Origin of the sequence: Paenibacillus turicensis, from assembly GCF_017873435.1 — a bacterium.
GTDB classification, from domain to species: Bacteria; Bacillota; Bacilli; order Paenibacillales; family Paenibacillaceae; genus Fontibacillus; species Fontibacillus turicensis.
The window spans coordinates 288,358-346,028 of record NZ_JAGGKG010000001.1 but is presented as its reverse complement, the minus strand read 5'-3'; the positions used below and the strand labels follow the sequence as shown (position 1 = coordinate 346,028).

General features: G+C 38.6%; 36 protein-coding genes and 2 riboswitches (2 of these 38 only partly in view). Of the genes, 28 read left to right on the top strand and 8 right to left on the bottom strand.

Translation table 11 applies throughout. The features are described 5' to 3' along the window. Window positions 1–47, bottom strand: partial view of an alpha-glucan family phosphorylase gene (gene glgP, locus J2Z32_RS01395; RefSeq protein ID WP_210087337.1) — the beginning only. It extends 1,573 nt beyond the left edge of the window; only the first 47 of its 1,620 coding nucleotides appear in the window; it begins with the start codon at window positions 45–47; its stop codon lies off the left edge, out of view. A gap of 446 nt (window positions 48–493) precedes the next feature. On the opposite strand from glgP, the gene J2Z32_RS01390 reads away from it, so the two are divergent. The 6 genes from J2Z32_RS01390 to J2Z32_RS01365 all read left to right on the top strand — a co-directional run bounded on the left by J2Z32_RS01390 (window position 494) and on the right by J2Z32_RS01365 (window position 6,662). Beyond that, window positions 494–1,378, top strand: coding sequence for a DUF6612 family protein (locus J2Z32_RS01390; RefSeq protein WP_210087336.1), 885 nt, complete (start codon window positions 494–496; stop codon window positions 1,376–1,378). Window positions 1,379–1,569: 191 nt separating this feature from the next. Beyond that, window positions 1,570–2,436 carry a DUF6612 family protein gene (locus J2Z32_RS01385; protein ID WP_210087335.1) on the top strand — a complete coding sequence of 289 codons (867 nt, stop codon included), beginning with the start codon at window positions 1,570–1,572 and terminating at the stop codon, window positions 2,434–2,436. Between the two features lie 142 nt (window positions 2,437–2,578). Further along, on the top strand, window positions 2,579–3,430 hold the full coding sequence (locus tag J2Z32_RS01380; RefSeq protein WP_210087334.1) for a DUF6612 family protein: 852 nt from the start codon (window positions 2,579–2,581) through the stop codon (window positions 3,428–3,430). Between the two features lie 148 nt (window positions 3,431–3,578). Further along, window positions 3,579–4,562, top strand: coding sequence for a Gfo/Idh/MocA family protein (locus J2Z32_RS01375; protein WP_210087551.1), 984 nt, complete (start codon window positions 3,579–3,581; stop codon window positions 4,560–4,562). Window positions 4,563–4,651: 89 nt separating this feature from the next. Then, window positions 4,652–5,821 carry a YecA family protein gene (locus tag J2Z32_RS01370; RefSeq protein WP_210087333.1) on the top strand — a complete coding sequence of 390 codons (1,170 nt, stop codon included), beginning with the start codon at window positions 4,652–4,654 and terminating at the stop codon, window positions 5,819–5,821. 40 nt (window positions 5,822–5,861) lie between these two features. Beyond that, window positions 5,862–6,662 (top strand): DUF4261 domain-containing protein, encoded by an 801-nt coding sequence (locus J2Z32_RS01365; RefSeq protein WP_210087332.1) that lies wholly within the window; start codon window positions 5,862–5,864, stop codon window positions 6,660–6,662. Window positions 6,663–7,006: 344 nt separating this feature from the next. Here the strand turns inward: J2Z32_RS01365 and J2Z32_RS01360 are convergent, their stop codons facing one another. After that, the gene (locus J2Z32_RS01360; protein WP_210087331.1) at window positions 7,007–9,124 is read right to left on the bottom strand and encodes a serine hydrolase domain-containing protein; all 2,118 of its coding nucleotides are present in this window, start codon (window positions 9,122–9,124) and stop codon (window positions 7,007–7,009) included. A gap of 815 nt (window positions 9,125–9,939) precedes the next feature. Here J2Z32_RS01360 and J2Z32_RS01355 point away from each other — a divergent pair. The 7 genes from J2Z32_RS01355 (at window position 9,940) to J2Z32_RS01325 (ending at window position 21,148) form a co-directional block, all read left to right on the top strand. Further along, window positions 9,940–10,824 (top strand): ABC transporter permease, encoded by an 885-nt coding sequence (locus J2Z32_RS01355; RefSeq protein ID WP_245251074.1) that lies wholly within the window; start codon window positions 9,940–9,942, stop codon window positions 10,822–10,824. A 4-nt stretch (window positions 10,825–10,828) separates the two neighbouring features. Beyond that, window positions 10,829–11,728: a carbohydrate ABC transporter permease gene (locus tag J2Z32_RS01350; protein ID WP_210087329.1), complete on the top strand. Its 900-nt coding sequence runs from the start codon at window positions 10,829–10,831 to the stop codon at window positions 11,726–11,728. Between the two features lie 66 nt (window positions 11,729–11,794). After that, window positions 11,795–13,417 (top strand): type 2 periplasmic-binding domain-containing protein, encoded by a 1,623-nt coding sequence (locus J2Z32_RS01345; protein ID WP_210087328.1) that lies wholly within the window; start codon window positions 11,795–11,797, stop codon window positions 13,415–13,417. Window positions 13,418–13,692: 275 nt separating this feature from the next. After that, window positions 13,693–14,682 carry a LacI family DNA-binding transcriptional regulator gene (locus J2Z32_RS01340; protein ID WP_210087327.1) on the top strand — a complete coding sequence of 330 codons (990 nt, stop codon included), beginning with the start codon at window positions 13,693–13,695 and terminating at the stop codon, window positions 14,680–14,682. 46 nt (window positions 14,683–14,728) lie between these two features. Then, window positions 14,729–15,490, top strand: a complete 762-nt coding sequence (locus J2Z32_RS01335) for an alpha/beta hydrolase (RefSeq protein WP_210087326.1) — start codon at window positions 14,729–14,731, stop codon at window positions 15,488–15,490. A gap of 149 nt (window positions 15,491–15,639) precedes the next feature. Beyond that, on the top strand, window positions 15,640–17,766 hold the full coding sequence (bglX, locus tag J2Z32_RS01330; protein ID WP_210087550.1) for a beta-glucosidase BglX: 2,127 nt from the start codon (window positions 15,640–15,642) through the stop codon (window positions 17,764–17,766). A gap of 34 nt (window positions 17,767–17,800) precedes the next feature. After that, window positions 17,801–21,148: a GH36-type glycosyl hydrolase domain-containing protein gene (locus J2Z32_RS01325; protein WP_210087325.1), complete on the top strand. Its 3,348-nt coding sequence runs from the start codon at window positions 17,801–17,803 to the stop codon at window positions 21,146–21,148. A gap of 136 nt (window positions 21,149–21,284) precedes the next feature. Here the strand turns inward: J2Z32_RS01325 and J2Z32_RS01320 are convergent, their stop codons facing one another. Beyond that, on the bottom strand, window positions 21,285–21,932 hold the full coding sequence (locus tag J2Z32_RS01320; protein ID WP_210087324.1) for a pentapeptide repeat-containing protein: 648 nt from the start codon (window positions 21,930–21,932) through the stop codon (window positions 21,285–21,287). A gap of 244 nt (window positions 21,933–22,176) precedes the next feature. On the opposite strand from J2Z32_RS01320, the gene J2Z32_RS01315 reads away from it, so the two are divergent. Beyond that, window positions 22,177–22,701 (top strand): GNAT family N-acetyltransferase, encoded by a 525-nt coding sequence (locus J2Z32_RS01315; RefSeq protein WP_210087323.1) that lies wholly within the window; start codon window positions 22,177–22,179, stop codon window positions 22,699–22,701. A gap of 79 nt (window positions 22,702–22,780) precedes the next feature. Here J2Z32_RS01315 and J2Z32_RS01310 read toward each other — a convergent pair whose 3' ends face one another. Then, window positions 22,781–25,462 carry an S-layer homology domain-containing protein gene (locus tag J2Z32_RS01310; RefSeq protein WP_210087322.1) on the bottom strand — a complete coding sequence of 894 codons (2,682 nt, stop codon included), beginning with the start codon at window positions 25,460–25,462 and terminating at the stop codon, window positions 22,781–22,783. A 328-nt stretch (window positions 25,463–25,790) separates the two neighbouring features. Next, window positions 25,791–25,903, top strand: a riboswitch (glycine riboswitch). 226 nt (window positions 25,904–26,129) lie between these two features. Here J2Z32_RS01310 and sdaAB point away from each other — a divergent pair. From sdaAB to J2Z32_RS01295, 3 genes are all read left to right on the top strand, one after another. Then, window positions 26,130–26,795, top strand: a complete 666-nt coding sequence (sdaAB, locus tag J2Z32_RS01305) for an L-serine ammonia-lyase, iron-sulfur-dependent subunit beta (RefSeq protein ID WP_210087321.1) — start codon at window positions 26,130–26,132, stop codon at window positions 26,793–26,795. A 235-nt stretch (window positions 26,796–27,030) separates the two neighbouring features. Beyond that, the gene (gene sdaAA, locus J2Z32_RS01300; RefSeq protein ID WP_210087320.1) at window positions 27,031–27,912 is read left to right on the top strand and encodes an L-serine ammonia-lyase, iron-sulfur-dependent, subunit alpha; all 882 of its coding nucleotides are present in this window, start codon (window positions 27,031–27,033) and stop codon (window positions 27,910–27,912) included. A 400-nt stretch (window positions 27,913–28,312) separates the two neighbouring features. Then, a complete protein-coding gene (locus J2Z32_RS01295; protein ID WP_210087319.1) occupies window positions 28,313–33,649 on the top strand; it encodes a X2-like carbohydrate binding domain-containing protein in 5,337 nt (1,778 codons plus the stop codon). Between the two features lie 164 nt (window positions 33,650–33,813). Here the strand turns inward: J2Z32_RS01295 and J2Z32_RS01290 are convergent, their stop codons facing one another. Next, complete coding sequence (locus tag J2Z32_RS01290; RefSeq protein ID WP_210087318.1) at window positions 33,814–39,267, bottom strand: S8 family serine peptidase; 5,454 nt, start codon at window positions 39,265–39,267, stop codon at window positions 33,814–33,816. A 521-nt stretch (window positions 39,268–39,788) separates the two neighbouring features. On the opposite strand from J2Z32_RS01290, the gene J2Z32_RS01285 reads away from it, so the two are divergent. Both J2Z32_RS01285 and J2Z32_RS01280 read left to right on the top strand, forming a co-directional pair. Beyond that, window positions 39,789–40,397 carry an RNA polymerase sigma factor gene (locus J2Z32_RS01285; protein WP_210087317.1) on the top strand — a complete coding sequence of 203 codons (609 nt, stop codon included), beginning with the start codon at window positions 39,789–39,791 and terminating at the stop codon, window positions 40,395–40,397. Further along, window positions 40,378–42,039: an anti-sigma factor family protein gene (locus tag J2Z32_RS01280; RefSeq protein ID WP_210087316.1), complete on the top strand. Its 1,662-nt coding sequence runs from the start codon at window positions 40,378–40,380 to the stop codon at window positions 42,037–42,039. The genes J2Z32_RS01285 and J2Z32_RS01280 overlap by 20 nt, the downstream gene beginning before the upstream one ends. Window positions 42,040–42,108: 69 nt before the next feature. Here the strand turns inward: J2Z32_RS01280 and J2Z32_RS01275 are convergent, their stop codons facing one another. Then, window positions 42,109–42,840, bottom strand: coding sequence for a YceI family protein (locus tag J2Z32_RS01275; RefSeq protein ID WP_210087315.1), 732 nt, complete (start codon window positions 42,838–42,840; stop codon window positions 42,109–42,111). Between the two features lie 228 nt (window positions 42,841–43,068). On the opposite strand from J2Z32_RS01275, the gene J2Z32_RS01270 reads away from it, so the two are divergent. The 8 genes from J2Z32_RS01270 to J2Z32_RS01235 all read left to right on the top strand — a co-directional run bounded on the left by J2Z32_RS01270 (window position 43,069) and on the right by J2Z32_RS01235 (window position 54,688). Then, window positions 43,069–43,773 carry a response regulator transcription factor gene (locus J2Z32_RS01270; protein ID WP_342453896.1) on the top strand — a complete coding sequence of 235 codons (705 nt, stop codon included), beginning with the start codon at window positions 43,069–43,071 and terminating at the stop codon, window positions 43,771–43,773. Then, on the top strand, window positions 43,758–45,215 hold the full coding sequence (locus J2Z32_RS01265) for an ATP-binding protein (protein ID WP_210087314.1): 1,458 nt from the start codon (window positions 43,758–43,760) through the stop codon (window positions 45,213–45,215). Before J2Z32_RS01270 ends, J2Z32_RS01265 begins: the two co-directional genes overlap by 16 nt. A 128-nt stretch (window positions 45,216–45,343) precedes the next feature. After that, a complete protein-coding gene (locus tag J2Z32_RS01260; RefSeq protein ID WP_245251035.1) occupies window positions 45,344–46,513 on the top strand; it encodes a GntR family transcriptional regulator in 1,170 nt (389 codons plus the stop codon). 326 nt (window positions 46,514–46,839) lie between these two features. After that, entirely contained in the window at window positions 46,840–48,093 is a 1,254-nt protein-coding gene (locus J2Z32_RS01255; RefSeq protein WP_425342977.1) for a glycoside hydrolase family 125 protein, read from the top strand. Between the two features lie 34 nt (window positions 48,094–48,127). Continuing rightward, a complete protein-coding gene (locus J2Z32_RS01250; RefSeq protein WP_210087312.1) occupies window positions 48,128–49,498 on the top strand; it encodes an extracellular solute-binding protein in 1,371 nt (456 codons plus the stop codon). A 351-nt stretch (window positions 49,499–49,849) separates the two neighbouring features. Continuing rightward, the gene (locus J2Z32_RS01245) at window positions 49,850–50,725 is read left to right on the top strand and encodes a carbohydrate ABC transporter permease (RefSeq protein ID WP_210087311.1); all 876 of its coding nucleotides are present in this window, start codon (window positions 49,850–49,852) and stop codon (window positions 50,723–50,725) included. Between the two features lie 19 nt (window positions 50,726–50,744). Continuing rightward, the gene (locus J2Z32_RS01240) at window positions 50,745–51,572 is read left to right on the top strand and encodes a carbohydrate ABC transporter permease (protein ID WP_210087310.1); all 828 of its coding nucleotides are present in this window, start codon (window positions 50,745–50,747) and stop codon (window positions 51,570–51,572) included. 281 nt (window positions 51,573–51,853) lie between these two features. Continuing rightward, on the top strand, window positions 51,854–54,688 hold the full coding sequence (locus tag J2Z32_RS01235; RefSeq protein WP_210087309.1) for an alpha-mannosidase: 2,835 nt from the start codon (window positions 51,854–51,856) through the stop codon (window positions 54,686–54,688). A 114-nt stretch (window positions 54,689–54,802) separates the two neighbouring features. Here J2Z32_RS01235 and J2Z32_RS01230 read toward each other — a convergent pair whose 3' ends face one another. Both J2Z32_RS01230 and J2Z32_RS01225 read right to left on the bottom strand, forming a co-directional pair. After that, a complete protein-coding gene (locus tag J2Z32_RS01230) occupies window positions 54,803–55,576 on the bottom strand; it encodes an aminoglycoside adenylyltransferase domain-containing protein (RefSeq protein WP_210087308.1) in 774 nt (257 codons plus the stop codon). A 244-nt stretch (window positions 55,577–55,820) separates the two neighbouring features. Next, the gene (locus J2Z32_RS01225) at window positions 55,821–56,096 is read right to left on the bottom strand and encodes a CD3324 family protein (protein ID WP_210087307.1); all 276 of its coding nucleotides are present in this window, start codon (window positions 56,094–56,096) and stop codon (window positions 55,821–55,823) included. Window positions 56,097–56,535: 439 nt separating this feature from the next. After that, a riboswitch (FMN riboswitch) is annotated at window positions 56,536–56,706 on the top strand. Window positions 56,707–56,885: 179 nt separating this feature from the next. On the opposite strand from J2Z32_RS01225, the gene J2Z32_RS01220 reads away from it, so the two are divergent. Continuing rightward, window positions 56,886–57,671: the 5' portion of a DMT family transporter gene (locus J2Z32_RS01220; RefSeq protein ID WP_210087306.1), read on the top strand. Its footprint extends 192 nt past the window's final position; 786 of the gene's 978 nt are visible here — the first part of the coding sequence; it begins with the start codon at window positions 56,886–56,888; its stop codon lies off the right edge, out of view.

The window sequence follows — 57,671 nt, the reverse complement described above, 5'->3', positions numbered from 1 at the left end:
AACTCCATACTGAAATAAGCGACTGAAGGCAACCTTTTTTCATTCATAAGTAAAATTCCCCCCATGTGACCTTACGTTAATTAATGCAGTATATTAGGCTAGGCGCGAAGTTGATACAATTCACACCTGTTGCTTCTTGACGATAAACAACTAATCAATAGTATGCACATAACGATAAAAATGATGTCTACCTGTTTTGATTTATGAATAATGGTTTAAATATAAAAGAAGTAATTTTTAAGAAAAATCTAATTTCAGGTTTATCATTTAGAATAAGTAGTTGACAAACATCTCACATTAGCAAAGGAACAGAGGGATTCTGGAGAAGTGAAACGTTCGTATTTAAAAACAGATTTCAACCCCAAATGTGCTATGATCGAAGAAATCTGGTTTTAACAACGATCGGAAGAACCCTCTGTTTCGTAGCTACCATCTTCATTTTGGCAACTATGTATCTAAAAAATGATCCTAAATTAAAGGGGGATTACAGTTTTTGAGGAAATGGTTAGGCATGCTAATATTAGTTATGTTATTAATTAGTATTACAGCATGCGGCACAAAGGAAAAAACAGCACAAGAGGGAAGTTCAACGAACAAAAGTGGTACAGATGTGACAGGGGACACAAAAAATGAACAAGATTCCCCTACAATGAACTTCAGTGATCTGATCGAACAGGTAAAGTCATCGTCTTACACACTTAATAGCTACACTGCTGTACGCAGCTATGAGCAAAACTTTGTGATGGAACAGGGCACCGATCGCCAAGAGGATTATATGAAAATGAAATCGACAGGGGATTATATTGTTAAGCCAGAACAATCACATATAGTAACAGAATTGGAAGTATCAGGGGAGAAGACTACGACTGAGGATTATTATAAGTCCGGTATAGGAAGTTATACTCTTTTTGAAGGAAAATGGAGTTTCCACCCACCTGATAAAAATTATGAAATGTTCTCAGATGAAAATGCAAAAGTTCTGCTTATGTTGGAGCAATTGGCTTCTTCTGTTGGGGATGAGGTAAAAATTTTAGCTAATGCCGATCAATATGTCCTTACTGCCGACTTAAAAGGGGAGAAGGTGCTAGGTTTAGCTAGATATTTAATGATGATGGATGCAACTGGGACGCCATCGGAAGAAGACGAAGCTCAATTAGAGGGTATGTTTAACCTTGTAAATGACATTGAATTGAAGTTAGAAATGATTATGGATAAGCAAGATTTATATTTAATTTCATCAACCTCAAACCTGATCTTGCATATGGCAGCAGGTGAGGAGAAGATGGTATCACGCTTTGATACATACCTTACTTTGTCAAAGCATAATGAAATAAAGGAGATTTTGGTGCCTGAAGAAGCAGTGAAAAGTGTGAACTAAATTTACTAAAATACAATCACTTAAAATTGTATTAAATGTAAAAAAGTCATATTTTTATTATAGAAATAGACGAAAGTACTAGTTTTAAAACATTTATTACTGCTTTTTTAGTTCTATATTCACCTTTCTTTTCATCACTATATTTGTTTAAATGAATTGGATTATATAAATTAATTAGGGGGATTTTTACATTGAAGAAATGGGCAGGATTATTACTTACATTAGTTTTAGCGGTTAGTATTACGGCATGTGGCTCAAAAGCAAAAGAAGGAGACACAACGTCAGCAAACGGAGCTAAAACAGAAAATACTAGCAAAACTGAAGGCAACGCAGCTGCACCAACCTTAGATGAATTAATTAAACAAGCCAAGGAAGCGAAAGAACTAAAAAGCTATGCAATGGAAATCTCTTCAAAGCAAAATATGAAGATGGAGCAAGGCGAGCAAAAGCAAGAGCAAAACATGAACCTTACAATGAAAGCAGAATATATTGGTGACCCTGTTCAAATGCATATCGTCACAAACATGGATTCAGGTGAGCAAAAACAAGATATCGAGCAATATGTAACTAAAGACGGAATGTATATGCTTGTTAGCGGTCAATGGATGCACACTAAAGACGCTTCGATTGATGAAGTGCTTAAATCTACTGAAGGTAACGCAGATGTAGCTCAGCAATTAGAGCAATTTAAATCACTTGGAGATCAAGCTAAAATTACGGCTGAAGGCGATAACTACATTATTAATGCTGATGTAAGTGGCGATAAAATCAAAGAATTAGCAAAAGAAGTATTAAGCAAAAATGCAGGTGCAGGTGCTAACGGTGCACAAGTATCCCAAATGTTAGATATGATGAACATTACTGAAATGAAAATGACTACGGCAGTTCAAAAAGATACCTTGTATCCAGTTTCCTCTAAAGTTAAGCTTGTTATGGACATGGAGCAAGATGGACAAAAGATGGCAATGGATATGGACATGGACATTAGCTTCTCCAAGCACAACGAAATTACAGAAATCAAGGTTCCTCAAGAAGCATTAGATAGCGCTACGAAGTAAAGGATAAATATAGATATAAAGTCCGTATGTAGTAGCATAAAGGTACTAGTTTTAAAATTTTTTAGGTCTTAATCCCCCTTTTATATAATCCGTATTTTTGCTTAAATGAACTGGATTATATAAAAATAGGGGGATTTTTATATTGAAAAAATATTTAAGGATTTTACCTGCATTATTTTTAGTAGTTGGTGTGACAATATGGGGCTTTAATGCGGAAAAAGGGGGACATCCATTAGTAAATCGATCGGAAGTAAATGAATCTAAAGCTAGTTATGAAACAAGGTCCGAGAATGACAGTGCTTTATCTCTCTTAGATGAATTAATTGAACAATCTGAGGTAGCTGAGAAGCTAAAGAGTTATGCTGTAGATTTATCCCTAGTACATATTGAAAATGTTCAAGAGGGAAATAAAGAGAATCAACGGAAGGTGAACATTTCAGTTCAACAAGAATATATTAATGATCCTGTTCAAATGCATGTATTACTTAACATGAAATCAGATAATGAAAATAGCAAATTAGAGCAGTATATGATAAAAGATGATATTTATGAGTCAGTGGATGGTACATGGATATATACAAAAAAAGATATTGAGAATGATTTTTCTCAGATTATTGAAGCAAGTATAGATGTATCAAGTCAATTACATACATTTACAATTGTGCGTGAGATAACTAAAATGACTACGGAAGGCGAAAATTATGTGATTGAGGCTCAAGTAAGTGGTGAAGACCAAGCTGACAAAGCAAAAAAAGTAGCAGAAGAAATACTAGGCGATAGCTTACAAATGATGAATGTTAAGTATATAAGATTAACAAGTAAAATACAAAAAAGAACATTCTATCCATTAGAGCACAAAATGAAAATTATGATGGAAGGTGAGCAGGCAGGACAAAAGGTGTTGGTTGAATTAGATATGACCATTAATGTTTCTAAACACAATAACATTAAAAAAATTATGATTCCTCAAGGAGTAATAGATAGCGCTAAATAGTAAATAGTTGAATGTATTATAGAAAAGCATTGTGTATACAGTTTAGTAAGTAGCGCATCTTTTTGTTTGGTTTTTTTATTAAATGTTATAATGGGTAAGATTACTTAACTACATTTATTTTTTAGGAGGTATTCATATGAATTCTGCAATAAAGAAAAAGGTTAACTGGGGCATCATGGGAACTGGCTGGATCGCGGATCGTTTTGCAAGTGATTTACAATATGTTGATAATGGTGAAGCTATTGCTGTTGGTTCTCGAACACTTGAAAGTGCTACTAAATTTGCAGAAAATATGAATATTCCTAAAGCATATGGAAGTTATGAGGAGCTTGTCGCAGATCCCAACGTTGATGTTATTTATATTGGAACACCTCATCCTTTTCATATTGAGCATGTGACGTTAGCGTTGCAGGCGGGGAAGGCTGTATTGTGCGAAAAACCTTTTACTGTAAATGCAAACGATTTGGAAAAATTAATTGCACTTGCCAGACAAAAAAATGTGTTTATGATGGAAGCGATGTGGACACGCTTTTTACCTGCAATCGTAAAGGTGAGAGAATGGATTCAGCAGGGACAGATTGGTGAGGTTAAGCAGGTTCGTGCTGAATTTGGTTTTCATAGTGAATGGAATCCACAAGGGAGACTATTAAACCCAGAGCTTGGTGGAGGAGCTTTGTTAGATGCTGGTATTTATCCCGTATCCTTTGCGGCGATGATTTTTGGTGCTAATCCAATCCATATTTCAAGTAGTGCTGAGATTGGGCAAACAGGGGTGGATGAGCATTTTTCTGCACTATTAGATTATGGTGCTGGGAAAGCTGCCTTAGTAACTGGTGCTGTACGATTGGCGCTAAATAACGATGCTTATATTTATGGTACAAAAGGTCATATTCACATTCCTACTTTTTTATATGCAAATGAAGCGACATTACAGGTAAATGATGCTAAGGCTGAAACATTTTCAGCGCCACGCGCGTCTCATGGTTATGCTTATGAAGCAGAAGAGGTAGGACGTTTAATATTAGCAGGAGAAAAAGAATGTCCGATTATTTCCTTAAATGAGTCTTTGAATATTATTAGAATTTTAGACAAGATGCGTGGGCAATGGGGACTAAAGTATCCCTTTGAATAACAGATTCATGTATAATGAATAGATAGGTCTTTAAAAGTAGAATCTAGATGTGTGACAGATCGTGATTATTTGGAAGAGGTGTGCCTTTTTTGGAGAATTTGAAGTTAATGCTTGAAGAACAAAATATTCAACATGCCATTATTGGTGATGTAACAACAAGCTTGTCAGAAACATTATTAGGAATGTCAAAGACTAAATTGTCTGCGCTAGCAACAGCGAACAAAATAGCGGGTCGTTCTAAATTGAAAAAGGAGGAGTTAGCTCTTGCTTTGCAGCAATGGTTAACGGAACCTGCTAATTTAGAAAGTATTTTATTAGAAGCGGCATTTGATGAATGGGATTTATTTAAATCTTTAGTTGAAAATCCTGTTCAGCAGGACAACTATATTCCATATGGCCAATACGTTTATTTACTTGAGCGTGGTGTAGTTTATACTTATTTTAATGATAAGAAGCTATATATTGTAATGCCAGATGAGATCGTACAAGCTTTCCATAAAATGAATACAGCTGCTTTTAATGAGGCTTATGAAAAGCGGATGTACATTTTCCAATATGTACTTGCTTTGAACAACCTATATGGTATTTTCACTACTGAAATGCTGCATGAAATTTATAATGATCAACATGAGGAAAAGCTAAGCTTAGAAGAAATAACAAGCTACATGGATGAATTTTTAAAGCGTGAGCAATATTTTGTTGCACATGATGGATATATTGTGAATCAGGCTTTACTCGTGTCTGAGGATGAAAAGGAATATAAGGAATTATTTCAAAAAATACAAAACAAACCTCATTATGTACCGGATCAAGAGACATTACTGCAATATGCAGATGATATGTATTTTGAAATGACACCACAGTTAAAGGCGCTTGATAAATATTTAGCTGTAGAGTTATGTACAGACCCAGAGATGCGAGAGTATTTAATTGATGATATTCAGCTTGCATGCTCTAACGAGTCAACCTTGCAGGAAATTGTATATGAATTTGAACGCCGTGATATTCAGTTTCATAATAAAGATCAAGCGGAGCAAATTATTGCATTAATTGCTGATGTATATAACCATACTAGATTTTGGTCAAACTGTGGATATACACCGATTGAGATGAGCAAAATCCCTGGAAACTTCCGTACAGGCGCAACACCATTTGCAATTCCGAACAAAAAACCTGTAACGGTAGAGAAGATTGGTCGCAATGACCCATGTCCTTGTGGCAGTGGGAAAAAATATAAGAAATGCTGCGGTAAAAATTAATTGCGGTATGAATAATTAATTGTGAAAGGAGGATAAAATCATGGGTTTATTAGATAGATTAAAGAGAAAAACCAACCCAGTTCCAACTAAACCTGCACCTCCAGTAGCTGAGCCAGAGCAGGGCCCTATTCTTGGATTTATTTTACTCGATGAATGTCAATATGATTTTGATGTGTTTGTTGCTGCGATGCAGGAGGATTGGAATCTTTCAGTAGATGTACAAACCGAAGAAGAAACGTTGATTTTCGAAGTAGATGGAATGAAGGTAGTGTGTGGATATATCCCAGCTCCGATTCCTAACCAAGAGGTAGAGGAAAATGCAGGTCGCAACTTCTTATGGCCAGAAGCAGAGCAAGTTACTTCTACCCATAAGGCACAAATTATTGTATCTGTGATGGATCACAAGAATGTCACTGAAGCCTACACTTTGTTTACAAAGGTTGCGAGCTCTTTATTACGTATGCCTCATGCAATTGCCTTATATATGCATCCAATGGTACATGAAGCAGGATATTATATTGATGCAGCAAAAGCGTTAAAAGAGAATGTTTCGCCAATCCCTTTATGGATATTTATTGGTTTGTATCGTGGTGAGAATGGGCGTAACATGTATACTTCAGGACTTAAAGTGTTTGGAAAAGATGAAATTGAAGTGATTGATTCACAACAGGACGTTTCCAAATTGTATGAAGTATTATTTTTGATCGTTACTCATGTCATTGAAAACAATGTAATTTTAAGACATGGAGAAACGATTGGCTTCTCTGAAGATCATAAGTTAGCGATTGAGCGTACACCAGGAGTGGCGGTCGAGGGCTATAGCTTAAAGATTGATATATAGAAAGGGCTTAATGCATATATGCAGTTAAGCTTACTTCCTTACTTCTCTTAAAAGAAAAGGGCGTTTAGCAGTCAATTAAGACTGTTAGACGCCCTTTTCTATTCTCTAAACCTATTTAATTAAGGCTCAATCTTAAAATCGGTACTTGACAATAAGCTAAATGAAGCGAAGGAGCAGGGAGATGGTGGAGAAGCGAACGCGTCCGCCTTTAAGGTCACATTTTTCACCCACTCAATACATGTTATAAAGAAAATGGGACCTTAACAGCGGTTGAAGCCACTCCCTGCTATGTAGCCTCTTACTTTATAGATTGTCAAGAAACCGATTTCTGTGTTGAGTCTTAATTAATACAACACATTAACTAACTTATCTAGCATAATAGCAGATTCTTGCCTAGACATATATTTCTGGGATTGGTAGTTGATACTCCCATCCAGATCAATCGTTACCTCTGGACCATACAATCGAAGCAACACAACAAACGATACGCCTTCTACCGCCCAATTACTTTGCTTCCCTGCTAGCTTTGCTGTCATAGAAGGAATATTTTTTTGATTTTGCACGATACGCCATAATACAGTTGCAGCTTGTTCTCTAGAAATTGGCTGATCCATTCTAAAGGACCGCAGGTCCGTATTGGAGATAATACCTAACCTATTTGCAGTTTGCATTAATGTCGTATTGATCGAATTGTTTTTAGCATAGCTTTGATTAGCCGATAAATTAGTTGTTGCTGTATATAACCCTGTCACGGTCATCGCTTGCTGGAGAAACTCACTGCCTGTAATTGGAGCCTCTGGAGCAAATCGACCACTTTCCTGAGGTAATACGCCCAATTGTTTAAGGCGATAGATGGAAGGAGCATAAGGATTGTCACTAGATACATCGCTGTATAGCTCTGGCTCAGGTAGCTTGATCGCCCAACTGTCTGATTTATTGTAATAGAAATAGGTGATATCTCCTTGTGCATCTATTTTAAATGCGGCTTGTCGACCTTTATCATCCATAAATAATAAGTCTTGCACTCTTTTAAGCTTATGGATACCATAATTGTCCTTTACGATTAATTGATCTTCTGTGGCAGTAATATAATAGGTCCATGAAGCTTGTCTTAGATCACGATAATACCCTGTAAAGTCTCGCAAGCCTCGATTGGAGGCAGATCCCTTAGATCCCTTGGCTGTCGCAGTAGGAGAAGGATAGTAATGCTGCATAAAAGCTTCAAGCAACCTCCCTCGAAGGTCAAGCTTGTCACTATTGTATACAATAAATAATCCTACTCCTTCTTTAGGAAGCAACCAGAAGTCGGAATGAAAGCCTGGTAGATCACCAGCTTTACTAATGATATAACGGCCATTGTTATATTCATTATAGGTGGATTCAAAACCATAACCTACACCAGGGACATCAGGATGAATAGAGTAGTCTAGCTTTTGCATGGTCGCCACAGAGTCTGGAGATAATATAGATTCGTTTTTAAATTCTCCTTTATTTAACATCGCGATCATAAAGTTGCTCATGTCCTTCCCTGTCGTGATCATCCCACTGTCAGGTGAAATGTTTGAGGACACGATATATTGAGGCATAGGCTCATGCTTTTTGTTGTACGGCGTAGCTAGATCACCTAGCTTATTAGGTGTTAAATAAAAGTGGCTGTTATACATTTCCAATGGATCAAAAATGTGACGTTGTATATAATTTTCATAAGGCATACCAGAAATTTTTTGTACAATATAGCCTTGTAACGCATAGCTGTAATTATCATAACGGTATGCCTTACCTGGGTCGGTTGTAACCGTTGGCATATTTTTATAAATAAAATTTTCAAGCGAAATATTCGTATTATAGCTCCTGACGGTGACTCCGCTGTCTGTGTAATTAAACCCGCTCGTGTGTGTCAGCAGGTGTTTTAGCGTTAATGCTTTCTCAGTGAGGTTAGGAACGATTAAATTTCCCGTATACTGATTTATATCTTTATCAAGTGCAAGCTTGCCCAGATCCTGTAACTGCATAATTGCGGTCGCTGTTAGCGTCTTAGATATGGAGGCCACACGAAATTGAGTTTTATTTGCATCAACAAGGATACGTTTCTCTAAATTACTATAGCCATACCCTTTATTTAATAGGATGCTTTTATCTCTGACAACACTAACTACAGCACCAGCCAAATAAGGCTTAATACTGCTAGAGTTAATAAAGCTATCTATAAAGGCTTCTACTTCCTGAGAGCTGGAAGGGCCAATAATCAGCTTGTTATCATTTCCACTATTACCTTTGCTATTTTCTGCACTGTTATCTGCACTGTTATCTGCATTACTATCTGCACTAACATTTGCAGTCATAATGAAGCTAAGGAATAACAATACAGAGAGGATGATCAAGCTAGTTTTATATAATAACGAAAATAAATCAGACTGATTCTGTGAGGATGAGCGCATAGCCGACTCCTTATTAATAGTCATAAGTTATTACTATCTAATGTAACATATTCCAGCTACGTACACTAATTTTCTAGTCTAATATATAGAAGAATAATAGATAATAAATCTATTCTATGAATTAAAGGAAAAAATTGGTTGGTTACACTATAAATTTATGTATATTATAATAAATTTAAGCATAACCTACACTGCGATAAAAGCCATAAATATAAGAAAAGTAATACGGGCTTAATCTTAAACTTGGTGCTTGACAATAGGCAAACGAAGCGGAGGAGCAGAGAGATGGTGGAAAAGCGATAGTGGCCGCCTTTAAAGTCCCACTTTTATCAATTCAAGAAAAGTTATAAAAAAAGTGGGACTTTAACAGCGGTTGAAACCACTCTCTGCTACGTAGCCTCCCACACCAAAGATTGTCAAGCACTGATTAATATGTTGAGCCATAATAGGAATATGATTTTAACAACAATCGTAAGAACGCTCTGGAGCGTAGCTACCAGCCTATAAAAAATAATTTATAATTTTCTCCAAAGGGTGTTGAAATCGCTACCAAAGGAGGATATAATAAATTCATCGAAACGTTACGATTTTGAAAAGCACTTTTAATTCATATCCAAAGTGTTCCCCCATTGTAAAGATGTCCTATTCATTTTAAAAAATAGGATAATTAACTTACATCATTATCGAAACGTTTCGATATTAAACATAATGGGTACATGAGATATGAAGTCATGAGTAGAGCGAGGGGATGTCAATTGAAACTTGAGGCCGGAAGTGTGGCAAGTCAGTCAACTAACAGCAGGTTTCAGCAATTGCTAAAGAACATATGGAAGAACAGAATGGTCTACACACTTATTCTCCCTGGATTAGTTTGGTTATTCCTATTTGCTTATATGCCGATGGGAGGTCTTTCTTTAGCATTTAAGGATTTTAAAGCCAATTTAGGAATTTGGGGAAGCCCATGGGTTGGATTTGAAAATTTTTCTTATGTATTTCGTGATCCAGCTTTTCTTAACGCTGTATGGAGAACTTTAATTATTAATATTGGTAAACTGATTATTCAGTTCCCGTTCCCAATTATACTAGCTTTAATGATTAATGAATTGCGAATGAGAAGGTACAAAAAAGCACTACAAACCGTGTTTACCTTTCCTCAGTTTTTATCTTGGATTGTCGTTTCAGGTGTCGTTATTAACGTTCTTTCCTACGACGGTTTAGTGAACAGTTTTCTTCATTTAATTGGATTGCCAACCATTAATTTCTTAGGTTCAGAAAGCTTATTTGTTCCAATGCTGTATATTACAGATATTTGGAAATCAGCAGGATGGGGCGCAATTATTTATATGGCTGCCATTTCGGGGATTGACATGGATCAATATGAATCAGCTCAAATTGACGGTGCAACAAGATTGCAACAAATTTTTCGAATTACATTACCGAACATTATGCCAACGATTATGATTATGTTTATTTTAAACGTAGGTGGTCTAATGTCAGCAGGATTTGATCAAATTTTCAACTTAGCAAATGCAGCAACCCAAAATGTTTCTGAAGTGCTTGATGTATATATTTATCGTATTACATTCCAGTCTTCCACTGATTTCTCTTTCTCTACAGCTGTCAGCTTATTCCGTTCTATTGTGAACATGGTGTTATTGATTTTAGCTGATCGTGCCGCAAAATTAATGGGTGGAGATGGATTGTTTGGAAGGAAAGGAGATTAGGCATATGAGTAAGCCAAAAAAGGTAAAAAAGTTTGGCGTTCATAAAATGACGACAATTGATTATGTGATCTTTATAATACTGACATTAGGCGCATTAGCTATCCTAATTCCGTTTTGGAATGTAATTATGGTGTCCTTTTCTACACAAAAAGAGTTCGCGGATAATCCAATGATGATGTTTCCTAAAAACCCAACGTTAGATTCCTATAAAAGGTTGTTTTCGGATGGACGCATCGGAACTGGTTATTTAAATACATTGATGCTTTTGTTCTTTGGATTGCCATTAAGCATGTTCCTTACAACAAGCATGGGATACGGGTTAAGTAGAAATAAATTTCCTGGGAAAAAGCTAATCTTTTATCTTGTTGTATTTACCATGATTTTTAATGGTGGGATTGTTCCACTTTACTTGGTGATGAAAGATTTGCATTTAACCGGAAGCTTATGGTCGGTCATATTGGCAGGGGGATTTAGTGCCTTTAACCTCATTATTATGTCTAATTACTTTAGTAGCGTACCAGAATCGTTAATGGAATCAGCAAGGCTTGATGGTGCTGGTGAGTGGAAAATATTATTTAAAGTTGTTTTGCCACTGTCGATGCCTATTGTAGCAACAATTACGTTGTTTTATGGCGTTGCCTTCTGGAATGGATGGTACGAGGCGATGATCTTCTTACGTAAAGCAGATCAAATGCCACTTCAAAATGTGCTACGTACTATTATTGTTGAATCTGATGTTACCTCTGCGAACTCAAGTAGTCTTGCAGCGGGGGGCAAGCAAAGCTTTTCAATGGGGATGAAGATGGCCGCGGTATTTGTGACGATGTTGCCAATTATGTGTTTCTTCCCACTATTACAAAAGCATTTTGCTAAAGGGGTATTAACAGGTGCTATTAAAGCATAGTTCCTGATTTATACATGCAAAACGTAACACGCACCACAAGTAATATCATAAATAGGGAGGTTCATTATGAAAAAGAAAAAGACAGTTAGATCCATTTTGGCACTGGCACTTTGTTTTACAATGGTATTTGTAACAGCTTGCTCAAGTTCCAATGAGGGGAAGTCAAGTGGCAATTCAAGCAGTAACACATCTGCTGGTAACCCAACTGATGGTTACAAGGATAAGCTGAAAATTTCATACGGCAGCATTGTCAAGACAGAAGCTAAGGATTTTGATAATCCGTTTCATAAATATTTTACAGAGAAGTTCAACATGGAATGGGACTACAACTATGTAGAGTGGGATTCTTGGGCTGAAAAATTGCGCTTATGGATTAACTCTGGTGACTTGCCTGATGTAGCAAGCTGGAACTACGTACATGGTGATGCGATTAATTATATTGATCAAGGCTTGTTATATAAGCTACCTGATAATTGGAAAGAGCGTTGGCCGAAGGTTGCAGCTGCTTACAAGCAGACCGGGTTAGGGGAGCAACTTGAAAAACTAGTAGGTGGTACTTATGTGTTGCCACGTCCTGTTTATAATGAGAATAAGCCAGCAGATCCGTTAATGAACCAAATTGGGGTAATTGCACTTCGCAAAGACTGGGCTAAAGAGGTTGGCTTTGAATTAAAGGATGCTTATACGACAACTGAACTTATGAAATTTGCTGAATTATTAAAGGAAAAAGACCCAGGCAAGGTAGGCAACAAGTTGATTCCAATTGCTTATGATATTAATGATGCTTTAACTAATATCGTGATGGCAAATAGTGCACATTCTCGTGTAGAATCTGCATTCTATAAGGGGGATGATGGTAAATACCACTGGGGACCGGCTGATGAGAGCACTCTAGTAGGTTTAAAAGAGCTTCAACAGGCTTATAAGGATAAATTGTTGCATCCTGAGTTTTACACATGGAAAAATGGTGAAGCAAATCAGAAGTTTACAGTTAATGGTGTAGCCGGAATTACAAGCTTAGGTGGACTTGCATCTTACAGACGTGATATGGATGAGAAGATGAAAACTAACCTTGGTGTAAATAGTGATGATCTTGTGCATACCGCAATCGTACTTGGAGAAGATGGAAAATATCGTAACTTGGAGCAGGCTAATTTCTGGTCAGCAGTTATTTTCTCTCCAGAGATTACTCAAGAGAAATTTGAACGTATAATGGACTTTATGGAATATACAACAAGTGGCGAAGGCAATATGATTGTGAACATGGGCTTTGAAGGTACAGACTGGAAGTATGGTGCAAACAAAGAAATCGAAAATTTACTTCCTGAAGGTACAACTTTAGATAAAAAATATCCAAATCGTTTTGAAGGCTTGTATGTGCTTGGTGATGACTTCAGTATTGTAAACCCTGCAATTAAGAAGGAATATCGCGATCGTTCTGTAGATTTGTATAAATTAAAAGCAGAATACGCAACGAAAGACCATGCTTATGCAACTTATGATTGGGATTATCAGTTGTATGATTCTAAAGCTAAAAATCAAGCTTCCTTTGATTATGCTACAGAATATACAAACCTAATTATTCAACCAGGTGATCTTGAAGCAAATTGGAAAGCATGGATAAAAAGTAAAGAAGCTTTAGTAAATCCAGTATTAGATGAATTGAATGAGAAGTTTGCTAATAAATAAGGCGGATAGCCTGTAGCTCTCTATCATTACAATTTTTAACGGAGCTATCCTATTCACTTAAGAAAGGGTGTAAATAGGGTAGCTTTATGTTTAAAAACATGATCATACCAAGCGAAAAGAAATATACAATTTTAATAAAAGAGTATTGAAATCGCTATCAATCAAAGCTATAATAAATTTATCGAAACGTTTCGAATTGATTGCTTTTACTAGCTTTATCATGAGAAGACGTTGAGTTACTGAATCTTGTAAAGTTGAAATGAGGGAATGTTAGGGTGGCAACGATAAAGGATGTGGCGAAACTTGCGGGGGTTGCACTATCGACTGCGTCTTATGCGCTAAATGGGGATAGTAAAGTTAGCGCCAAAACAAGAGCAAAGGTCGTAGAGGCAGCTAGACAATTAAATTATCGCAAAAATGGAATCGCTATGGATTTGAAGCGTAGCCAGACTAATACAATTGCTCTAATTTTAACAGATATGTCAGGACCGTATTACTCAGAATTGATTCATAGTGTGCAGGAGGTTGCAATTTCCAATGGCTATGATCTAATTGCTTGTAGCTCAATGGGAGGTAGAGACTCCACCGCAGTCAAATTTTTGCGTGAAAAAAGAGTAGATGGAGCGATTGTGTTAGCTTCCAACATCAATAATGAAGTATTAATTGAAGCGGCAGAGCAAGGTTTTCCCATCATTGTGATGGATCGTGAAATTAACAGTGATTTTTTAGTTAGTGTACTCGTAGATGGTGAACAAGGTGGATACGTAGCTACACGTTATTTGATTGACCATGGTCATAAACGTATTGCTTACATCAGTGGACCAGCCAATTCCTATGATAGCCAGTTACGTTATCAGGGCTACCTACGCGCAATGGCAGAAGCTGGACTTGAGGAACAATCCAAATGGCGCTTAAATGGTAATTTTGTACGTGAAGGTGGGTATAGTGCCACCAAGATGATCATTATGCAAGGAGAATTGCCAAGTGCAATTTTTTATGGAAATGATGAAATGGCTGTTGGCGGAGTCAAGGCATTTCAAGAACAAGGGATCTCGATTCCTGAGCAGGTTTCAGTCATCGGATTTGATGATATTCAGCTCTCGGAATATTTATCTCCATCCTTAACGACAATTCGGCAACCGATGCATGAAGCGGGTTCACTCGCTGCACATTTATTGTTTCAGCGACTAAGTGGTGCAGACGTGAATCGTGAATATAAGCTTACAATTGAAATGATTGAACGAAATTCCGTTCGACAACTTTAATAAATAGTTTTAAATAGTAACGAACCAAGCAAGGGAGATGGAAGTATTGGCTTTGCTTCAGTGTCAGTTTTTTTCGCACACATTGAGCCTATCAAGCAGTATGAAAGTCCTTATCCCACAATCTTTGGCGGTATCCCGGGGCCATATGGGGAAATTACCAGTTTTATATTTGTTACATGGATTAAGTGCAGATCATACGGATTGGGTAAGACATTGCTCAATTGAACGATATGCAGAGGAAAAGGGACTTGTTGTTGTCATGCCAAATGTGGCACGAAGCTACTATATGGATATGAAGTACGGCTCACCTTATTTTACATTTCTAAGTGAAGAATTACCGGAAATCGTATGCTCCTTATTCCCCGTCTCCGATCGTAGAGAGGATACCTTTGCGGCAGGGATGTCAATGGGGGGTTATGGGGCAATGAAGCTAGGATTGCGTTGTCCAGAACGTTTTGCTGCTGTAGCAAGCTTGTCTGGTGGGCTTGATCTCGCAAGTAGAATGAATGGACCTAATAATTATCAATCACATGAGTTAATTGGTGTTTTTGGAGATGTGACCAGGTTAGCGGGTAGTGACGATGATTTGTTACATTTGTTAAACAAGCTGCAAAGCTATGAAGGAATAAAGCCAAAGCTGTTTCAATGCTGTGGAACCGAAGACTTTTTGTATAATGACAACCAGAACTTTAAAAATCGTGCTCAGGAATTAGGTATTGATTTGACCTATGAAGAAGGAACAGGTGTGCATGACTGGAATTATTGGGAGCCACAGATCAGACGGGTATTGGATTGGTTACCTTTATGATAATTTTGCGTACAACAAAATCGAAACGTTTCGATTGAGGGATGAGTGCTCAAAGATGAGTGAAATTCATTGTATATCTATAACTTTTTTATAAAATTGGAGGAAACGTATTCGTGAATCAACGGGGATTAGAGAAATTGTTGGCTGAAATGACGCTAGAGGATAAGGCAGCGCAAATGCTGCAGCTTGTTGGCTCTTATTTTGTAGGTGCAGAGGAAGATGGTGAAATAACGGGTCCCATGGAGTCATTGGGGATCTCTGAGGATGCGGTAAAGCAGGTTGGCTCGGAGCTTGGTTTGTCTGGTGCTGCTAAACTTATTGCTGTCCAACAGCATCACATGGCAAATGATAAATTAGCGATTCCCTTATTGTTCATGGCAGACATTATTCATGGATATAAAACGATATTCCCTATTCCGCTTGCCATTGGTTGTGCTTGGGATGTGGAGTTAGCAGAACAAAGTGCTGCCATTGCGGCGAAGGAATCTGCGGTGTCAGGGCTCCATGTTACCTTTGCACCGATGGTGGATTTGATTCGTGATCCTCGTTGGGGACGTGTTATGGAATCAACAGGGGAAGATCCTTATCTAAATAGCCTATATGCTACTGCTTTTGTGCGTGGCTTCCAAGGTGATGATCTGACTAATGATTTAAATCGTGTTGCAGCTTGTGTCAAGCATTTTGCGGCTTATGGCGCAGGCGAAGGTGGACGTGAGTACAACACCGTTGACTTATCTGAATGGCAGCTTAGAGAATATTATCTCCCTGCCTATAAGGCGGCGCTTGATGCTGGTGTGGAGCTTGTTATGACCTCCTTTAATACTGTACATGGTGTGCCTGCTACAGGTAATAAGAAACTTATGAGGGATTTGCTTCGTGATGAATGGGGATTTGAAGGTGTTTTAATTTCAGACTGGGCAGCTATTATGGAGCTAATTCCACATGGAATTGCTGAGGATGAGAAGGAAGCAGCACTTAAGGCGATTTTGGCTGGGGTAGATATTGAGATGATGACCTCATGTTACGTTAAATTTTTACCAGAGCTAGTGAGAAGTGGCGAAGTGGATGAAGCTTTAGTGGATGAAGCGGTTATGCGTATTTTGCAATTAAAAAATAAGCTAGGTCTGTTTGAAAATCCATTACGTGGTGCTAATCCAGAGCTAGAACAGGAAATTGTTTATTGTGAGGAACACCGTCAGGTTGCCCGTCAGCTTGCTTCTAAATCGCTGGTATTACTCAAAAATGACAATGTACTTCCGCTCTCAACGAGTCAGCACATCGCTTTAATTGGGCCTTTTGCTAACAGTAAGGATATTCTTGGCTCTTGGTCATGGCGAGGTGCAGAAGGTGACATTCATACCCTTGAGCAGGTGCTTAAGGAGAAGTTATCTACCGCTAATGTCAAGGTAGCCGCTTGTGAAGCTGTTCATGAAGTAACGGAAACAGAATTAGCTCAAGCGATTGAAGCTGCTAAATATGCAGATGTTATTGTTCTTGCACTTGGTGAAAGCTCCGAAATGAGTGGTGAAGGTGGAAGTCGTTCAGATATTAGGTTGCCTCAGGCTCAGCTTGAGCTTGTTCAAGCCTTACGCAAGTTAAATAAAGCAATGGTGACTTTGTTATTTAATGGACGCCCACTTGATTTGCATGGGGTGATTGAAGAATCCAGTGCAGTTTTAGAATGTTGGTTCCCTGGAAGTGAAGGTGCCACTGCAATTAGTGATGTGTTGTACGGTGATATGAATCCTTCTGGACGACTTAGCATGTCCTTCCCTTATGCATTAGGGCAAGTACCTGTGTATTATAACCATTTCCAGACGGGTCGCCCGATCAAAGCTTCAGAGCCTGACAATCGGTACACCTCTAAGTATTTGGACATTCCAAATGAACCTCTGTTTCCTTTTGGTTTTGGACTTAGCTATACCACCTTCAGTTATGGCGAGGTGACAATTTCTTCAGACCAGCTTACAAAGGAATCCTCCATTGAGGTAAAGGTTACAGTTACGAATACGGGGAGTTATGCAGGGGAAGAAGTTGTACAGTTATACATTCGAGATATTTCGGGTGAGGTTGTTAGACCGATGAAGGAATTAAAAGGTTTTAAAAAGCTAGAGCTTACAGTGGGAGAAAGCCAAGAGGTAACCTTTACCATTACAGAGAAGCAATTACGTTATCACCACTCTGATTTAAGCTTTAGCAGTGATACAGGACAGTTTGCTTTATTTGTGGGTAGCAACAGTCGAGATGTGGCAGAGAAACGTTTCAGACTTGTGTAGCTATGTACTATTTTGTGCTAGGAGTTGGGAGAAAATGAGTAGAATTAGTGAGCAGTTAATAAGCATATCAGCAGGAAAACTAAAGTTTGATTTTTTGCCAACAGGTGATTTATTTCAAGCAAAATTTAATGATGTAATGATAAATCAATGGCTTAGCAATCCCATTGATGGTTCAATGAATAACATTTATTTAAGATTCCATGACGGGGCAGAGATTACCGCTTATCCATTGCTAGGAATTCAGTCGCAAAGTGAAGTGTTCAAGACAGATAAAGCTATCATTTATCGTGGGAAAATTAACAATGTACAATATGAGGTTACTTTTAAGCTACAAGCGGCTGGAATTTGGTTCTGGGATGTACAATTGCAAGGAAGTAATGTTAACGTTGATGTTATTTACACCCAAGATATTGGAGTTGCAAATGCGGGTGCGGTAAGAAGTAATGAAGCGTATTTATCACAATATATTGATCATACCGTTTTACGTGATGAGAACTGGGGATATATCGTTTGCTCCAGACAAAATCAACCGCAAGGTGGCAAGTTTCCTTATATCCAGCAAGGGTCCTTAACAAAAGCAGTTGGTTATTCTACAGATGGCTTCCAATTTTTTGGCTTAAATTATAAAGAAACCAACGAACCTATTGCTTTATCTAGTGAAAATTTAGCAAATGAAGTGTACCAATATGAGATGGCGTATACAGCACTTCAATCTCAAAAAATCCAGCTAAACGGTGAGGCGCAGTTTCTCTTTTATGGTTTAGTAAAAGAAGATCACCCTACAGCCATCACCACTTTGGAATTTAGGGATGATATCAAGCAAGCCTATGCCGCAGACTTACCTACGCAGGGACAACAAGCTGAATCCATTGCATCGCTAACTAGAAATGAAAAAATCGGTAAGCCAATATATGCTGAAACGCTGACCAGAGCTGAAATTGATACTCTTTTCCCTGAACGTTATCAGGAGGAGTGGGATGGGGATGACTTATTAGCTTTCTTTACACCAACATATGAGCATGTTGTATTGAAGAAAAAGGAGCTTAAGGTTGAGCGTCCACATGGTCATATTTTAATGAGTGGGAATCAAGTTGAACTAGGTACGCCTGTCATTACGACCAGTGCTTACATGTATGGTATTTTTAACTCGCAACTTGTCATAGGCAATACCAATTTCAATAAAATGAGCACAAATGCTAGAAATGCGTTAAACGTGCCAAAAACAGCAGGACAACGTATTTATGTGGAGCAAGCGGGAGTATATCATTTGCTGACCATGCCATCCCTTTTTGAAATCGGGTTTAACTATGTACGTTGGTACTATAAAATGCAGGACGATACGATCGTGATTACAAATTATGCCGCACTAGATGCACCGGAGCTTACGTTACAGGTGGCTTCTACCTCTGGTAAAGCGTATCGTTACCTCGTTACTGACCAAATTACGATGAACGTTAATGAATATGAGTTACCTTATCAGATTAAACAAGATGGAAATACGATTACGTATCATGCAGACGAGTCTTCATTAAGTCGTCAAGCCTATCCAGATCTTGAATACCGCATAACTGTAACTGGCACTGACATGACGCTTGCAGATGAAAGTTTGTTCGTCACTGGGGTGCAAGCAGGCTCTGCTTCATTAACAGTGTTGAAGCTTGAATCAAGTCAAGACTGGACATTAAAGATACAAGGATTGCTTCATGGTGAAGAAATAACTCCTGCTAATAAGACAGTTAAAGAGGAAATTGCAGCGTATCGCGAATCTTTTGCTCAAATAATGAATGGCTTTAACCTTAGCTTAGACGGACATCAAGAGCAGGTATTTAAAGTGAATGCTTTGGCATGGTGGTACACACACAATATGCTTGTTCATTATGCTGTCCCACATGGCTTGGAGCAATACGGTGGAGCTGCATGGGGAACACGGGATGTATGCCAAGGTCCTGTAGAATATTTTATGGCTACACATCAATACAAGCAGGTGCGTGACATTTTGCTGAAGGTGTTCGAGCATCAGTTCCTAGAGGATGGCAATTGGCCGCAGTGGTTTATGTTTGATGAATATGCTTCAATACAGCAGGAAGAAAGTCATGGCGACATTATCGTATGGCCACTTAAGGTGCTAGGTGACTACTTGAACATTACACAAGACTACAGCATTTTAGAGGAAAAGGTTCCTTATACAAGCAAGCATGGCTTTACATTTACCGAGGAAAGCTACAGTATTTTGGAGCATGCTCAAAAGGAAATTTCATATATTAAAAATCACTTTTTACATGATACCCATTTATCTGCTTATGGTGATGGTGATTGGGATGATACGTTACAGCCTGCAAATGCACAGCTTAAGCAATATATGGTGAGTAGCTGGACCGTTTCATTAACCTACCAGACCCTACTGCAATTTTCAAAAGTAATGGAATCTGTAGATGCTGGGTATGCAAAAGTGCTTGGTGACATGGCAACAGGGATTAAAGCTGATTTCAATAAATATATGTTAGCTACTGAGGTGATTCCTGGCTTCCTTTATATGGAGCAACCCGATCAGGCTAAGCTTATGCTTCATCCACAGGATACAGAAACAGGGATTCAATATCGTCTCTTGCCGATGACAAGAAGTATGATCAGTGAGTTGTTAACGCCAGAGCAAGCTGAGGCACATTACCAGATCATTCGAGAGCATTTATTTTGCCCAGATGGGGTGAGATTGATGAATCGTCCTGCCCATTACGAGGGTGGCGTCAGCAATCATTTTAAACGTGCAGAGCAAGCGGCTAATTTTGGTCGTGAGGTTGGACTGCAATATGTTCATGCGCACATTCGTTTTGTCGAGGCGATGGCTAAGCTAGGAAAAGTAGATGAAGTATGGTCAGGGCTAGAGCGTATTAATCCAGTGGGCATACAAGATATTGTTCCTAATGCGGAATTGCGCCAAAGTAATACCTACTTTAGTAGTTCAGACGGTAAGTTTAATACACGATATACTGCGGAAGAACAATTTAATAAACTTCGGACCGGTGATGTGGCGGTAAAAGGGGGATGGCGTATATATTCTAGTGGCCCTGGAATTTATATGAACCAACTCATCAGCAACGCCTTAGGCATTCGTCAGCAGGGTGGCGATTTAATTATTGATCCTGTTTTGCCAAATGAGTTAAATGGCTTGAATTTTGAATTCGAATATGCCGGCAAACCGATCACATTTGTATATCATCTTGACCAAGATCAAAGTAAAAAAGGGCAAATTGTGATTAACGGGGAGCAGATGCAGGGTCAAACTGTAGGCAATGTATATCGCCAAGGCGGGGTTCGGATTGCAAGCCAAGACTTCGAGCGTGTGAGTCAGAAGCAAGGAAATATCGTGGAGATTTATATGTAATTGTAAAATTAACAGTAATATCAATCTTGTTGTAAAACATCAATAAGTATGACGAAAAGCAGCATCTAAAGGAGCTACTCCTCTGGATACTGCTTTTTTGTTACTTATTATATCTCATTAAAGCCTTAATTTGCTTTTATTCATTAATAATAAGTCCAAAAAGCTTAGCAAGAATATAGGCCTGCTCTCGCGAAATAATGCAACCTTTCAAATCATCCACACCTACGTTTAATCCATCAAACTCACAATTACTTAAATCGATGCCTTCTAGCTTCGTGCCAGAAAAATGAACTAAATTAAGGTTAGAACGGGAAAATTCTGTTTTCTGTAATTTGGAAAAGCTAAAGTCAGCCTTGCATAATGAACTCTCTTGAAGGATAACTTGTTTTGTATCTGAAAATCTGAAATTTGCATAATCTGCAATACAATGATCAAATAAAACATTCCTTATCGTAGCACCTGCAAAATTCGTCCCCACCAATTTACAACCCTCAAACTTGGTTCGATGGATAATAGCATCACTGAAATCAACATTTGATAGATCGCATTTTTCAAAAATGACATCAGTAAGCTCCACCTTCGTCAGTAACGTATCAGTGAACGTTACATTTTGAAATATCACTTTATCAAAGGTAAGCTTGTTGGTGTTTTGATTTTCAACTACACATTCTTTATAAATTTTCATTTCAAAAAGGTCTTCGGATTGTAGGTCTAGTTGTGTGAAGACATGTAATTCATCCTCAATTATTTTGGGCGACTCTAATTTTAGTGGCTTTTTATTCATATTTGTTGCAGTTCCCTTCACCGTTATTATCGATCAGAACCTCTGTTCTTATTATAGCTAACAGTTAGGAATGAGAAAAGCATTCTTCAAATTTCAAATATAGACTACAAGTCTTTACAAGCCTGTGCAAGTCTCGGCAATCCTCTTCTTAAGCTGTGTAATTCTAGCTGTTTTACCTCTAACTGTTGTAGCTAAAATAAATAACTTAAGCTATACTTACAAAAAAATAATTCTTCTTAAGGAGATGGGTAAGCTGGATAAGCAATTTATAGTCATTGAGCAGGTTAATGAAATTTCCCAATATATCGATGAGCTTGATCATCTCCTTATACAGGTTGTGGAGGACGGAGCTTCGGTTGGATTTTTACCGCCATTGTCGCCTGAGGAGGCTAGAAGCTATTGGCTAAATGTTTTAAACGAGGATACGAAGCTTTGGGTAGCCAAAATGCAAAATGAAATTGTAGGTACGATCCAGCTTCAACTGTGTAATAAAGCCAATGGTAGACATCGTGCAGAAATTGCCAAGCTGATGACCTCGCCACGACATCGACGCACTGGGGTAGGTCGTTCCCTAATGCAAATTGCAGAAGAGGCTGCTGTGCTGGATCAACGTTCACTTTTAGTGCTAGATACTAGACAAGGAGATCCTTCTAATCTACTATACCAATCCCTTGGCTACGAACAAGCAGGAGTGATTCCTTTGTATGCCCAATCTGCCAATGGTCAACTTCATTCTACCGTTTTTTACTATAAAGTTTGTGGAAAGTAAAAAACGCAGTTCCAAAACAGTGATAACTGTTAGGCAACTGCGTAATTTGGATCGAGTGTTCTAAATGTTACGGTTGAGGTTAAAGTTCTTTCACTTTTTCAGAAAATGTGATCATTGTTAAATGAGCTTGAATACGTGTAAGTTCTTCTATTGTTAAAGGGGCAGTAGGGCTTACTTTGTAATTTCTGCCGGTAATGTAGCTAATATCGACCTTGCTCCCCACGGCGGCATAAGGCGTGTTTGGTATAGGAAGCTTAGTGTAGTCAGTGAAATCAATAATAGACCATTCTGCCTCTCCATCTACTTTAGCAAGAATAATACGTTCTTGTGCATTTTCCGTCCATAAATACTGTGTATCGCTAGGTGAAAAATTTAAATCTAGCGTTGTATAACCTGAACCTCTGAATAACAACGAAAATTGAGCTTGTTCATTTCCAGATCCGATTTGTGCTTCATAAATTTGTGCAAGCTGATCTACAGTAACTATGCTGATTTCTGAGCTCTTTGGCAGTTGATCAACAAAATCTAACCAAATATTTTTTAAATGATGATTACTAAATAAAGAATTTGTATCCAATATTATCGAAAGGTAATTAATCGAGTTAAGCTCTCGATATGGGTTATTGATGTATTGTCCTGCGGTATGCAACTGGGGGATTGCATTTGTTTTGGTTACAAGAGGATCACCTGGATTTATCGTCCAACGTGATGAATTTTCTGTATATCTTGAGCCGATTGGATCAATGGTCATCGTATTCATAAAGAGCGTACCACTGTTATCTGATGTACCTTGTGCTGGTACAAGAGTATTATTTATATGTGACCAATATGGCATAAGAGGAGAGCCTTCACTATAAACATCATTTACGTTATATTGTGTTGCTGATGTCCCCATAAATGAAGTGATTTGAAACTTTTCTTTTAGCCAATTTGCTTGCTCTGGATTAATACTATATGTTGATAATGATTTTGGACGATATTGCTCAGGAATACTTTCTAGAATTGACGGATCATCGTAATTGACAGGTTGATGCAAATGATTTAGAGTATTGTAACGGTACATATATAGCCAATAATGCATTTCATCTTGCCATGACTGAAGTGTATGTAAGTTGTTAGGATAAGTAGCTAAGATTCCAATTTCATCACCAAAGGTGTCCACATATTGTATAACCTCGGCTAGTGCTGAACGAGAGTCATCATTAAATACAAAATCATTATCAATCGCCCATGTTACTTTTAGACTTGGATCAACCTTTGATAATAGCTCTCTCATTTCGATTATTTGCTCTTTTGTGGTAGCTTGAGAATTTTTACCATACAACGCAATAGATACAGCAAAAAATTGTTGTTTCCTATCTCCAGGAATGACGATAAGCTTGGACTCTGAAGTAAGATTTGTTTTAGTTGCTAATGAGGTTACATGTAGCTTTAATGGAATCGTTGAACCAATACTAGGAATGAGGTGTAGATTAGCAATTTTCCCATCTTGATCAAACACTTGTGTATCGTCTTCAATGGTAACCTGGAGATCATGTGGTAATTTATAGTTTGGAATGAGATTTGATTCGTCATCCAAGTATTGATACTCACTTTTCCAAGCTAAAGGATTTAATGCCGCTGCTTGATAAATATTTTGTGTATTTAGGCGTACAGCACTTATCGTAACAGGTTTAGTTTCAATGGGTGATGTTGCGTTGGCATTTATTTTTCCTTTTACATCTGTAATCTGTAATTCAACTAATACTGATTCCCCCATAGTTGGAAGCTTGTCCTCTTGCTTAATGCAACCATCCTCTTTAAAAACTCCTAGATTATCTGTAAAGGTTATTTTTAAATGTGAAGCTAGTGTAGAAGATGGGGTAACCTTACGACCTTTATTATAAAACTGATACGTAAGTTGATAATTTTGATTATTCTGATTTAGATCAATTGTGTCCCCTACAATCCTAAGCTCATCAAAATCAAAAGAACGCGCTGGTTCTGAATCTGAAACAGGCACTGACGGCTTAGGTGTTGAAGGGTTCGTAGTATTAGATATTACATTCTCTTCTTTTTTAACGGCAGTTTCCTTTGTTTCAGCAGTGTTCAACGCCGTTTTAGTTTTATCAATTAAGCGTTGAGCATTATCCTTTAAATCTTTACCAGCCTCCCAAATGCGATAGGCGACCATAGCTGCTTCCTGCCGCTGAATTGGCTCCTTTGGCTTAAAGTTATTGTCATTGTCCCCTTGCATGAGGTTTAATTGTTCCATCAACCATACACTTGTGCGGGCATATGATGAGATATCTGATTGATCCCTAAAACGGGATAATTGGTTCACATGATCAATTTGTTCAACTTCAGGTTCAACGCCTAAATATCTTGCATACCAGACCGCAACATCTTGCCTAATCATATTTTTTTTGGAACCAAATAAATCATTAGTAAAGCCAGTAGTAATTTTTCCTTCATACAAAGTATTTATATATGGAGCACTCCAGGTTGGCACATCCTTGAATGGGGATGAAGTCATATTTTTTGTATTTAAATTTAAGGTTCTTACAAAAATAGTTGCCCATTCTTGGCGGGTTATATCATTTCTAGGTCTAAACGTATGATCCTCATACCCTTGAATGATTTGATTTTGTGCTAAAATTGAAATTGCTTCCTTGGCATAGGATTGCTGTATATCTTTAAATGAATCATCTGCATAAACTAAAGCAGTAGTGATGGGAATGCACAAGATAAGAAATGTGAAAACAAAGGAAAATTTTTTCATGTAGAAGCCCCTCTATAATCTTTAAATAAATGTTTCCCTAAATAAAAAAGACAAGTTTGGAAAAATACATACGATAATGTTCAAATTTGACCTGTTTTTGGTGATGCACCTCCTTACATGTAATTAATATTATTAGTGATTAGCATCATGGGTGATTAGTATCAATATCGGTAAAATTGGAAGAGAGATAAATAATGAAAGTAAAAAAACAATGAATCTAACACAAATCTGACATCAAAAAAATTTTTAATTATTTTATGTAAGAATTATTGACATTTAATACAATTGATTTAATATGATGATATATGATTCATTATAGGTAAAACGGATGACGATATTGGGAGAGATCGATCCATTTGTATGGAAGACACCGAAGGAGCAAATGCGGGTATAGCAAGCCATAGCATGAATCTCTCAGGTTTAAGGGACCAATATCTGACGTAACTCTGGAGAGCGCATGAAAAAGCCACCAAAGGGGTAACATGTATGTACAAATCGTGCATTACTACATTAAACTCTCAGGTACAAGGACAGGGGAAAGGCTAATCACCTTTACCTTGTCTTTTTTATTGCCTTCGTTAAAACGGTAGTTGGGTAAAGAGTTAAAGTGTGTTATCGGTCATTTGGTACGCAGTGTATATACAGTATAGAGAGTGGAGAGAGTGATATGAGGTTTAAAAGTGTATTTTCTATTATTGGTCCCGCGATGATTGGACCATCCAGCTCTCATACGGCAGGAGCAGTGAGAATTGGACGTTTTGCGAGACGACTGTTAGGAGAACAGCCTACACAAGCCACTATTTGTTTTTATGGGTCCTTTGCCGAAACCTTTAAAGGTCATGGAACTGATTTAGCGGTTATGGGTGGAATTTTGGACTATAATACAGATGATGAAAAAATTCGTGATTCATTACATCAAGCACAATTGTTAGGCATGAAGGTTACGTTTAGTACAGCAACTGCGGCAGATTGTCATCCTAACACTGTTAAAATTACATTAAAAAGTCAAGAGCAGCAAATTGAAGTCGTGGGTGCTTCTATTGGTGGTGGCACGATTGTTATTCAAAAAATTAATGGCTTTGATATTAAATGTACGGGGGAGCTTCCCGCTTTAGTGATCCACCATGATGATTACCCAGGTGTGCTTGCAAGTATTACAACAAGTCTTCATCAGCGTAATATTAATATTGGTTTTATTACAACGGACCGCACAGGGAGAACTGCAAAGGCACTTACAGTTGTAGAAACTGATGATAGCTTATCACCTGATGTATGCCAGTGGTTAGCCAATTTACCACACGTAAATCAAGTGGCTTTAGTTGATTTAACATAAGAGGCATAAATAATTTGCTAATATTATGGATCAACTTAGAAATTAGTGGTTGAGAGGAAACAAAGATAGCGAAGGGGTAGAGGGATGGTGGAGAAGTGAACACGTCCACCTTTACAGACTGTTTTTTAATCGATAAATATCTAATTCAAAAAAATCAGACTGTAACAGGGGTCAAAGCCACCCTCTGTACCGTAGCAAATTAATAGATCATAAATGGATAAGTGGGGGAAATAACATGAGATTTCATAATTTGACCGGGCTGATAGAGCTTTGTGAGAAGGAGTCCAAGACAATAGCACAAATCATGCTAGAGGATCAAGCTGAGGAGAGTGGAATGAGTCAGCAGGAAACCTTTAAATTGATGGCGGAGTATTATCAAATTATGAAGTCAGCTGTTCACAAAGGATTGACTGAGGATATTGTATCAATGAGTGGGCTAACAGGTGGCGATGCGAAGCGTGTAAATGAGTATCGACAAGCACAAAGTGCTAGTGTAGGGGATGTAGGAGCACAAGCGATGGCGTATGCACTTGCAGTATCTGAAATTAACGCCTCAATGGGACGAATTGTTGCAACTCCTACGGCTGGTTCTTGTGGTATAATCCCAGGCGTTTTTGTAAGTAGCCAAGAACGTTTTGGTTGGGATGACGAGCATATGGTTAACGGCTTATTTTGTGCAGGTGCAATCGGTTATGTTATCGCAAATAATTCCTTTATTTCTGGCGCTGAAGGTGGATGTCAGGCGGAGATTGGCTCAGCAATTGGTATGGCTGCGGGCGCGATGGTTGAGCTACGAGGCGGAGGTGCTGCTGAAGCGGTTCATGCGGTAGGGCTTGCACTCAAAAATACACTTGGTTTGATTTGTGACCCTGTTGGGGGCTTAGTTGAAATTCCATGTATTGTCCGTAATGGCTTTGGGGCAGTAAATGCACTTGCTGCCGCAGATATGGCATTAGCAGGTGTACGTAGTGCAATTCCTTCTGATGAAGTGATCGATGTCATGCTTGAGGTGGGTTCATCTATGCCAAGCAAGCATCGTGAGACAGCGCAAGGGGGATTGGCACAAACACCAACGGGACGGAAAATCATGAAGGAGCTTAAGAAGCGAGGAAAGTAGATTTTAGATTAGTAAGTTAGTAAGCGTAGGACTATGGCTAGTGATAGCTAAAGTTTCCTGCGCTTTTTTTGTTAATTTATTTGAGTGATTTTTCCCTTTTGGTTACAGCATTTATCACACAATTTATAGTATAAAAATTTAATAAAAGATTAAAGATTTTTAATTTTAATTTTATGTAAATTTTAAAGGAAAGAGCTTGTAAGCGTCGAAAGATATTGTCTGATTAACGTTTTAACACTCTAAAGGACGTAAAGTTTTGAACTTAAGGTTAATGAACGTAAAGTCAAAAGAGGGGAATCTAGACATAAAGGAGTGATAGATGACAATTCCAGAATTATAGCAAGAAACAATTAATTTAAAAATAAAATAGTTGCAATCTATTATCGGAGGCGTTGGTTATATGACAAAAAACTTTAAAACATCAAAAATTCCGAAATTAGGATATTTGTTTCTTGCATTTTTAGTGTTATTTTCAAGTACCATTCCTGTTGTGCATGTAGGGGCAGCGGGGGGAGATCCATTTGTAACGATAAATGCTGAAGAACTACCATCTACACCTATGTCTGGGATTGCTTATGGAAATGGTACCTATGTGGCTGTAGGTTACTACGGAGCAATAATTAAATCTACAGATGGGAAAGACTGGGTTAATGTAAAAACTAAAGCTGATGTTAATTATACGGGAGTATCGAATCCAAGCTCCTTTGGTTTTAATTCCGTTGCTTATGGGAATGGTTTATTTGTTGCTGTAGGTGGTGATGGGGTTTTATTAACCTCTCCAGATGGTGTGAATTGGACACAGCAAATATCTGGCACTTCAGAACAATTATCCAGGGTTTATTTTTATACCTTTCAGGGAACAGGGGCATTTTATGTAGCCACTAAGGGGAAATACCTGACATCTCAAGACGGAATTAATTGGTCTAGTGTCACACCTACAGGATTAAATTCGGATTATCGAATAACACAAATTACGGTTGGTAATAGTGGTACTAGACTTGGAGTAGGTGATGAAAGGGGGAAGATTTACTCTTCTACAGATGGTTCAACATGGATTACCCGTCAACCACAAAATCCTGATGGCTTTGGTTCTTCTGGAACTAATATGCTGACATGGATGAATGATCGCTATTTTATCTCTGATCCATCAGCTTATATATGGACTTCAACTGACTTAATGACATTTACAAGTGTAGGACCTCCATTTAAACAGACAGCTATGCAAAGTAATAATCAAATGTTTAATGGCTTTTATGATGGAACCCACTATTATTTATTTGGCTATCAAAGCCCACTTGGTTATGGTGCGGTATATACGTCGGTTGATGCTGTAAATTGGCAACTACAGCCTTTCCAGAAGGAATTTGGAGCCCAAATGTCTTTTTATAATAATGGACAGTATTTCCGACTAGGTAATGAAGGACTTATTATGTCAGACAATGGGTTAGATTGGTCGTACCTATGGGGTGGTGTATTTAATCATATCATTTATGATGGATCAAAATATATTTCTGCAGGTAAATTAGGTAGCGAAGGAACAATATGGACCTCCACAAATCTATCCTCTTGGAAAGAAGAAACAATATCTGACCGAGTCAAGCCACTCAGTGCAATTGCGATGGGGAATGGGAAATATGTAGCTGTAGGGGAATGGAACAATTCTTCGGGAAGTACCTCTATTGTTACTTCTAACGATGGATTAACATGGACAACTCAAACAGGAATTACCGATTCATCTGCTTTTGTTGATGTCGCCTTTGGTAACGGGAAATTTGTTGCTGTTGGTTATGGCTCATCTAACCCTACACTCAAAATATCAAGTGATGGGATAACATGGTCTTCACCAAATACAATGTCAACTAATGTGAAGAACTTCTCCTCGGTAAATTTCGTTAATGGAAGATTTATAGCACTTGGTAGTGAATTTGATAATAATGGGAATGTGTCACAAATTGCATTAAGAGTTTCTATTGATGGAACGGTATGGAATGACTATGAAGGCAATTATCCAAGTACTAATGAGGACTTGAAAGACATTATTTACGATGGAACCAACTATATTGTTGTTGCTATTGATGCAAGCTATAAGACAGTGATAAGAACAAGCCCAGATTTAATGAACTGGTCATCTGAAATTATACTTGATGGTTACTTACTTTATACTCATGCATTATTAGGGCAAAAGGGTTCAACGGTTTACTTATTAGCCAATGATAGTAGTGATAATTATGTTGTTTATGCTACTAATGATCATGGTGCAAATTGGCAATACCTTACTGTGGATTTTTCTGGACAAATACCCGCCTCTTTGATGAGTGTAGGGAATGAGGTCATTATTTCTGGTGATCAACAGCTAGTGAAATCAACTGTAACAGTAGCCCAACAAGACAGTCAGCTAAGCCAAACCAGCGCGAGCTTTGACAAAAAGGCATCTGCCCAAGCGGACGTAACGGTCAGCTTAACGCTAAATGGCAATGTGCTAAATGGGATAAAAAATGGTGCAACCCAACTGCAAGCCGGAGTTGATTACGAGGTTACAGGTGGCAATACGGTAACGATAAAAAAAGAATATTTAGCACAGCAAGGTATTGGTGTAACTAACCTAGATTTTGAATTTAGTGGTGGACAAGCGCAGACACTTGCAGTAACCGTGAGTGACAGCACGCCGCAAAACAGCCAGCTAAGCCAAACCACCGCCAGCTTTGATAAAAAGGCATCTGCCCAAGCAGATGTAACGGTCAGCTTAACGCTAAATGGCAGTGTGCTAAACGGGATTAAAAATGGGGCAACCCAGCTGCAAGCCGGAGTTGATTACGAGGTTACGGGTGGCAATACGGTAACGATAAAAAAAGAATATTTGGCACAACAGGGTATCGGCATGACTAACCTAGATTTTGAATTTAGTGTAGGACAAGCGCAGACACTTACAGTAACCGTGAGTGACAGCACGCCGCAAAATAGCCAGCTAAGCCAAACTAGCGCCAGCTTTGATAAAAAGGCATCTGCTCAAGCAGATGTAACAGTTAGTTTGACGCTAAATGGCAATGTGCTAAATGGCATTAAAAATGGGGCAACCCAACTGCAAGCCGGAGTTGATTACGAGGTTACAGGTGGCAACACGGTAACGATAAAAAAAGAATATTTAGCCCAGCAGGGTATTGGCATGACTAACTTGGATTTTGAATTTAGTGGAGGACAAGCACAGACACTTGCAGTAACCGTGAGTGACAGCACGCCGCAAAATAGCCAGTTAAGCCAAACTACCGCCAGCTTTGATAAAAATGTATCTGCCCAAGCAGATGTAACGGTCAGCTTAACGCTAAATGGCAATGTGCTAAACGGGATTAAAAATGGGGCAACCCAACTGCAAGCCGGAGTTGATTACGAGGTTACGGGTGGCAACACGGTAACGATAAAAAAAGAATATTTAGCCCAGCAGGGTATTGGCATGACTAACTTGGATTTTGAATTTAGTGGAGGACAAGCGCAGACACTTGCAGTAACCGTGAGTGACAGCACGCCGCAAAACAGCCAGCTAAGCCAAACTAGCGCCAGCTTTGATAAAAAGGCATCTGCCCAAGCAGATGTAACAGTTAGTTTGACGTTAAATGGAAATGTGCTAAGCGGGATTAAAAATGGGGCAACCCAGCTGCAAGCCGGAGTTGATTACGAGGTTACAGGTGGCAACACGGTAACGATAAAAAAACAATATTTAGCCCAGCAAGGTATTGGCGTAACTAACCTAGATTTTGAATTTAGTGGTGGACAAGCGCAGACGCTGTTTGTAAACATATCAGATAGTACTGATAGTGTAGGAAATCCAGCTCTCTTAGTCCCAGTGACTGCTGGAAATGGACAAGCAAGCTTGCTTTGGAGTCCAATTAACGGTGCAATAGGCTACAAAATATTTGTGAGAACAGATGCTGAACCTTTTGCTTCAGAGCTAACAATGCTTGCTTCTGATGTGAACAGTTATGACGTTACTAATTTAGTGAACGGAACAACCTATTACTTTGCTGTTAAAGTAGTTTATCCTGAAGGAGATAGTGCATTTTCGAATGAGCAAAGTGCAACGCCAGGAACTGTACCTGGGACACCAACTGATGTATTTGCGGTTGCAGGGGATAAGCAAGCAGTGGTTTCCTTTACTGCCCCACTGGATAATGGTGGAGCACCAATTACGTCATACCAAATTAAAGATATAGATGGAAATGTAGTAGCAACAGGAACAACAAGTCCTATTACAATTCCTAATCTAGTAAATGGAAAATCATATATCTTTGTTGTGCATGCTATAAATCAACATGGAGGTAGCACAGCCTCAAGTCAATCTAATGCTGTTACACCTAGCGCTACATCTAATGAGGGTCCTATCGATTCAGGTGGAGGCGGAACTACAACACCAAGCACGCCAACACCATCAACGCCATCTTCACCTTCAACAGGAGCGACGACACCATCTACAACAACTCCAGTTAATAGTGGTGCAGGGGTAGATATTTTGGTTAATGGCAAGGTGGAAAAAATCGGAACAGCTATGACAACAACAAATAATAACCGTTCAACTACTACAATTACAGCGAATCAAAAGCTGTTAGAGGAAAAGCTAGAACAGCAAGGAAATGGTACTGTAATTACAATCCCATTAATCTCGCAATCAGATGTTGTAATCGGTGAATTAAATGGTCAAATTGTCAAGCAAATGGAAGATAAGCAAGCTGTTATTGAGTTAAAAACGGACAAAGCAACTTATAAGCTACCGGCTTCACAAATCAAAGTAGCACAATTGTCCAAGCAATTTGGTTCGAATACTGATTTGAATAATGTGAAAATTCAGCTTGAGACAAGCGTAGCAACGAGTGAGCAATTAGCTTTAGCGAAGCAAGCAGCTACAAGAGGGGGATATAGCGAGGTTTCTAGTCCACTTAACTTTGAAGTTCATGCCTTGTATCGTGATCAAAAACTAGATATTACTAAGTTTAATATTTATGTAGAGCGTTCAATTGCATTACCTGACGGTGTAGATCCTAACAAGATCACAACAGGTGTTGTAGTTGAAGCAGACGGAACGGTTCGTCACGTACCAACAAAGGTAACTGTTGATGATGGTAAATATTATGCTACAGTAAATAGTTTAACTAACAGTATTTATTCCATTGTATGGAATCCAATTGAATTCAAAGATGTTGTGAATCATTGGGCTAAATCAGAAGTAAATAATATGGGCTCTCGTATGGTTGTTAACGGTAACGGTGAAGGATTGTTTAATCCAAATGATGATATCACTCGTGCGGAGTTCACTGCCATTGTTGTACGTGGCCTAGGGCTGAAGCTAGAGAAAAGTAATGTTTCCTTTAACGATGTGAAATCAAATGATTGGTATGAGCGTGTAATCCAAACCGCGTATGCAAATGATTTGATTACTGGGTTTGAAGATGGTTCATTTAAGCCAAATGATAAAATTACACGTGAGCAAGCGATGACAATTATAGCAAAAGCGATGAAGATTACAGGGTTGAGCAAAAAGCTAGAGGCTGAAGCTGGAAGTAGCCAATTAAAAGCTTATCGTGATGTAACGCAAGTTGCAGCATGGGCAAACCAAGGTGTAGCTGATGCGTTACAGGCAGGGATTGTGACAGGACGAGATGCTACATTGTTAGCACCAAAAGCACACACAACACGTGCTGAAATTGCAGCGATGATTCAACGCTTATTGAAGCAATCCAATTTGATCTAATTTAATAATTAGGGCTCGTTCCTTTTACCATCGGGTCACAAAGAGCGCCCCTCATCAAAATTTGATGAGGGGCGCTTCTTTTACATGCCATTTAACTTATGTGGTTCACTAACAAGCTTAGCTCATGAGATTAACTCATGATGTTAATTCATTACAATTTATAATTACTTAATTGTAATTTGATGAAATGCGGTATGCGTAGCTCCTTGATCATCTGTGACGGTAAGTTGAACTGTAAAGGTGCCAGGATCATTATAACGATGTTCTGCTTTCACACCTTGTGCTTCGCTTCCGTCTCCAAATTGCCAAGCATAGCTAACAATTTTTCCATCAAGATCATAGGATTTAGATGCGTTGAATTTTACATTTTTAGTTTTTTTGGCGTTATCCTTTGCATCGATCACAGCTACAGGGGCTGTATTATTGTCTGGCTCTGTCCCTCCAGTACTAGCAGTTACATACAACTTACCTTGCGCTTGCTGTTCAGTTTTATTTCCAGCAGGATCATTAATTTGTACTACAATGATTCCACCGTCTAATTTAAGTGTAGCTGGTGTCTGATAGCTAGCTTCATAGTGACCAGGAGTTGTTTCAGTAAACGGAATCACATTACCGCCTTCAAGCTGGAATAACAAAGGGATTTCGACTCTAAATGCAGCCTGTAGTCCCGGTACACTATCAAATGCGACGGTAAAGCTTTCCCCAGCTTTAATATGAATATCTTCCACAGGGGTCAGATTTTGAATTTCAGGTGCAGTTAAATTCACAACAACATTAACAGCTTGTGTTGTCGTATTACCTGCTTTATCTGTCGCTTTGACTGTAATTACATTTTCTCCTTCGCGTACGATGACACGTTCATCGAAGGCACCATTTTCATCTACAGTGACTGCTTGACCGTTGATTTCCACTTTATCTAAATTTAAATCTTCCACTGTACCTGTAACATGAATTAATTCAGTATTTTTGGATTCATTATCAGTAGGTGACGTAATTGTTAAGGTTGGATTAACTGTATCTACTGTAATTTTAATCGGTGTAGAAAGGTCTGTTCCCTTACCGTTTACAAATACGCGTGCAGTCAATTCGTTTAAACCCTCACTTAATTCCACTGGAATATTAAAGTTGTGATCAACAACTTGACTTGTAGCAAGTAACTCGGTACCTTTATAAATTTTAACTTCTGCATCGTTAGCAGGGGTAGTTCCGACGATAGTCACTTCGTTTGTATTTGTAAAGCTTTCATCGACAGGTGACGTAATTTCAGGGGCACCCAAAGGATAACGAACGGTAGCACGAATCATGTAATTCCCTTCAGCTTCAGGAGATTGACTCCATGCGCCACTAGCCCGTTGCCAGCTACGTTTAGCGTTAGGACTGCTTTCATCTGTTGCAAGTCCTGGAGCTTCTAAACCAGCGACTGATTGAATGTACACAATGTAGAAGTCACCTTTTACATTCACAGCTTCAGGTAGTTCAAGTACTGTCCATTGATTATTACGTAATGCAGTGGCATCAAATGGTCCTGCTAACTGACGACCTGGTGCGCCGTTTGGACCTGATGCATCATACACAGCATATTGGAATGCTGTCCCACCAGGACTCGGGAAATCCGTATTCCAGAAACGAAGAGAAGCTCCTGTTACTTGTGTGCTCTCGGATTCTGGTGTAAAGCGAACTGCCCATGCATTGCCTGCAGCATTAAAGGCTCTAGCATTTTCAGGTGTTCCATCATCATAGCTAATTTCACCTGGGAATCCAATAAAAGGTTTTAATGTTGCATTAGCTTCAACATTCGCGTTACCTTTAACGGTTACAGCGACCGTTGTATTATTATAATCCTTTGCTGATATAGCCAAAGTGTAAGAGCCTTCTAGCAAGGTTAAGCTAAATGTACCATCTGCCCCAGTCTGTACTGGTGTAACAGAGGCATCTTCAATTACAAGGATGGTTGCCCCTGCAATAGGTTCTCCACTTTGCTCATCTGTAATTGTACCTTGCACTGCGCCACTTGGAATTTCTTCTAATCTGAAGTTCGCTTTTACATTTGTTCCGTCTGTAATCGTAACAGGTAACGTTTGAGCATAATAACCATAGGCTTCTGCTTTGAGTGTGAAATTACCTGCGGCGTGGTTAAAGCTGAATCTACCCGTAGATGGATCTGTTTTTACAGAGCGTCCAGTCTCTAGTACGGTTACTGTTGCACTTGCAGGTAAGCTAGCAGGTGTCTGATTACTAGATTTTGTTGCTTCATCTTTTAAAGAAGCGTTATATTCTTCTTTTGTTGTGTAGCTTAATTTAAATTCAGGTCCATCAAATAAGGAAATGTCTTTTGCTTTTGTCTCTGTACCAAGCACATTTTTGGTAGACTCAGTAGCGGCTACACTTAATACTTTAAAATTGTCGATGTACCAGCCTAATTTCGAAACAGAGCTATCACTTTTTAGTCTAAAGCGAAGCTGAACTGTTTTTCCAACATATTTGTCTAAATTATAATAAACAGGAGTCCAAGCTTTACCTGCTGTAGAGTGAGAGAATTTACCTAATTCAGACCAAGTATCACCTTGGTTGCTGCTAATTTCTACATATCCAAAATCATAGTTGGTTTCAATTTCAAACCAATGCTCAAAGGTAGCTGTTGCATTGCTTACACCAGTGAGATCAATAAGTGGAGAGTAGAGAGAAGCATCTGCGCTATTTTCATAGGTGTTATCTAAATCCGTTGCCCATACATTTGGTAGTGATACTGCACTTGCCGGACCGCCTGTTGCTGTAGGCACTCCACGCTCCCATTCATCTTTAGCGCCAGAGTGTGTCCAGCCGTTATCATCATTCCCATCAAAATTATCACTGTAAATAATAGTTGGACGATGAATCGTTAAGCTAATTTCGTTGGAATAAGCACTTTCATTTGCGCTATAGTCAAGGGCAGTAACTACATAATAGTAGGTGGAATCCCCTTCAGTTGTTGCATCTGTATATGAGGTAGCGGTCGTTGTCGTTAATAATTCATAACCTGTACCACTGCTTGTAGAGCGGTATACTCGATATTCCTTAAAGTCTTCCTCTGTTGAAGCTTGCCAGTTTAATACGACATTGCCTGTAAAGTTGGCTGATCCTGTAAGCTGTGCTGGTGCAGCAGGAGCTTCTGAATCAGGTGCAGATAATGCAATATCATCAATATACCAACCTGCTTTTTGAATGGTAGAGTCGCTAGTGAAGTTTAGCAGAACGTGAACCTGCTGTCCTCCATAAGGTGTTAAATCAATATATTGTGTTTTCCATCCACCACTTGTTCCTGTTACTTTTGCAACTTCTACAAAGGCATATTCGGAATCTTCAGTCGCAATTAAAATCTTTCCCACATCGTTATTGTTCTCAAGATCATACCATTGTTTAAACGAGAGCAAAGCTCCATTTGGACTGTCACTGAGATCAATAGGAGGTAGCTGAATATGTGAGTTCGCACTTGCTGGATAGGTTCCTGTTAAATTTGTAGCGATCACTTTACTACCTGAATAGGCTTTTCCTGGTCCACTGATTGGTACTCCCCAAGCCCAAGTATCTTTAGTGCCACCTGAAACGTAACCCGTATTATTATCCTCGAAGGTTTGAATGTAGCCAGGCGTAATACCTGCGGAAACTGGAATAGTATAAATCGTACTATCTACTACATTATTGCCGTAATCATTTACACGAATGTAATACTCTAACCCTGCTGTATCGATAAGAAAAGCAGGTACATTTACTTCGTATTTCCCATTTTTCGAATCTCCAGAAACGCGTGTTGCAGGGAGATATAAATAATGGTCATCTCCTTTTGTTTTGGCATAAAACTCAACAGAAGTAACTGCAACGTCATCACTAACATCAGCCGTAAGCTTTACATCAAAACCTTTATATAGCTGTGCTGGTGGTGTATGTGAAATGACTGGTTCACTTTCATCATCCCCACCGATCGTTACTCTCCCTGAAACGGTCCCTACCCCGCTAAGAACGGAGCTAACAGCATCTAATGCATTGATAATGCCATAGCCATATCCGTTATTAGGTGTTGTTGGATAAGCAGCATCTGTACGTGGTGTTGCCGTTGATTTAATAATTTCCTCAAGCTCACTTACAGTTAACGAGTGATTTGCTTGCAATAATAATGCAGCAAGTGCTGCTGTATGTGGGCCAGCCATGGAGGTTCCGTTCCAGCCGCCTTCATACACACCACCTGGTACAGAGGAACGAATGTTTACCCCTGGGGCAGTTACATCTGGCTTAATAACCCCGTATGGTGACGGACCTAATAATGAAAAGTCGCCTAGGTTCTGATTGATATCTGTTGCACCTGTTGTAAATGCTTCTGGATAGTTCCCAGGGTTAGCTACAGACCCAGGGCCACCAGGGTTCGTTCGCGTTGTATTTCCCGCTGAAAATTCAGGGAAGATGCCTGCATCACGCCAAGCGCGTACAACTGGACGGAACCAGTCATCCACACCAGGGCCACCACCCCATGAATTGTTGACCACATCTGGGGCTAATTCAGGGTGCAGGTTACCGTCTTTATCCATTGGGGCGAGAATCCATTGTCCTGCATCTAAAATGATGGCGTCCGTCGTCTCAGGATTAAAAATACGAACGGCAATCCATTTTGCGCCTGGTGCAACCCCAATTTGGTTTGAACCGTCAGGTTCAGAGCCTACCATCGTACCCATAGTATGTGTACCATGTCCATGAGTGTCCTCAGGTAGAGGCGCATGGTCATTAGCATCATACCAGCTTAATTCTGGATTTACTATATTTCCAGATGCATCTAGTCCACGCCATTTACTTGCTAGTGCAGGGTGGGTGTACTCTACCCCTGAGTCAAGGTTAGCCACAACAATCCCTGTGCCATCGATCCCTTGATTCCATACCTCAGGAACGTTAATTTGTGAAATGTTCCACTCGATATTGGCGTTATTTTTAGTTTTATCTTTAAGTGCCACGCTTGAGTCGCCTTTAGCCGCTTCTTTGGACGTATCCGGTTTTTCGATAGCGGGTGCAGCGTTTAGTTTAGTGGTAGCTGAAGGTGCTTGTTTTTCCTTTACCTCAGCTGTATCTAAATAACGCGTTTGGTTTGGCACGATTTTTTCAACCTCAGGCTGTAGCGCCAACTCATCTAATACCGCTTTTGTACTTTTGACATAAAGTGCATTGACGATAAAGTAGTTTTTAAACTCTTTAACCTCGCCACTTTTTTCTTGTTGCTCTAAGTAACTAGTAATAGAATCCTGTGTTCGGGTCGCGGTTTCCCGCAAGGCGCTTACAACAGAAGTACGCACAGCTAATTTTGCAGAAGAAGCTGTAGATTTATTGGTAAGAGCTTTACTTAAGGCTTGGTTAGCTACCTTAGTTGTATTTGTTTGCTCCTTTAATTTAACCAGATAAGAAACGTACTCATCTTGTTTAAATTTTTCTACTAATTGCTCATCGATTTTATTCACTGTGCTACTAGGTAAGTCTCTTTTCAGCTCTAGCTTTTGTGTGGAAGATCCGTTATCAGCAAAGGCCGAAGGGATTAGCGTGAATACTAGGATGAGGGCCATGCTGAGTGAAAAAGATTTGCGAAATTTTTTGGATTTAAACAACTTCTCCACTCCCTTTACTTGGTTTTTGTCTTTTACGGTAAAACAAAAGGCAGCCAGCCTAAGTGAATTAGCTCCTTAGCGTTGAGAAACTAACGACTCTTCTCAAGGAATTCCCTAAGGAATATCTGATGGCGGCTTTCATCACCTCCTTTAATAAATCTATTTTTTAAAAAAGTTAAAAGGTATATGTGATAAAAAATGATAGGATGATAGATAATAAAAAATTGAAGAATGTCAGTAAAATGAAGTAAGTCATGAGGAGAGTTGTCATACGATGTAATATATTAACATCAATGAGAATAAATAGTCGTTGTCTTAATTATTGATAGTATAATATTGTAAAATAATATATACAAGTATAATTTGTGAAAAATTATTACATATTTTCAATCTTTGCGAAAAATAGGGCTAGTTACATAGAAAAATAGAGAAAGATTAGTTCGATAGTGAGAGGAAACTGTGACTTCATTCGTCTTAGTTATACAGATTGAAAAGTCCAATTCATTTTAAGGAGGGGCAGCATGGACCCGATCACAGATCAGGCCCTCGTGGAAGAGGTGCTACAGGGTCGTAAAGAGTCTTACGCTCTTATTTTAGATAGGTATAAGACCAAGGTTTACGGCTTGTTAAGAAGTATGGGAGCAACATCAGTGGATGCGCAGGATTTAGCGCAAGAAACCTTTATTAAAGCATATTGTAAACTTTCACAGTATCAATTTGATAGTAGCTTTGCAGCGTGGTTGTATAAGATTGCAGTCAATACGTTAAAGGATTTTTATCGTAAAAGGATTCCTATGCCGATTGAAAATGCTTATGGCGCATTAGAAGAAAAAGAACAGCGAAGGCAAGGTGCCAATGTCCCTGAAAGAAAATATTTAAATAAAGAATTGAGAGAAGAGCTGAGACAACTACTTTATACGCTCCCTGAGCAGCACCGCTTAATTATGGTTTTGCGCTACAGCAACGACCTTAGTTATGGAGAGATAGCGGGGATTGTAGGCGTGTCCGAGCGTAAAGTGAGTAATTGTATCTATCGGGCAAAAAAGAATCTAAGAAAGCAATTAGGGCAAAAAGGAGGGGATTCTTTTGAATTGCTGGAGTCAATTGCAAATGGAAAAAGTATTATTTAATGGACAAGCATCGGAGAAAGCTAAATTAATGGAGCACGTTGCACACTGTCCTACCTGTAAGCAGATGTATGATGAGTTACAGCAGGAGCAAACTGTGTGGGAACAAGCTTTATATCGTGACGAGCTTCCAATTGATTTTACGGATCATGTTATGAGCCAGATCAACATGCTTGAAGTAGAGGCTAGTTCTTCAGGTAATGCGCTATGGACAGCTACAGATAGTTCAAAGTCAACAAATGTGGGACTGAGGAAAATGCGTTCCTCCTTATTCAAAATGAAGGTCGCAAGTGCTGTGTTAGCTGTCATTGTCATGTTATTAGCCATAAGTATGTTTGTACAGCCATCTTTAGCAGAGAAGATTAGGTCGATGTTTACGAAGTCTAGTTTAGAATGGTTAGATGTTGTTGATCCTGGACTAAAAAGTGCTAAAGAGTTAGTGAGTGAACCTAAGTTTACTGCGAAAAACGGAGATTATACCTTTGAGGTGAAGGAGATGTATGCTGATCCACTTCGTATATTAATAAGTGGAGTGCTTAAGGATAAAGTTGGAAATGAAGTTAAGGGTCACTCACTTGAAATAGTTTCACTAGAGGTTAGAGATAACCATCGGCATATAATCCCTGGGAGATTGTATGGATTAAATATGGAGGAGCTTGGTGCAATACCTTTCTATGGAATGGTATTTAAAGAACCCGTTATGACAGATGATATTAGCATAAAAATGGTGCTAAAGGACTCACAAGATAACAATAAGAAAGGTGAACATCAGACTATACCTGGTCAATGGACAATATACTGTTATGCTGATATTAGAAAAGCTAAGGAAAAAACTATAATAGCACCAGTATCAGAGCAATATACAACACCTAGTGGACTAAATATCAAAATGAATGGAATTGCTTATGCGCCTAGTGGTCTTGGATTAAGTTTTAATACCATGTTCACTAAGGAAGCGCAACAACGTTCTCCAGGTGAGCTAGATAAAATGAGCGGGATTTATTACCATTATGAAAAAAATGGTGAACCTTGGGATGGTTATAGTGATTTTTATGATGAGTCTGATATCTACTATGATCCTTGGCAAAAGGAAACTAAGTGGTATACGTTTGATTCAAGATTGACGGTAGCAAATAAGACCGACGATATCAAATTTGTATTAGATGGCTACATGACCACAGAGCATTCAGATGAGAAGATAACCTTTATGCCGTCAAAAATTTCGGAATCGAAGCCAGCAGTTTTTGACAGCCTGGGAGATTCATTTAACATTACTAGCGTAGAATATTTTGAAAAGCATAAGTCATATGGGGATAAACAAACTTTAATCAATATATCTAATGGTGTGTTTACCAACACAATGACGGATGATCAGTGGGAAGTTATTGATGAGAATGGAAAAACGTATAGAGCTGATTTTTCTGTGCAAGGGAGAGGCCAAGATGTAAGATTTGGTAAACCAAGCTATTTCTCTTCAGGTCATATTATCGTTGATAAATTAACACACATACCTACTCAATTGACCCTTCGACGAAAAATCGTAGGAAGACTGTACAAAGACGTCAACTGGTCCTTCATGCTTCCGAAGGAAGGGAAAGTGCTAGAAAGTAATATTATTAATCGTGACCATTTAAGAAGCTACTAAAGATTGATTTAAAAAAGCCAGTATTTCGTATTATACGAGACACTGGCTTTTTATTGTTTATTTGAAATCTTAGTTCTTATCCAACACCAACTCCAACTGTACCCCAATATCATTTTCCGTAGACATCACTACATTATGAGGATTTTGCATTCCAAAGTCGCTAAAGGTCACTTTCGTTTTACCTGATAACATGACTTGCTTGTTTTTATACATCGCTTGTGCATCAAAGGTAACGTCCTTTTCGATCCCTTTTACAGTCAATTTACCTGTTAGTTTAAACGGAATTGCTGTGCCTTCAGTCCATGCTGTTGGTAAGTTCTCGAATGAAGTTGCTGTGAACGTTGCATCTGGAAACTTAGCTACATCAAAAAAGTCTGCTTGCTGGATATGATTATCACGTTGACTATTGCCGGAATCGTTGGCAGTCATATCGATACTCCCGTTCCCTTTCATTGCGCTAGGCGAATCGACATTAATGTCCCAACTCCCACTTACCTTTTTATTTTCAAAGTTCACCGTTTCTTGTGAAGTCGTTACTGAGAAATATACCTTAGATGCATCTGTAATTTTCCATTGGCCGTTTAAAGCATCTGCGGCAACTTTACTACCTTGGTTAGATGTAGCAGCAGGAGTAGAAGCATTCCCAGTTGTCTTATTTGTTTCACTATTTTGTGTGCTGTCAGGAATTACACTATTAATTTCGATATTGTTGCCTGTAAAGGACCTGAAAAATAGATACGTCCCCACACCAATGATGATAACTAATGCAATGATAATAATAGACCAGCTTCGTTTATTCATTTCTCTATTCCTCCTATTTTTCCTCAAAAATATTTCTCTCTATCAGCTCTAAATGATTTATGCCGTATATGTAATTCATAATTTAGCAAGGAAATGTGTCAGTAAGATGTCAAATCAAAAAACTTGCTTAGATTCAGAAAATATGTAAAATTGCTATAATAAAGAGCTAACAATTGAACCATCTATCATAAATGGACATGAATTTAAGGAGATAAGGGAGTTGGATGTGTGATCCCAGAATCAGATAATAAGCAAACACTTCTTGTGGTAGAAGATGAAGAAGCTATTAGCCGTGTGTTAAATAGCTATTTAAATAAAGCGGGGTACAATGTTGTTCGATGTATGGATGGAATTAGTGCACTTGAGGCGTTTGATCAGCATGTGGTTGACCTAGTGTTACTTGATGTGATGCTTCCAGGAAGGGATGGCTTTGAGCTGTTGTCTGAGATTCGTAGTAAAAGTGCTTGTCCCATCATCATGCTAACAGCTAAGGATCGGTTGGATGATCGATTATTTGGTCTTGATCACGGTGCGGATGATTATATGACTAAGCCGTTTGTGCCAGATGAGGTAGTTGCTAGAGTTAAAGCGGTTTTACGCCGGAGACCAATTTATTCAGAGGAGCCTGAACGAAAATATTTTGGTTCCTTGTTAGTAGATTATGAGGCTAAACGCATCTTTCTGAATGGTAAAGAGATCGCAGTCACTCCACGAGATTTGGATGTAATATTATTTTTGTCAGCTAGACCAAATCGTGTATGGACAAGAGAACAGCTTATAGCACAAATATGGGGATACGACTACGAAGGAAGTGATCGAGCGGTGGATTTATGTATAAAACGATTACGAAAAGCACTCGCTGATTGGCCACAAGCTCAAGGTGAAATTCGGACGTTGCGGGGAAGTGGGTATTCATTTTGCGTAAACCAGTAAAGCAAGTTTCCATTTTGTCGTATTGGTCTGTTCGGTATATTGTTATATTATTTGCCGTCTGTGCCGTAATCGGCTTAGTGTCAATTTATTGGATCAGAGAGACAGCAAAAGATAATCGTATCCAAACCTCAAGCCTATTTGTCCAAAATATTGCTGAACGACTAGGTGGAGAAAATGATCTTGAAATTCCGAAAAATCTAGATGATATCATAGGGAATAAGCTGCAGTATTTTGATGTTGATGCTAATTTTTGCTTATATGTCGTAGATGAGGATGGGCATTTAAAATATAGTATGCCTCAAATGACACAACAGGAGTTTAATAAGAAATGGGATTATAAAGAGTTAACTTCACCACAAAGTAAATTTAATTTAATTTCATCTCCGGTGTATGGGCATTCTTTAAAAGAAGTTGGCAAGACGGTGTTGATACAGTCCAATCAATCTCTTACGAATAGCGAGGCTATAATCACTGTCATTGTTATAATGCTAGTTATTTTTACATTTGCAGGTTTACTAACGATTTATTTATTATCTAGCCGACTTTCCTTACCCTTAAGGCAGGTGACTGCAGCCACACAAAGGATTCAAAAAGGGGATTATTGTATTGATAATTTGCAGGTGAAAACACAAGAAAAAGAAATATCTCAGCTTGTAGAATCTTTTTCGGGTATGGCGGCTCGTTTAAAACAACTTGAAGATTGGCGAATATTGTCCCTAGCTGGGGTAAGCCATGAATTAAAGACGCCTGTCACCTCAATTAAGGGCTTAATCCATGCTGTTAAGGATGAGGTTGTTACAGGTGAGGAAGCAGAGGAGTTTCTTAATTTAGCTCTGCAAGAGACTGGAAGATTGGACCGAATGGTTGCTGATTTGCTAGACTATAATGTATTTGCATCAGGAAATGTCAGTATGCGTAGTGACAGAGTAGAACTGACCGGATTACTAGGCGAAGTGGTGCAGCAATGGAAGCTAATTGATAATCATGATGAATTGGAGTGTGAGTTGCTTATACCTGAGGAGGAGGTATATGTCATAGGGGATGCGCTGAGGATTAGACAAATTATCGTTAATTTGCTTAATAATTGTCTTCAAGCCAAGCATAGTGAGCGGAAGCTTATGATTAAGGTTAGGCTTCAGTGTAATACATTTGATACTGAGCGAAAGATTAAGCGTAATATTGAGAGAGATATAGAACATGTTAGTGAGCGAGAACAAGCCATACTTGAAATTGAGGATAACGGAACGGGAATTAGTCAAGAGGACGCACCTAACATCTTTGAACGTTTTTACCGGGGGGAGCGTAAAATTGCGCGACCTCATGGTTTAGGATTAGGTCTTACCTATAGTCAGCAATTAGCTCAGGCACAGGGGGGAGACTTAACCTTAAAATCCACGTCTAAAAATGGGAGCGTTTTTGTTGTTAAATTTCCAATTGCATAAATAAACACTCCAAATTCTGTGATTACATCGTTTTTTTCTATATTATATCGCTTTCTTAATTGTATATAACATGATATATTATTACATGTGATGATTATGTTTATGTATGATGTCTAGGAGGAAGCAAGATGTCCAATCAATCCACATCCAAACCGATGTATGAGCAAATTTTTGATGCTTTGCGTGAAGATATTATTTCGCTTAAATATAAGTCAGGAGAACGGATTCCGTCCGAAAAGGAATTATGTGAGCAATATAGTGTGAGCCGAATTACGAGCAAGAAAGCGCTGGAACTTCTTACCACAGAAGGTTATATTATTCGTAAGCCTGGAAAAGGCTCCTTCGTAAATGAATTTATGGGTGTAAAGGAAGATACTAATCACTATGATGGGACACTAAGCTCGCTAAGTAGTTCAACCGTAAAAATCAATAAAAAACTGTTGATTGGTCTGGTAATTACTACCTTTGATGATAGTTATGGTACAGAATTAATCTATGGGATGGAGGAAGCCTCGCGGGAGCATGACTGTTATTTAATTATTCGTCGTTCCTTTGGGATTGCTGCCCAAGAGGAAAAAACAATTACGCAATTTTTAGAGATGGGCGTAGATGGTTTAATTATTTTTCCTGCTCAGGGCGAATATTTTAGCGCGGAAATTTTAAAGCTTGTGATTTCAAAATTCCCGTTTGTGCTTGTAGATCGTTATTTAAAAGGAATTTCAGCTTCCTCTATTAGCAGTGACAATGTCCATGCAGCGAAGGTAGCAAGTAATTACTTATTTGAATTAGGCCATACACATATTGGACTTTTAACACAACCCTCCATTAATACAACAGCGATTGAGGAACGGATTGAAGGCTTTATTGAGGCACATGCGGAAAACGGAATCGTGGCGGACCGTGGATTGTGGTTAGAAAATATTACGTCAACGATGCCAAATGAGTTTGATCCAAATTCAAGAGAACGGGATATTGAAATGATCCAACAGCATATCGAGCAGCATCCTGAAATTACAGCTCTATTTGCAATTGAATATACGATTGCGCAATATGCATATGAGGCAGCTCAGCGCTTAGGGTTGTCTGTACCAGAGGATATTTCAATTATTTGCTTTGATAGTCCACTTAGGAATGATGCCTACCAATTTACACATGTTAGACAAAATCAACAGGAGATTGGAAAGCAAGCCATTGAAAGTGTGCTTAAACTAAATAACAACGAAATGGTACCTAGTAGGGTCATGCTTGAAGCACCACTGATTGTGGGGAAAACTACTGCAAAGGCTAAAAAGATTTAACAATTTAGGCTCTATTTTGCCACTTTACATGATTTTGCAAATAAAATATAAGCATTCAATAAAGAGAAGTCTGAATAAGGCTTCTTTTTTATTTGTTATATTGTTATAAACATGTAAGGTTAAATGGTATGAAAATTACTTCTAATCTGATATTAAAGATATAAATTAGTAAAATAATATATTGACATACTAATCTATTTACATATAATAAATGTAAGCGGTTAATTAACAGCGGTTATAAAACTAGAAAAAGTTATTACATGGAATTAGGAGGTGTGGATTTGCCATCACCCACACAAAAAACTAGCAATGCTGCTATTGAGAACATGATTAATGAGATGAAGGCTAGGTTTGCAGATCGACCTAAGCTCGCTCAAATTTTTGAAAATGGCTTCCGTAACACGATCAATACGACAATCCAAACGTTAGAGGACAACACGACTTTTGTAATTACAGGTGACATTCCTGCTATGTGGTTAAGGGACTCTGCAGCACAGGTCAGACCTTACTTGGTGCTTGCGAGCAAGGATCAAGAGATTGGAGATATGGTTCAAGGCTTAGTTCAGCGTCAAATGGAATTTGTATTATTAGATCCTTATGCCAATGCATTTAATGTAAGTGCAAATGGTAATGGACATCAAGATGATTTAACAGACATGGGTCCTTCCATTTGGGAACGTAAATACGAAATTGATTCCTTATGTTACCCGTTACAGCTTGGTTATTTATTATGGAAAAACAGTGGTCGTACAACACAATTTAATGATACCTTCCGCCGAGCATCAGAAGAAATTATAAAGCTGTGGCGAACAGAGCAACATCATGAGGAGCAATCGCCATATTCATTCCAAAGATTAGATGCCCCTCTTACAGATACTTTAAGTCGAGAAGGTAAAGGGAGCTTAACAGCCTATACAGGTATGACGTGGTCTGGATTTAGACCTAGTGATGATCGTTGTGAATACGGTTACTTAATTCCTTCTAATATGTTTGCGGTAGTTGTGCTGAAATACTTACATGAGATTGCACTTACAGTGTGGTCAGATAAATCCTTAGCACAGCAAGCACTTGATTTAGCCAATGAAATTCATCAAGGCATTTTACAACATGCGATTGTTGAACATCCTGAGTTTGGGAAAATTTATGCTTATGAGACGGACGGTTTAGGTCATTATAATTTAATGGACGATGCGAACGTGCCAAGCTTATTATCCTTACCATATTTAGGTTGTGTAGCTGAAGATGATGAAATCTATTTAAACACGCGTAAATTTGTACTGAGTACACATAATCCTTATTATTTTGTAGGAGAGGCTGCATCAGGAATTGGTAGTCCACATACGCCTGATCGTTATATTTGGCATATTGCCTTATCCATGCAGGGTTTAACCTCACTGGACTCAGTAGAAAGAGAGAAATTACTTGAATTATTCCAAGCAACAGACGCTGGAACAGGAATGACACATGAGGGCTTCCACGCTGATGATCCTTCGCAATATACAAGACCATGGTTCTCTTGGTCAAATATGCTGTTTTGCGAGTTCTTAATGGATTACTGCGGTATCCGCATTCATAAATAGCATTATAAATTTATTCATCAGGGGGTTTGTCAAAATGAAAAGTAATAAAATTAAGGCTTCTTTTATGCTCATGCTCGCAGCACTGATGGTGTTTACAACTGCATGCTCTAGTGGAGAGAAAAAAGAAGAGGCAAACGGGAAAAAGGAAATAACAGTTACATTTCGTTCCTCAGGCTCCAATGATTCATTAACTAAATATTTTAATGCTGGGTTAGTGGAAGAGTTTGAGAAGCAAAATCAAGATATTAAAGTAAATTTGGCTCCGATCCTTGCAAGTGAAGGAGATTATTTTTCAAAAGTTGTGTTACAAATGAAGTCAAGTGACACCTCTCCTGATCTCATTGCGGAGGATACTTCTATTTTGAAGTCTGATGCGGAAGCGGGATACTTAGAGCCTTTAGATAGTAAGGTTGAAGCATGGTCAGATTGGAGTAATATTATCCCGAACCTGAAAGCGGGTGTTACTGGAGAAGACGGTAAGGTATACGGTATTCCGGCCACCTCTGATACTCGTGGCTTGTGGTATAACAAAGATTTATTTAAAAAAGCTGGACTGCCTGTGCCATGGGAACCTAAAACGTGGGAAGAGGTATTAGACGCGGCTCGTACGATTAAAGCAAAATTACCGGATGTAACTCCGATGCACATGACCGTTGGTAAAGCAAGTGGTGAAGGTGTAACGATGCAAACATTAGAAATGCTATTATACGGTACACAAGATCAGCTATATGATTTTGATACGAAAAAATGGATTGTGAGCAGTCCTGGCTTATTGGATTCCTTTAAATTTATTAATCAAGTATTTAATGTAGATAAAACAGGTCCTGCTTTGCAAATTGCACTCAGTGGACAAGCGGGAAGTATGGCATTTGAGCAATTGTTACCACAGGATAAAATGGCGATTGCCCTTGATGGTAGCTGGGCTGGATCAACTTGGAGTGCAACAGGTGCTGCGCCAATTGAAAATGTAACCGAAAAGATGGGGTTTGCTGCAATGCCAACTCAAAATGGTCAAGAGCCTGGTGCAACAACCATGTCTGGTGGCTGGGCGTGGTCTATCCCTGCAAATGCTAAAAATAAAGATGAAGCATGGAAGTTTTTACAGTTCATTATGAACAAGGAAAATGCAACAGCACGTGTCGTGGCTGAGGGTGCATTAAGCCCTCGTGTGGACTCTGTAGATGTAAGTGGCTATTTAGATCGTCCATTTATTAAAGAAGCTCAATCGTTCTTAAACCATGCACATTTCCGTCCAACGAATGATAAATACGCTTCTGTTTCTACCCAAATTCAAAGTATTGTTGAAAGCATTGCCTCTGGTAATTTGAGTCCTGAGGATGCAGTGAAGCAATTCAAAGAAAATGTAACAAGAGTTGCTGGGGCGGATGCAGTAGAGGAAAAATAATTTGAAATAAATTTAAACTCTGCAAGAAAATTAGTTTTTTATGATAAGGTGGTGGATGCTACAAGTCGGAGGGTTGCTACGACCGCTGTTAAAGACTGATTCCTGAATTGAAATTTAATTATAATGTTATGAATCAGAATTTAAAGAGGTCGTGCTTTCGAAGTAGCTTTCTGTAAGAAAGCTTGTAACACTCTCGTTTCTTCACAATCCCTCCGCCTCTCCGCTAGATTTACGCTATTATAAACTAATTTTGAAATTCAAGCCGAAATAAGATTTTTTAGAAAAGGAGTAGAGGGATTGAACGCTTATGCACGATCATCCCTCTATCGCCTTGTGAATGGAGAGAATGACATGGACAGACAAAGGGGAAAAGGATTACAAGCATTCTTATTCTTATTTCCATCCATCATCCTGTTGCTTATCTTTTTCGTCATCCCGATTTTTCTGACCGTTGGTTTTGCTTTTACGAACATGTCATTGACGGGAGCAGCAGCAAAAAGCTTAGAATTTGTAGGCTTTCAGAATTTTGCAAATATGTTTCAAGATCCAGATTTTAAAATTAGTGTGTATCGTACCTTAGTTTTTCTTATTTTTTCCGCAGTCATTGGACAGGTTGTATTAGGCTTTATGATTGCTCTATTAATGAAGGAAAAAAATATTACGTTTAGACGTTTTGTAGGGATTATCGTAATTGCTGGCTGGGTGACCCCAGAAATTGTTGTTGCTTTTTGTATGGTTGCCTTTTTTGGTGATACAGGGACCTTAAATAGCATTTTAGAAGCCATTGGCTTATCCTCGGTGTCTTGGTTATTTACCTTTCCAATGACTACCGTTGTAATTGCGAACATTTGGCATGGTACTGCCTTCTCGATGATGGTATACCAATCTGCCTTAGACGATATTCCTAAAGATGTGGAGGAAGCGGCCACAATTGATGGAGCAACTGCGTTCCAAACTTTACGCCACATTACGTTACCGATGGTGAAGGGCTCCATTGTTACAAATATGATGTTAGTTACGCTACAAACGTTAGGGGTATTCACCTTGATCTATACGATGACAGGTGGTGGACCAGGTAATTCAACGCAAACCTTACCGATCTTTATGTATCATCAAGCGTTTGTGAATTATCAGTTTGGTTATGGTACAGCAATCTCGATGGTATTGTTATTTATCGGTATCATTGCAAGTCTGTTGTACATGCGATCCATGAAGGTCAAAGTGTAGATGAGGGAGGTGGACATCCATGTTTAAAAAACATCGCATTCATAAACAAATTCAATATGCAGTGCTTGCTTTAATTGCAATCTGTTTCTTGATCCCTTTATTGTGGATTGTGTTAGCATCGGTAGATCCCCATGCACAGCAAGGCATTAAAATTCCAGATACCTTTACATTAAGCAACTATAAGGATGTGTTAGGTGAAACCGCTAATGTGCGCTCTTTTGGGGTGGGGTTACTGTTATCAGGTGGACAAGCCATTTTTGTAGTGGTGGTTTCTGCCTTGGCGGCGTATCCATTATCACGATATGAAATGAAGTTTAAGAAAAGCTTTTTACTTACGATTTTATTTATGACTGCACTACCTATTACAGCGGTGATGGTGCCTGTATTTCAATTGTTTTTATATTTAAAGCTGCAAAATTCGATTTTTGCGACGATGTTATTTTTGACGGCATCCTCATTGCCTTATGGAATATGGATGATGAAAAACTTTATGGATTCAGTTCCAATTGATTTGGAGGAATCCTCTTGGATTGATGGTGCCTCGGTGTGGACAGGTCTACGTAAAATTGTTGCACCTTTAATGCTCCCTGGTATTGCAACGATTGCTATTTTTACGTTTTCAGGAAGCTGGGGAAACTTTTTTGTTCCGTATATTTTGTTGCAAACCCCAGAAAAGCTACCTGCATCTGTGTTGATTTATCAATTTTTCGGAAACCATGGTATGGTTGAATATGGACGTTTAGCTGCCTTTTCATTGCTGTACACGATGCCATCCGTCATATTGTATATTTTCTCGCAACGCTACATGTCTAAAGGCTTTAGCATGGGTGGCGCGACAAAGGGATAACACGTTATACGGCTCAATCTCGAAATTAGTGCTTGACCGCTAACCCAAACTAGCGAAGAGACAGAGCGATTCTGAAAATTGTCTCTTAAAATCAAATTCCATCCATAAATGGACTTTAATAAAAAGGAATATGATTTTAACACAATCGCAAGAACGCTCTGGAGCGTAGCTCCCAGATTCCTATCGTAGTCAAGTACTAATTTCTAAATGGAGTCGGGTATACTGGTAAACATTATTTAGGACCCAAGCTTTTTTAAAAAGGTGCAGAGGAGTTGGATACATTGACGCAAAAAAAGACGGCACATATTATTTCCCATACACATTGGGATCGGGAATGGTACATGCCTTTTGAATATCATCATATGTTGTTAGTAGAATTAATGGATACTTTGCTAGACACACTCGATTCCGATCCTGATTATAAATATTTTCATTTAGATGGACAAACGATTGTAATCGAGGACTATTTGCAGGTTCGACCGTCTCAGCGAGAGCGTTTAGAACGTTATATTAAAGAGGGACGCATTCAGATCGGTCCATGGTATGTTTTACAGGACGAATTTTTAACGAGCAGTGAGGCAAATATTCGTAATCTACTTACAGGACATAAGGATGCCGAGCAATATGGTGTTATTTCCAAAACAGGTTATTTCCCAGATTCGTTTGGCAACATGGGACAAGCGCCACAAATCCTCCAACAAGCAGACATTCATAATGCAGTTTTTGGACGTGGAGTTAAACCTACAGGCTTTAATAACATGGTGGGCGAAGCGGATACGTATGAATCGCCTTATTCTGAAATGTATTGGGAAGCACCCGATGGATCACAGGTGTTAGGGATTTTGTTTGCGAATTGGTATTGTAATGGGATGGAGGTTCCTGTGGGGGGAGATGACGCCAAGGCGTATTGGGATAAAAATTTAAAAAATGCTGAGGAGTTTGCTTCCACACCTCATTTACTATTCATGAATGGTTGCGATCATCAACCGATTCAAACTGATTTATCAGACGCAATTAAGACTGCATCAACTTTGTATCCAGATATTGAATTTAAGCATTCCAACTTTGATGAATATATTGCAGATGTGGCTGAAAATGTGCCCGATGATCTGACAGTGGTTAAAGGAGAGTTGCGTAGTCAGCATACCGATGGCTGGGGAACGCTTGTGAATACTGCATCCGCACGTATTTATTTGAAGCAAATGAATCAGCAGGCGCAGACGTTGCTTGAAAAGGTGGCGGAGCCACTAGCTGTGTTTGCTCATTTAGATGCTAACGCTTCGTATCCTCATGATGAGCTCACATATGCGTGGAAGACATTAATGCAAAACCATCCTCATGACAGTATTTGTGGCTGTAGTGTGGATGAGGTGCATCAGGAGATGGAAACTCGCTTTTTAAAGAGTCGCAATGTGGCAGAGGTGCTCATTAAGGAAGCTACTGCCAAGCTTGTGAAGCAAATAGATACGTTGGGTGTTACGGCTTGGGGTAGAAATGAAAGTGATGTTCATGCCAATGCTTATACTAATTCCGATAAAGTAATACCTTTTACCGTGTTTAACACAACAGGCTGGCGTCGTAATGGTGCAGTAGAAGTGGAGCTTGAGGTCGCAAAAAAATATTTCTCAGAAGGTCCTGCCCCGCACCTATTAGCTCAAGAGCTAAAGCAAGAAGACCTTGGTCACTATGTGATTATGGATGAACAGGGTGACATCATCTCTGCTGAAATTCAAGATATGGGCGTGCACTTTGGTTATGATTTGCCTAAGGATCGTTTCCGTCAGCCTTATATGGCACGAAAAATAAAGGTAACGTTGCTAGCAAGTGATATTCCTGCGCTTGGATATAAGGTGTATGCCTGTCAACAGGTGACATCAGATTCAACAGTAGACCCAACATCAAATTCAACATCAAATGTAACTTCTTCATTGTCAGAAGCTATTGAACCTAAATCTGTACACGTTGAAGGTTATACGATGGAAAATGACAAGCTTGCTGCCACTGTGGAGCTTGATGGTACATTGACCTTGTTTGATAAACAAACTGGTCATGTATACAAAGGTTTAAATGCATTTGAAAATACGGGTGATATCGGGAACGAATATGTATATCGTCAGCCGGATGGTGAAGTGGCGGTTACTACGGAAGGACTTCAAGCACAGATCACAGTTGTGGAGCAAAATGCTGTTCGCGCGGTGATTGAAGCAAGATTAGAATGGGAGATTCCAGCATCTGCAAATGAAACCTTTGCTCAGGAGAAGCAGGAGTTTGTTCCATTTAGAGAAAGAACGGCTGTGCGGACAACAGAAACTGTACCCTTCATTTTAACAACAAGATATACACTTGAAGCTAACAGTGGCATGGTGAAGGTAGAAACACGTTTTAACAATCAAGCTAAGGATCACCGTTTACGTGCATTATTCCCAACAGGTGTAAACAGTGCTTATCATTATGCGGATTCCATTTTTGAAGTGGCAAAACGTGATACACAGCCTGCAAAGGAATGGATCAACCCGAGTAACTGTCAGCATCAGGGTGCATTTGTCAGTGTGCATGAGCAAAATCGTGGCTTGACGATTGCCAACAAAGGCTTGCAGGAATATGAAGTATTGCAGGGTGAGGAAAATAGTATTGCGATTACTTTGCTACGGGCAGTGTCTGAGCTTGGGGACTGGGGTGTGTTTGAAACACCTGAGGCGCAGTGTTTAGGTGAGCAGGTTGTAGAGTATGCGATTATTCCTCATGCTGAAGATGGCATAGCTTCAGGTGCTTATGCGAGTGCGTATCAATTCCAGATTCCTTGGACTGTGGTACAGACGGAGTTACAACACGGGAAACTTCGTACGACTTATAGTTGGTTAAATTGGAATGAGGAAGAGACTGCTTTAGCTTTCTCTACCTTAAAATTAAGTCAAGAAACGTCAGATGTAATTGCAAGATTTTATAATTTGGGTCAAAAAACAGTAAAGCTAACTGCGAATCTTCCTCGTGGTACGGGTGAGATTTATAACAGTGATGTTTTGGAACGTAGACATCAGCTTGTAGATAAGAGTAAAGGTTATGAGGTAGCACCGTATAAAATTGTTACGTTATCTTATGTAGTACAACATAATTAAAATATTTCTTGAATTTATGTTATCCAAAGGACTGCATTTTAAATCATAATTATATTATGACTTGAATTGCAGTCCTTCTTTTTTGTGAAATGTACTTTTAATTGAAATTCAAGCTTATGTGTGAGTTGTAGCTAAAGCAGACTTTATTTCAACTAACATATATTCGCTAAATACTAATAATGACATTTCGTCAAAATGGTTAGCATTCGGTTTACCTATATACTGATCCAAAGCTTTGGCTATTGTTTTGTGATGGATCTGAGGCAAATGAGCTAATCCCCACTCTCCTCCTTCCTTTTTAGAAGCAATATTGCCTTCACGTAAATACAGGAGTACTCGACATAGATTTAATACATAGTACATAGGGGATGCCATAATTTTTTCAGATGCATCTTCAACATCATATATTAGTGCCTGGATATAGTACTTTTGGTCAATAGGTCGAAACAAATCGTGAATGGGGACGCCATATAAGGTTATTCCTCTTTCATAGATGATTGTAAAATGTGCCGCAAGATCAGGGTCATCAAAACCTCCACATACATAATTTTCATCAGCTCTATATTTTGGAAGATGGAGATTAGAGAAATGGTATTCAAATGGTGTTGGAAAAATAAAAGGATGGATAACGTCCTGTAAAACAATGCTGAATTCAATAGGGATAGTATTTGATAAGTCGTTATAAAAAGATAAAATTTGTTGTGTCATTGATTTTTGTTCAAAGCTAGTTAGTTTACTATTTACAACGATTAATAAATCCACGTCACTTTGTTTAGGATTATAGCAGTTCATTGCTAAGGAGCCATGTAAGTATACACCAACTAGTTTATCTTTCATTGTTATCTTTGAAATATCAACCATTTTGTTCAAAATATGCTCTATGTTCATCATAATCCTCCTAAAACTACATTTAAAAATCAGTTTCATATCAAAATATTTGATCTAACTTTGCTATCATGATTTGCTAATTATTTGTTACCATCATATCACCTAGTTGATGCAAGCTTTACTTCAACAATAAATTAAAACAAACATGATAATAAGCTGGGCGATAAGCATATCAGATAAAGAAAAACCCAAACAATTTGCGGAATTTTGAATTCCGTAAAAGTTCGGGTTTAGCACTACCTATTTAGTGTTTAAAATTTTCACTACTTCTTACTATTCTATAAATGGTGCTTTTGGATAAAAACAGCTCTGTGGCTAGCTCATCAATTGTTTTTCCATTATGATATGCGTCAAGAATAAGTTTGTTTCTGGTTGCAAGTTCTTCTTTTTGTCCAGATAAGCTGCCCCAGCTTTTTCTTGGTGTTGTTAATGGGATATATATAAAACCATTTGAAATGTATTTACGTATTTCATTTACGAGTTCGTTAGGTAAAATATCATTAGCATTGCAATAATTCATTTGAGTTGCACACTCCCTGTTCTAAATATTGAATTTAGAATGCAGGTTCTGTACTTGCTGTGATGTAGGCAAAATATTATTGATTATGCCCCATGCGTTTTAAAGATACAGAACCGCATGGAGCTCCAGCCTATGCTGAGTACGCATTAGCTATTCTCCTTTCATTTATGTTTGAAAAAAATTTTTTGGACGTCTTTAAGTAAAACCTGTAGGTATAATTGGATTATAGCATTAAATATGCAGAAAAATACTTAGTATTCTTGAAGAAATAATGTTATGAAATACACTGAATTAGCATTGTAAAGAATGGATTATCAAACTTTGTGCATTTGTTCACAAATATTTCAATTGCTTTTTCTGAAGAAGGTGCTATATTATAGTAAGTAACATTTTGAAGTATCAAATCATAAGTTATTAAATAAACTAAAATAAATTGAATATGGATCTTCGGGGTAAGGTGAAATTCCTGACCGGCGGTGAGAAGCTAATTTATTTCTTAGAAAAAAATGATGCTTTTAAGCCCGCGACTCGTGAGTTGCTGTTAGTAATTTACGACTGACTTGGTGAGAATCCAAGGCCGACGGTAAAGTCCGGATGGGAGAAGATCAATCCTAAGCATGATGGAATGTTTATTTAGGCGCAAAACTTGTCTTTGCTATTGTCTTTATAAGACAGTAAAGCAGTTTTAGCTTAAATTATGCTTAATTGGTCAGCCCCCGAATTGTCGATTAATGTCGATGCCGGGGGTTTTCTGCTGTAAGACCCCATATTCGAGAAGGGGAAATCAACATGGATAACGCAAGTGTAAGAGTAAAACCAGCAACTTTATCTTTTGGAAAATGGAATGTTGGCTTTTGGTTAGTAGCAATCGGTGCAGCAAGCTGGGGAATTGAGCCTTTATTTCGTGTATTATTGCTACACTCATTAACGTCAGCACAAATTGTATTATTGGAGCATGTTATTATTGGTGCAGTAGTATTACCAATTTTGATAAAAAATCGTGCAGAGCTACGCACCTTAAAATGGAAGCAACTCGGAGCCTTAATATTTATTTCATGGGGTGGCTCAGCCATTGCAACAATTTTATTTACAAAAGGTCTTGCGATGGGTGGAAACCTAAATGCACTTGTTTTACTACAAAAGCTACAGCCGTTATTTGCAATTATTTTAGCTCGTCTTTTGCTTAAGGAGATATTGCCTAAAAATTTCTTTCCGTTATTTTTAGTCGCACTAGTGGGTACGTATTTTTTAACCTTCGGTTTTTCATTGCCAATTGGACACTGGAGCGAATTTATCCAAATGGGTAGCTTATTTTCATTAGGTGCTGCTGCATTATGGGGTGGATCTACAGTAATGGGGCGTTTATTAGTTGGAAATTTAAAATATGAAACGGTCACTGCTTTACGTTTTGTAATGGCGATTCCGTTATTGTTAATGATCACAATTAGAGAAGGTGCAGCATGGAATTGGCCTACTGCTTCTTCCGAGTTGTTTCTTGTATTACTGAATTTATTTGGTCAGGCATTATTACCAGGATTACTTGGTTTACTAATATACTACAAAGGATTAACAACC

Excerpts from the sequence above, each read along its gene's own strand:
- J2Z32_RS01320 (WP_210087324.1), bottom strand. The coding sequence starts at position 21,932 with ATGAATAAAAAGCCACTAAAATTAGAGTCGCCCAAAATAATTGAGGAT.
- J2Z32_RS01255 (WP_425342977.1), top strand. The coding sequence starts at position 46,840 with ATGATTAATGAGATGAAGGCTAGGTTTGCAGATCGACCTAAGCTCGCT.
- J2Z32_RS01285 (WP_210087317.1), top strand. The coding sequence starts at position 39,789 with ATGGACCCGATCACAGATCAGGCCCTCGTGGAAGAGGTGCTACAGGGT.
- bglX (WP_210087550.1), top strand. The coding sequence starts at position 15,640 with ATGACGCTAGAGGATAAGGCAGCGCAAATGCTGCAGCTTGTTGGCTCT.
- J2Z32_RS01230 (WP_210087308.1), bottom strand. The coding sequence starts at position 55,576 with ATGAACATAGAGCATATTTTGAACAAAATGGTTGATATTTCAAAGATA.
- J2Z32_RS01250 (WP_210087312.1), top strand. The coding sequence starts at position 48,128 with ATGAAAAGTAATAAAATTAAGGCTTCTTTTATGCTCATGCTCGCAGCA.
- J2Z32_RS01240 (WP_210087310.1), top strand. The coding sequence starts at position 50,745 with ATGTTTAAAAAACATCGCATTCATAAACAAATTCAATATGCAGTGCTT.
- J2Z32_RS01365 (WP_210087332.1), top strand. The coding sequence starts at position 5,862 with ATGGGTTTATTAGATAGATTAAAGAGAAAAACCAACCCAGTTCCAACT.
- J2Z32_RS01355 (WP_245251074.1), top strand. The coding sequence starts at position 9,940 with ATGGTCTACACACTTATTCTCCCTGGATTAGTTTGGTTATTCCTATTT.
- J2Z32_RS01245 (WP_210087311.1), top strand. The coding sequence starts at position 49,850 with ATGGACAGACAAAGGGGAAAAGGATTACAAGCATTCTTATTCTTATTT.
- J2Z32_RS01295 (WP_210087319.1), top strand. The coding sequence starts at position 28,313 with ATGACAAAAAACTTTAAAACATCAAAAATTCCGAAATTAGGATATTTG.
- sdaAA (WP_210087320.1), top strand. The coding sequence starts at position 27,031 with ATGAGATTTCATAATTTGACCGGGCTGATAGAGCTTTGTGAGAAGGAG.
- J2Z32_RS01260 (WP_245251035.1), top strand. The coding sequence starts at position 45,344 with ATGTCCAATCAATCCACATCCAAACCGATGTATGAGCAAATTTTTGAT.
- J2Z32_RS01345 (WP_210087328.1), top strand. The coding sequence starts at position 11,795 with ATGAAAAAGAAAAAGACAGTTAGATCCATTTTGGCACTGGCACTTTGT.
- J2Z32_RS01360 (WP_210087331.1), bottom strand. The coding sequence starts at position 9,124 with ATGACTATTAATAAGGAGTCGGCTATGCGCTCATCCTCACAGAATCAG.
- J2Z32_RS01325 (WP_210087325.1), top strand. The coding sequence starts at position 17,801 with ATGAGTAGAATTAGTGAGCAGTTAATAAGCATATCAGCAGGAAAACTA.
- J2Z32_RS01310 (WP_210087322.1), bottom strand. The coding sequence starts at position 25,462 with ATGAAAAAATTTTCCTTTGTTTTCACATTTCTTATCTTGTGCATTCCC.
- J2Z32_RS01275 (WP_210087315.1), bottom strand. The coding sequence starts at position 42,840 with ATGAATAAACGAAGCTGGTCTATTATTATCATTGCATTAGTTATCATC.
- J2Z32_RS01350 (WP_210087329.1), top strand. The coding sequence starts at position 10,829 with ATGAGTAAGCCAAAAAAGGTAAAAAAGTTTGGCGTTCATAAAATGACG.
- sdaAB (WP_210087321.1), top strand. The coding sequence starts at position 26,130 with ATGAGGTTTAAAAGTGTATTTTCTATTATTGGTCCCGCGATGATTGGA.
- J2Z32_RS01280 (WP_210087316.1), top strand. The coding sequence starts at position 40,378 with ATGGAAAAAGTATTATTTAATGGACAAGCATCGGAGAAAGCTAAATTA.
- J2Z32_RS01225 (WP_210087307.1), bottom strand. The coding sequence starts at position 56,096 with ATGAATTATTGCAATGCTAATGATATTTTACCTAACGAACTCGTAAAT.
- J2Z32_RS01315 (WP_210087323.1), top strand. The coding sequence starts at position 22,177 with ATGGGTAAGCTGGATAAGCAATTTATAGTCATTGAGCAGGTTAATGAA.